Source organism: Achromobacter sp. HZ34 (assembly GCF_002209485.1).
Lineage (GTDB): Bacteria > Pseudomonadota > Gammaproteobacteria > Burkholderiales > Burkholderiaceae_B > Bordetella_C.
Genome location: NZ_NJIX01000004.1, coordinates 343,087 through 400,757, shown reverse-complemented (window position 1 = coordinate 400,757; position 57,671 = coordinate 343,087). Strand labels below are relative to the sequence as shown.

The window sequence follows — 57,671 nt, the reverse complement described above, 5'->3', positions numbered from 1 at the left end:
CCGCCGCCACGGCGCCCTGGTCGGCTTCCTCGGGCAGACGGGTCAACCATTCGAAGGCCGCGCCCACGGCCAGCGGCAAGGGACGGCGCATGCCGGCTTCCCATGCGCCCAGCCACAGCGCCAGCCAGGCACGCGCACGCTCCGCCGCGACCGGTGCGAATTCGATATCGCCCGCCTTGCTGATCACCAGCGTGGTGATGGGCCTTCCGCTTAATTGCGCCGCGACGTGCGCGACCCAATGCGATACCACCTTGTCGGCGCGGTAGCGCCCTTTCGGAACCAGGCTGCTGCTTTCAAGGACCAGCCGGCACAAATCGCCCGCGGCATTGGCACGCAGGCCGCCCAGGTAGTCTTCCAGCGACAGCCGGTTGTCGCCCAGCGCCCAGGCTGCCGCCGTTGCCGTTGGAGGCGCTGCCGCAGCCCCGACTGCCGTGGGCGCCCCGGCCATGTCAGCCGCGTAGCGCCCCGCCGGCACGTCGAAGCGTATCGCCAACTCGCCTTCCACCGGATCGCGCCAGTTGGCCAAGGCTGCGGCATAGCGTTCCATCATCTCATCCAGCGGCGCGGCAAGATCGGCCGCGGCCAACTCACCGAAGGCGCCGGCAGGCAGTTCACCCGCGCGCATGCAGGCGGCCAGCACGTCATCGCGTGCCGGCGCCGAACCCGCGCCGGCTTCCAGCGCACGAGCCTGCGCCTTGATCAATCTGTCCTGCAGTTGCCACGTCTCCAGCGCGTCTGGCGCGAAGGGCTCGATGTCTTCGGCAACGACGTCTTCGGCGTTGAAGCTGACCTGCAGACGTTGCCGGAAGAAGGCCTCGACGGGGGCTTTCAGGAAAGCCGCCAATTCGCGCAGCGACAGCGGTTCCTCGCGCACCAGGGGTGGCAAGGGATCGAGCCTGGCCAGGGACCCGGCGGCGAACTTCGCCTCGGGCTCGGCATCGAACGCGCCGGCGCGACCGCGATCGTCATCACGACTGCCATCGCCGCGGCAATCGCGCGCACCCGCAACGGCGTCCTGCCCCCATTCCCGCGCGTACGTGAACAGCGTGGACCGGCGCGGATCGGCCGGGAAATAGTCCGGGCTGAAGGGCTGCAATCGGTGCTCCACGGTCAAGGCCGCGGCCACGCCACCCGCGTGATCGGCGCTTGCGCCATCATCCTCGTCACCGTTGACGCAGTCCAGTTCCCAGCCCGCATCCAGGTGGTCGCGCAACTGGCCCACCAGTACCGATGGCGGACGCGGCGTGTTGTCACGCACGCTGCGGCCTATCCATGAGACATACAGGCGATCGCGCGCCGACAGCAGGGCTTCGAGGAACAGATAGCGGTCGTCTTCACGGCGGGAACGGTCGCCCGGCCGGTAATCGCGTCCCATGAGGTCGAAGTCCATGGGGATGCGCACACGCGGGTAGTCGCCGTCGTTCATGCCCAGCAGGCACACGTGGCGGAAAGGAATCGCACGCATCGGCATCAGCGTGGCGAACGTCACCGCGCCGCCAAAAAAGCGCTGCGTCAGTCCGCCTTCGTCCATGGCCGACATCCAGTGCTCGCCCACCACCGCCAGCGGCAGGGGCTCGGTCACCTGGGCTTCGGCGCAGATCTCCAGCCAGGTCTGCAGTTGTCCCCGCAGTTGGCGCAGCACCAGTCCATCGACGCTGTCGTCTTCCTCGAAGAAGGCCTGCAGCAGTTCGCGCAGACGTTCGCCCCAGCGTTCCGGACTGGCCGGCTCGGCCAGTTCGCGCCACCAGCTTTCCAGCGCCGCCACCAGTTCGGCCAGGTTGCCGAGCAAGGCGGCATCCAGGCCGCCCACGTCGCCATAGGGCTCTATGCCTTGCCAATCGCCGCCGCGCGCGCCCACCGCATAACCCAGCAGCACGCGGCGCAGGCCGAACAGCCAGGTATTGGGCGCCGCCGCCGTGTCGGTCCCGGGCAGGCCCAGGGACCGGCGTTGTTCGTCGTGCAGGCCCCAACGGATGTTCGCGCCGCGCATCCAGTTGTGCAGCAAGGGCAGCTGGTCTTCTTCGATGCCATAGCGGCGCCGCAGCGCCGGCACTTCCAGCAGGTCCATCAGGTCGCTGACGGCGAAGCGGGCGTAGGGCAGCTGCAGCAGGTGTTCAAGCGCATGCAGCAAGGGATCGACGTGGCGTTTGCCGCGGTCGGCCAGGGTATAGGGAATGGCGCGCCTGTCGTCGGCTGGATATAAGCCGAAGACCGCCTGCACATGCGGCGCGTAGGCTTCGATATCCGGCACCATCACGATGACGTCGCGGGCGCGCAAGGTGGGATCCTCGTCGAACGCGGCCAGCAACTGGTCATGCAGGATTTCCACTTCGCGTTGACGGCTGTGGGCGACGTGAAAGCGAATGGAGCGGTCTTGCGTGGGATCGACGGGCGGCCACAGCGCGCGGCTTTCCTTCAAGGGACGCAGGTCGCGGATGTCGTCCTGCAGTTGCCGCAGCAAGGTAGCGTCTTCATCCGCCACCGGCTGGAACAGGTCCAGCCGTTGCGTGTAGTCGCTATAGCGGGACAGGAAAGCTTCGCGCGCCTCCTGGCTGTCATGCTCGTCCAGCAAGCCGATGAAATCGCGGCCCTGCTTGCCCCAGGCCGCCAGCAGCGGATGGGCATGCAGATGCAAGGCATCCTCGCCGATGACGGCAGGCGCGCCGGCGCGGCGGGCTTGCCGTGCGTGGCTGGCGCGCAGCAGGTCCTTGCCCTCGATGATGTCCGCCCAATAATGCTCGCAAGGATTGCTCACGCACATCAGCACCTGGGTCCAGCGGGCCAGCACGGCAAGGACCTCCAGGGACTGGCGCGGCAAGGTCGAGATGCCGAACACCACGATGCGGCGCGGCAGGTCGGGCGGCGCGGTGTCGCCCAATTGCTCGGCACGGCGCATGAAAGCGGCGTGGACGGCAGCGCGGCCGTCAGAGGACGGCGCGACGTAGCTGGCATTGAACGCGGCACCGGCCGCTTCTGCTTGCGCTGCCTGCGCCAGCACATCGTCCAGCAGGGCGCGCCACAAGGCGGCCTGCCAGCGCTGGGCGTCGGGCAGCGGCAGCGCCGGGCCACGGTCGCGCGGCAGGACGTCCTGGCCGCGCGACCAGGCGTCCAGCCAGTCGGCGCGATAGACCTGGTACTGGTCGAACAGATCGGCCAGGCGCTCGGCCAGCTGATAACGTTTGCGGCAATCGTCGTCGCGGCGCAGGAAGCGCTGCAAGGGCGCGTATGCCGGCTGCTCCATCACTTGCGGCAGCAGGCGCAACAGACGCCACATCAGGCGGGGCTTGTCGAAGGGGGAGACTTCGGGCACGGCCTGGGTGCCCAGCACGATACGGTAGGCGCGCCACAGGAAGCGCGAAGGCAGCAGGAAATCCAGCCCCGCCGCGATGCCGCTGCCACCATCGGCCGCGTCCGCCGCCAGGGCCAGCTTCAGCCACTGGGCGATGCCGCTGCTCTGCACCAGCACCACTTCCTGCTCCAGCGGCCCCAGAGGGTGGCGGTCCAGCCAGCCGACCAGCACATCACGCAGCGACTCGGACAGGTTGCTGTGAATGACGATCAGGCCGGACGGCAGCGGCGTGGGGGTCATGCGGATTCGGTCATGGAGAGTCGAACGGGCTAGCGGCGGAGCACCGGCGAATTAATCGCGAATTACTGGGAAACCACCAGGAAACCAACGGGAAAGCAGTGCAAAACTACCGGCGCACTACGGTTACCCCTGCACCTTTGTCGACTGGCACGTACAAGCCGTCGTCGAAGAAGAATCCCTGGATGCGGTCGGCGGAGATCACCATCATAGCTTCCCGCGTGCCATTGGCCAGCAGCGCCTTGCCGGTCTGGCGGAACACGTCGCCCTGCGGAATGGCGCCGACCTGGGTCCACACCGACTCGGCGGCGATCTGCACCTTGCCTACCTTCTCCACGTCGTAGGACAGTGGCCGATGGATGCGCACCAGGGCCGCGCCCGATGCGTTATATAGCGGCACATACGAATCCTTGACGTTCTCCGTCGAGGAGCAGGCCGCCAGCAGGCAGATGGCCACGGCGGCCATGCCCGCGCCCACGCCCCGCCTTACGGCCATGGCCTTGTCCGCCTGCATCAATGTCGAATTCATGCCGCCTCCTTTAATTTCGAGTGCCAGCGAGTATAAGACGTGGAAACGACCTGAAATCGGGATATTTCCTGACGGGATGTACCGCTATGGTTCACCGACAGGATTAACGCGCTATACGACCCTACGCGGGAGACGTATCCCGGACGCCCGCCGCTGGGCCGGTCGCGGCAAAATGCGGACAATCGCAGCAATTTTCACGGGAACCGAGCATGATTCGTCTGGACGATCTGGCCTTATTCGTACGCGCGGCGGCGCTGGGCAGTTTTTCGCATGCAGCGCGCGAGGTCGATCTGTTGCCGGGACAGGTGAGCGCCGCCATCAAGCGGCTGGAAGCGGAGCTGGGCATCCGGCTGTTCGCCCGCTCCACCCGCAGCCTGCGCCTGACGGCCGAAGGGGTCGCCTATCTGCCGCATGCCCAGAGTGCGCTGGACGCCCTGCGCACCGGCGCGGAAAGCGTGCAACCTAGCGGCACCGCGCTGCACGGCACCCTGCAGGTGGCGGCGCCGTCGGATGTGGGCCGTAACGTCCTGCTGCCCTGGCTGAGCGAGTTCCGCCGCGCCCATCCGGACCTGACCGTGCGCCTGTTCCTGTCCGACCAGATCGCCGACGTGTTCCGCGACCCGGTCGACATCGCGCTGCGCTACGGCCAGATCGGCGACGCCAGCTTTGTCGCCCTGCCCCTGGCGCCGGACAATCGGCGCGTGCTGGTCGCCGCGCCGGCCTACCTGGCGCGCCGCGGCCGGCCGCGCGAGCCGGGCGAGCTGGCCCGGCACGACTGCCTGCTGTACATGCTGCACGGCCGCGTCTATGACAAATGGGTGTTCCCGCTGGACGGCGACGACAAGCTGGTGGTGCCCGTGTCCGGGCCGTTGCTGTGCGACGACGCCGAAGTGGTGCGACGCTGGGCCGTGGCGGGCGAAGGCATCGCCTACAAATCCTGGCTGGACGTCTGCGACGACGTCGAGGCCGGGCGGCTGGAAATCCTGCTGCCCGACGTCGCGTGCGAGCCGACGCCCTTGCAACTCATCTGCCCGCACCGCAAGCAGTTTTCACCCGCGGTGCGCCTGCTGCACGAAGCCTTGCTGGCGCGCTGCGCGCCGCTGGCGGCGCGTCGGCCAGGGGCAGCAGCGGCGGCCGGGGCGATCACTGCATCGTGATGTTGCCTTCCTTGATCACCTTGGCCCATTTCGCCGTTTCGCTGCTGATGAAAGCGCCGAATTCCGCCGGCGTACCGCCGCCGACCTGGCTGCCGGTGTCGTTGATGGCCTTGACGATTTCGGGATCGCGCAGGATGGCGTTGAGATCCTGGTTCAGGCGCGCGATGATGGGTTCGGGCGTGCCTGCCGGCGCGATGATGCCCTGCCAGTTATAGGACTCGAAGCCAGGCAGGCCCGCTTCCGCCATGGTTGGCACATCCGGCAAGACGGCCAGGCGCTTGGCCGAGGTCACGGCCAGGGGATGAATCTTCTTGCCCTGGATCGCCGGCAGCGCGGAATAACCCATTTCGAACATCATCGTGATGTGGCCGCCCATCAAGTCCGTGGCCGCCAGGCTGCCGCCTTTGTAAGGCACGTGGGTGATGTCGATATGCGCCGCTTCGCGGAACATCTCGCCGGACAGGTGATGCGCGCCGCCTACGCCGGACGAACCGAACGTCAGCTTGCCCGGCTCCTTCCTGGCCAGCGCGATCAGTTCCTTCACGTTATCGACCTTGACGGTCGGACCGACGCTCAGCACCAGCGGGCTGTTTTCGATAAGGATGACGGGCGCCAGGTCCTTGGCCGCGTCATAGGGAATGCCTTGCATCAGGCTGGGATTGACCGACAGCGGCGCCAGATTGCCGGTGCCCAGCGTGTAGCCGTCCGGCTTGGCGCGCGCAATGAAGGTGGTACCCACCACACCGCCGGCGCCGGCCTTGTTCTCCACCACCACGGGCTGGCCCAGCTTCTGTTCCAGCTTGCGGGCGATGACCCGCACGCGGGTGTCGGCGAAGCCGCCCGGGGCGTAGGGCACCACGATGGTGACGGGCCGCGACGGCCAGTCGCCCGTGTCAGCCGCTTGCGCGGCGCCCATGGCCACGCCGGCGAGCAAGGCCATGCCGGCGATACGTTGCAGTGTTTTCTTCATGACCATCTCCTCGATCGATTATGCGTTTCCGCGCATTGCGCGGATGCTGAAGGATGTAGCGCGCCCCGCTGCGCGCTACATCGCTTGTTGCGTCTTGCCGGGCGCTGATCGCTCATCGCCCACGGCGCATCATATCCGCTCTCGCGGGGCGCGCCCGGCTAGGCCGGCAATGCCATGGCCCTGGCGTGCGGCAAAGCTCCGCCCGACACTTCGATCACCTCATGCGTCGCCAGCTTGAACACGGCCACCGCGTCCTGCAGACGGCGCGCCTGGTCTTCCAGCGAATTGGCGGCCGCGGCGGCCTGTTCGACCAGGGCCGCGTTCTGCTGCGTGGTGCTGTCCATCTGCGTCACGGCCTGGTTGACCTGCTGGATACCGCCAGACTGTTCTTCGGACGCCGCCGAGATTTCGCCGACGATGTCGCTGACGCGGCGCACCGAACCGACGATTTCCTCCATGGTGGCCCCGGCGTGTTCCACCTGGTTCGAACCCATGGACACCTTGTGGCTGGAATCGTCGATGAGGGCCTTGATCTCCTTGGCGGCCTGGCCGCTGCGCTGTGCCAACGAACGCACTTCGCTGGCCACCACGGCAAAACCCTTGCCCTGCTCGCCGGCCCGGGCCGCTTCCACCGCGGCGTTCAAGGCCAGGATGTTGGTCTGGAAGGCGATGCCGTCGATCACGCTGACGATTTCCGCGATGCGGCGCGAGCTTTCCGAAATATCGCGCATGGTGTCCACCACCTGGCCGACGGCGGCACCGCCGCGGCGCGCCACGTCCGACGCATCCACCGCCATCTGGTTGGCCTGGCGCGCATTGTCGGCGTTCTGGCGGACGGTGGACGACAGTTCCTCCATACTGGCCGCCGTTTCCTCCAGGGACGCCGCCTGCTCTTCCGTGCGCGAGGACAAATCATGATTGCCCGCGGAGATTTCGCGCGCGCCGCCGTGGATTTCGTTGACGCTCTGGCGCACCGTCGCCACCGTGCGCGACAGGCTGTCCTGCATATGCTTGAGGGCGCGCCGCAGTTGGCCGATCTCGGTACTGGCGTTCACATCGATGCGATTGGTCAGGTCGCCCTCGGCGATACGGTTGCACAGCTGGCCGGCCTCGCGCAGCGGGTTGAACACCGTGCGGGTGAAGATAAGGAACAGGCCGCCGATCAGCAACACGACGAAGACGCCGGCACAGCTGGCGACCATCAGCGTGACCGCGATCTGGTCGGAAGCGGCGTTGGCCAGCACCGTACCCATCTGCGCGGCATAGTCGGCATAAGCATTGATGGCCTGGGTGAAGGTGGTGCCCATCGGCGTGACCTTCTCCGCGGTCAGGCGCAACGCGGCATCCAGGTCACCGGCCATGGCGGCCGCCACCAGCGGTTCGTAGGCCTGGCTGCGATAAGCCAGATAGGACGACATCATCTGCTGGTACAGCGGGCCGCCCTTCTCGGAGGTGTCAGGCCGCTGCTGCAGCGCCGCCGACAATTTGTCGGCGTTCCTGGAATAAGCCTGGCTGCGCCCTGCCACCTGCTGCGCGCCGGCCTTGTCGCCGTCTTTCAGCTGCGTCAGCGCGATGGTCACGGCCAGGCGGCCACGCAGCAGTTCCGATGCGATCTGCCGCGCCGCGTCCGCGCGCACGACGTTGGTGTCGAGCAGCACGCGGATGGCGTGCCGGTTGTTGTCGAGCTGTTGGTAGGCGCCCAGGCCTATTACTACGAACAGAATGAAGAAAATAGCCAGAGCCGAGGTAAGGATGGTCCGGATACTGAATTGCTTGAACATTACACACTCCCGATAGCGTTTCGATAACGACACCGGGAATACGAAAATTAAGTTGCAGCGCAACAAAAAACGCGTGATTGTCTGCTTGAACGCGAACAATACGTATTTGATGCTCAGCGATACGCAGGATACTCAGCGATACTTAGCTGATGCCAATGAAAAGCTCCCTCGGGACGTGTCGTCGGACAGAGGCGGACTGGCAGCTGTCGGTTCAAATTCCCAGCCATGTCCGCCGCGCGTCGCCATCCGCCACCAAGTCCTGCATAGTCCCCTGATAGCAGATGCGCCCTTGATCGAGGACATAGGCGCGGTCGGCGACCAGCGCCGCGAAATGCAGATTCTGCTCCGACAGCAGGATGCTCGCGCCCTGCTGCTTGAGCGCCAGGATCATGGCCGCCATCTGTTCGACGACCACCGGGGCGACGCCCTCGGAAGGTTCGTCCAGCAGCACCAGATAGGGATTGCCCATGAGGGTGCGCGCGACCGTCAACATCTGCTGCTCGCCGCCGCTCATCTGGCCGCCCGCGCGATCGCGCAGCGATGCCAGGTGGGGGAATTGAACATACAGCTGTTCGGCGTTCCAGCTCGGCCCCGGCGTGCCGTCGGGCCAGGCCCGCGGCGCCTGGCGCGCCAGCGCCAGGTTTTCAGCGACCGTGAGATCCGTGAAGATGCGGCGTTCCTCCGGCACATAGCCCAGGCCCAGGCGGGCGATGCGATGCGCCGGCCGGCCGGTGATGTCGCGGCCGATGAAATCGATGCGGCCTTGCGTCGCGGGCAACAGGCCCATCAGGGTCTTGATGGTGGTGGATTTGCCGGCGCCGTTGCGGCCCATCAAGGCGACGACCTCGCCGCGCCTGACGTCCAGATCGATGCCGAAAAGAATGCGCGCGGCGCCATAGCCGCCATGCAGATCGCGCACGCGCAGCAGCGTCGCCGCGTCGTGGTGAACGGGTCTCGCTTCCAACGCGCCATCCGTGAACGTCGCGCCGCTGCCGAAGTACACCGCCTGCACCTGTGCGTCAGCGCGCACTTGGGCCGGCGTGCCTTGCGCGATGAGCTTGCCACGCGCCAGCACCAGCAGGCGATCGGCATGGGTGAAGACGACGTCCATGCTGTGCTCGGTGAACAGCACGGCCATGCCCCGTTCGCGTGCCAGGCGCTGCGTCAGGGCCATCAAGGCATGGCGTTCGGCCGGTGCCATGCCGGCGGTGGGTTCATCCATCAGCAGCAGGCGCGGCCTGCCGGCCAGGGCCACGGCCAGTTCCACCCGCTTGACGTCGCCATAGGCCAATTCGCTGCAGGGCCGCGTGGCCTGGGCCTGCATGCCGACCTGTTCCAACAGGGCCAGGGCGTCATCGCGCCGCGCCGCGCGTGCCGGCCGCCAGGCATGGAACACCTTGCGGTCGTGCGCCAGCAAGGCCATCTGCACGTTTTCCAGCACGGTCATGGCCGCGAAGGTGGCCGCCACCTGGAAAGTGCGGCCCACGCCCAGCCGCGCAATCGCGCGCGGCGGCAGGCCGGTGATGGCGCGCCCATCCAGCCGCACCTGGCCGGACGAAGGCCGCAGCTGGCCGCCGATCATATTGAAGGTGGTCGACTTGCCCGCGCCATTGGGCCCGATGAGGGCCAGCATTTCTCCCGCCCGCAGATCGAAGCTGATGCCATCGACGGCCCGCACGCCGCCGAAGTCACGGGACAGGTCAGTGACTTGCAATAGCGTCATGGCGCGGCCCTCCCAGGCGCACCGTACGCATGCCCAATCCGCTTCTGCCGACGGCGGTCGAGTCGCGGATATGCCGACGCCGTCATGGCGCGGCCTCCGCCCCGCTGTCGCGCCGGCGGCGCAACGTGCGCGCGGCATAGCCGGCGATGCCCTGGGGGAAGGCCAGCACCAGCAGCAGGATCATCAGCCCCAGCAAAGCCCGCCAGTATTCCGTCGCGCGGATCGCCATATCCTGCAGCACCGTGTAGGCCGCGGCGCCCGCCAGCGGACCGGCCAGGGTCTGCACGCCGCCCAGCAACACCATCACCAGGGCATCGACCGACTTGCCTATGCCTATCATGTCCGGCCCGATGCTGCCCTTGGAAAACGCCGCGAGCGCCCCCGCCAGACCGGCGAACACGCCCGCCACCACGAAAGCCGCCCATTGCACGTGCTTGACCGCGATGCCCGCGGCTTCGGCCCGCAGCGGCGAATCGCGGCCGGCGCGCAGGGCCAGCCCGAATGGCGCGAACAGGATGCGCCGCAGCAGCACGGTGCTGCCGGCCACCAGCACCAGCGTCAGGTAGTAATAGGCATCGCCCGCCAGGACATCCGCCGGCCACACGCCGATGATGCCGTTGGAACCGCCGGTATAGCCGTCCCACTGGAACACCACCGACCACACGATCTGGGCAAAGGCCAGTGTCAGCATGGCCAGATAGACGCCCGACAGGCGCACGCAGAACCAGCCGAACACCAGCGCACCCACGCCGGCCACCAGCGGCGCCAGCGCCAATGCCAGGGGCATGGGCAGGGCGGCGGACTTCAGCAGCAGGGCCGCGCCATACGCGCCCAAACCGAAATACGCGGCATGGCCGAAGGAATGCATGCCCGCGGGCCCCATGATGAAGTGCAGGCTCAGCGCATAAAGGGCGGCGATCATCACGTCCAGCGCCAGCACCGGCGCATAGGGAAACCACGCCGTGAGTTGCGGCAGCAAGGCCAATGCCAGCAGCACGGCCAGGCCCAGCACCTTGACCGCGCGGGTGGCGGGCAACAAGGGCGCCTCCGGCGGCGCCAGGTTGCGCGTGGCGGCCTGCGGCCGGCCGAACAGGCCCCAGGGCCGGAAGACCAGCACCAGCGCCATCACGGCGAATTCCGCGACCAGCGTCATCTTGGGAAAGACCAGTTCCAGGCCAGCCACCGTGACCGTGCCCAGACCGATGCACAGCGCCTTGATTTCGGCAATCAGCAGCGCCGCCGCGTAGGCGCCCGGTATCGAGCCCATGCCACCGACCACCACGATGACGAAAGCCTCGCCGATCGCGCGCAGGTCCAGGCCCAGGCTGGCGGCTTCGCGCGGCAGCTGGACCGCACCGCCCAGCCCCGCCAGCATGGCGCCCAGCGCGAACACGCCCGTGAACAGCCATGCCTGGTTGACGCCCAGGGCGCCGAGCATCTCGCGGTCCTGGGTGGCGGCGCGCACCAGCGTGCCCCAGCGCGTGCGCGTCAGCAGCAGCCACAGCAGCAGCAGGACGATGGGCCCCAGGGCAATCAGCACCAGGTTGTAGACGGGGTAGAGACGCCCCAGCAGCATGACGGCGCCGGTCAGGCCCGGGGCGCGGCGGCCCAGCAGATCTTCCGGGCCCCATAGCCACAGCGTGGCGTCATTGATGATCAGCACCAGGGCGAAGGTGGCCAGCAGCTGGAACAGTTCGGGCGCCCGATAGATCCGCCGCAGCAACACGATCTCCAGCAACGCGCCCAAGGCGCCCACCGCCAGCGCGGCCAGCAGCACACCCATCCAGAAGCCGAGCGGTGTCGCACCGATGCGTTCAACGATGGAATAGGCCACGTACAGGCCCAGCATGTAAAGCGAGCCATGCGCGAAGTTGACGATGCGCGTGACGCCGAAGATCAGCGATAGACCCGCGGCAACCAGAAAGAGCGATGAGGCTTCGGCCAGGCCATTGAGCAGCTGTGCCAGGAATCCCGTCAGATCCATGGTCGGGCGATGGACATCTTTTCCCCTTGATGATGGCGGGAGTATACGGCCCGGCACACGACAACCCTGTCGCCGGCCGGGTTTGTAAATGGACTGATTCTTGTTTGTATTAATATTCTTGCACGGTCCATCACATCCCCCGGGAGGTTCCATGCAGGCCCTCACCTCGCATCTTTCCCTGGCTGGCGCTGCCGGCGGCGGCCTGGCGCGCTGGCGCGGCGCCATTGCCCGCGGCAACCAGGCTTTCGAGCAGGCCGACTATCAGCAGGCCTTGGCGCTATACAGGACGGCGTTGGCGCAGGCAGAGCAATTGCTGGGAGCCTGTGACGACATCGACGGCGCGCTCGCCGCGCTGGTGGTGGCCCATCACAACCTGGCCGACACCTGGCTGCGCCTGGGCCGCGACGAAGAGCGCGGTGCCCATCTGGCCGCCGCCCATGAAATCTTGCATCGGGTGATGGCCGATAACACCATGCCGTCCGCCTGGCGCCAGGGAGCCTTGCGCCACGGCAGCGTCAGCTATGCCGAGTTGACGCGATTCCTGGCCACCTGCCCGGGCCATGCCCGCGCCCGCAGCGCACATGGCTTGAACACCGTAGCCGCGCTGGCGGACCAGGCGCCGCATTGACGGCACGCGTATTGCGGCCGTGCTTCATAGCCTGATATTCACAGTCCGATATTCACGGCCCCATTTCCACAATCTCAGTCTCAACGATTCATTCACGCGACCCCGCACTGGAGATTTGCCATGTCCTATACCCTGCCCAAGCTGCCCTATGCCTACGATGCGCTGGAACCGAACATCGACGCGCAGACCATGGAGATCCACTACACCAAGCACCACCAGACCTACATCAACAATGTGAATGCCGCGCTGGAAGGCGCGGGCCTGCCCTTTCCGCCGGTCGAGGAACTGGTGGCCGGCATCGACAAGCTGCCTGAGGCCGTGCGCGGCGCGGTCCGCAACAACGGCGGCGGCCACGCCAACCACAGCCTGTTCTGGACGGTGATGTCGCCCAAGGGCGGCGGCAAGCCCAGCGGCAAGCTGGCGGCCGCCATCGATGCCGACGTGGGCGGTTTCGATGCTTTCAAGGAAGCCTTCACCAAGGCGGCGATCTCGCGCTTCGGCAGCGGCTGGGCCTGGCTCAGCGTGACGCCGGCCAAGAAGCTGGTGGTGGAAAGCACCGGTAACCAGGACAGCCCCCTGATGACCGGCAACACGCCCATCCTGGGCCTGGACGTGTGGGAACACGCCTACTACCTGAAGTACCAGAACCGCCGTCCCGAATACATCGCCGCGTTCTACAACGTGGTGGACTGGAACGAAGTGGCGCGCCGCTACGAGGCCGCCATCGCCTGAACGGCGACGCGGAACGGGATGGCCCGGTAACGGCCTGAAGCGGGCTGAAACCCCGGTGGGAGTCTGGTTTCCCTCCCGCAAGAAAAACGGGAAATGAAAAATGGGAAATCCCTACAGGGATTTCCCATTTGATTTACTTGAAGCAGGCCCACTCGGCGGGCGGCCCCGCGGCGTCCGAACGATCAAAGCAGGGCTTGCAGGGTGCTCAGCACATCGTTGGTCTGGGCGCTGGCGGCCGAGGCCTGCACGGGCGCTGCGGTCGCGGCTTGCGCGATGCCTGCCGCACCCGGCATCTGGCCGGTGGCGGCGGCCTGCTTGAGGCGGTCCTGCAGTTGTTGCGTGATCTGCGCCTGCTCTTGCGGCGACATGGCTTCGAACTGTTCCTTGCTGATGCCCATGCCGGAGAGCATGGTGTAGAACATCTGCTGCGCCAGCGAACCAGAGGTGTATTGGCGCAGCTTGTCTTCGGGGCTGTCCCCATCCAGGCTGGAGGTGTCGCTGGTCGACGCGAAGCCGGTGCCCGCGGAGAACGCGCTGGCAGTGCTGGTCGAGGACGAATTCGACAGGCTGGCCGACGTATCGTCCGTGCCCAATGCATCGGTCGATTGCGCCTGGGCGTTCACGCCCATGGCCTGGGCCAGCTGCTGCTGGAAGCTGTCGCTGTTCTGCGCGTCGTCGGCGGCGGTGATGCCGTGCTTGTGACTGGAGAAGATATTGGCTTTGGGGATGATCAGGCCGAGATCGCTCATGGTGCCGCCTTCAGGTCGCGCGCCGGTCAGGCGCTGGTTTTCCATGGGCGGGATTATAGGGAGCGGCGCGGCGAGACAAACGCTCGATGAAAGGCATCGATCGCCTCGATATTTTGGCGATGGGTGATGCAGGCGAGATCCGACCGCGCGAAAATTTTCGCTCGCTGACATTTCTGTAACTGCCGGGCATTGGAATGGATAGCACCGGGCTGGCACCAAGCCTGCATCAGGCCTGCACCCCGGAGCCTGCACCCCGCGTGCATTATTCTTGCGGATGATCCCGCCCACTTCCCCCCGGCCTGCCTCCATGCGCCTGCAACTGCTGTCCGACCTGCACCTGGAACACAACCATGATTTCGTGGCGACTCCCGCTGCCGGCGCCGATCTGCTGGTGCTGGCGGGCGACATCGGCTCCTGTCGCGGCAGCACGCCGGCGGACCTGGCCACCCACGATTTCGCGTTGCGCCAGTTTTCGCCGCGCCACGGTTGGCCCACGCCGGTCGTGTATCTACCGGGCAACCACGAATACGACCGGGTCGATTTCGACGAAGTGCATGCCCGCTTGCGCGCGCTGTGCCTGGAACTGGAAATCCACTGGCTGGAACGTGAAACCCTGGTCATCGATGGCGTGCGTTTCGTCGGCACCACCTTGTGGGCCGATTTCGACGCCCTGGCCACGCCGCGCGACACCATGAAGCAGGTGCTCGACAAGCGTGGCAAGGCCTATCGGGCGGCGGATTTCTATCTGGCCAAGGCCGGCACCCAACGGGACGGCCAGCCTTTCATGGCCGAGCAGATGCGCGCACAGGCGCTGGCCTGCCAGGAATGGCTGCAGGGCGCCTTGAGCCATCCCTTCGACGGCCCCACCGTGGCCGTGACCCATTTCGCGCCCACGCTGGCCAGCGCCGATCCGCGCTACGGCGTCACGCCAGGCACCGCGGGCTTCTGCAACAGCCTGGACGAGCTGTTGCCACGGGCGGACCTGTGGCTGCACGGGCATCTGCACTGCGCGTTCGACTACGTCAAGGATGGCTGCCGGGTAGTCGCCAATCCGCTCGGTTACGAGGACAAGGGCGAGCAGGTGGATTTCCAGCCGCAATGCCTGATCGAAGTCGCCACCAGCTAGGCCAGGCTCCGGCCACTGCCGGGCGGGCACAGGCTGGGGTCAGAAATCCGCAAGCATTGCGCCGATCTTGATGAGTTTTTCTGACGATGTAGTCAGAAGAACTCGTCCCGCTCCCTGCGCGCTCCCGGTACGATAGACGGATTATTCGACCTATTAGGAGACAGAGCATGCGATCGTTCCTGCTCAATGGCGGCCGCGCCTTGCTGGCCGCCGTGGCATTGACCACCGCGCACACCGCGCTGGCGGAATTCCCCGACAAGCCCATCACGCTGATCGTCGGCAGCGCGCCGGGCGGCTCGAACGATGTATTCGCACGCATGCTGGCCCGGCGCCTGGGCGACTCGATGAAGGCCACCATCGTGGTGGAAAACAAACCCTCCGGTGGCGGCATCCTGGCCAACGTGCTGGTCGCCAAGGCACCCGCCGACGGCTACACGCTGGCAGTGGTCTCGTCCACCTTCACCACCGGCGCGGCGGTGCGCGACAACCTCAGCTACGATCCGGTCAAGAGCTTCACGCACGTCGCCATGCTGGCCAAGGGCCCGCTGCTGCTGACCGTGGGCAAGGACTCGCAGTTCAAGGACATCCAGTCGCTGGTGGCTTATGCCAAGCAGCATCCTGATAAGCTGAACTATGGCTCGTCGGGCACGGGCAGCATTAACCAGTTCGCCTCGGAGATTTTCTGCGAAGCGGCCGGCATCAAGATGACGCACGTGCCGTACAAGGGCATGGGCCCGGCCACCAACGACCTGATGGGCGGCCAGATCCAGATGCTGATCGCCAGCGCGCCCTCCATCCTGGGCCAGGTCAAGGGCGGCGCGGTGCGTGCGCTGGGCGTCACGGCCACCGAGAAATCACCCATCGCGCCTGATCTGCCCGCGCTGGAGCAGGTCGGCTACAAGGGCAGCGCCGTGGACCTGTGGTGGGGCGTGATCGGCCCGGCCGATATGCCCAAGCCGGTGACCGACAAGCTGAATACAGCCATCAACGATGCCCTGAAGTCAGAAGAGATGAAAGCGTTCTTCCTGAAGGAAGGCGCCGAGCCCGCGCCGGAATCGCCCAAGCAGTTCGGCACCTTCGTCGCCGAAGAACTGACGCGCTGGAAGCACATCGCCCAGGCCAAGGGCATCAAGGCGGATTGAGCCGTAGCTGAACTTGTGGCTGAACCCTTGGGCTGAACCCGTGGCCGCGCCCACCGTGGCCACGCGGCAAGCATAGGAAGCATGGAAGGCATCATGGATACATCGTCGCCGCCCGCCACCCTGCCCGCGACCGCCAAGCCGGCGGCGCCGGTGGCACCGCCTCGCAACCTGCGGCGGATACTGTCGCTGGATGACTTCGAGCATGCGGCGCGCCGCTATCTGCCGTCGCCCATCTTCGCCTACGTGTCGGGAGGCTGCGAGACCAATCTCGCGCTGCACGACAACCGGGCGGTGTTCGACGAATACCGCTTCGTCACCCGCATCCTGACCACGACGTCCAGACGCAGCCTGCGCACGCGCATGTTGGGGGAGGACTGGGCGGCGCCTTTCGGCATCGCGCCGATGGGAATGAGCGCGTTGTCGGCCTACCAGGGTGACCTGGTGCAGACGCGCGCCGCGGCGCAGGCGGGCATTCCGATGATCATGAGCGGATCTTCCCTGATTCCGCTGGAACAGATCGTCGAGGCTTATCCGCGGGCCTGGTTCCAGGCCTATGTGCCGGGCGAGCCCGAGCGCATCCTGGCCTTGGTCGACCGCGTGGAGCGCGCGGGCTACGGCACGCTGGTGGTCACGGTCGACACCCCCGTCAGCGGCAATCGCGAAAACAATACCCGGGCGGGTTTTTCATCGCCCTTGCGGCCCAGCCTGCGCCTGGCCTGGGATGGCGTGACGCATCCGCGCTGGCTGCTGGGCACGGCCTTGAAGACGCTGTGGCGCCACGGCATGCCGCACTTCGAGAACTCGCAGGCGACCCGTGGCGCACCGATGCTGTCGCGCAATGTCATGCGCGACTTCGGTGCGCGCGATCATCTGGACTGGAGCCATTTCGACCTGATCCGCCAGCGCTGGCGTGGCCGCCTGGTGCTCAAGGGTGTGCTGCATGCGCAGGACGCGGTGCTGGCACGCGAGCATGGCGCCGACGCCATCATCGTGTCCAACCATGGCGGGCGCCAGCTGGACAGCGTGACCTCGCCGTTGCGGGTGCTGCCGGGCATCGTCAAGGCCCTGGGCCCCGAGTATCCGGTGATGCTGGACAGCGGCATCCGCCGCGGCACCGATGTCTTGAAGGCACTGGCGCTGGGCGCGCACTTCGTCTTCGTCGGCCGGCCGTTCAACTATGCCGGCGCCATCGCCGGGCAGGCCGGGGTGGCGCACGCCATCGAGATCCTGCGCCAGGAGGTGCACCGGAACATGGCCTTGCTGGGATTGAACGCGCCGCGCGACCTGGCTGCCGGTGAAATGATCGGCGTGGCCGCACCTCGCGGCCGCTGAACGAGAAGGCCCGCCAGAGGCGGGCCTTCGCTTTCCTGCTGCCTGCTTACCTCAAGCCGGATACTTCCGCTTGTCCGGCGCGGGCGGGAAGTACTGGTACAGCCAGGTTTCGCTCAGGACTTTCTTGTCCTTGATGCGGCGGATGAACATGCGCATCTCGACGGGCTCCACGCTGTCGCTGGTGGGGTACCAGTCGAACATGGCACGGAAGCCCTCGACGGCGGGGTGCAGGGCGAAGATCTGCTGGTCGCGCGCCTCGCCGTGGCTGATGGTCACCACGGATTCCAGGCGTTCGTTCTTGTCCATGCCTTGCAGCGGACCGCCGACGAAATCGACGGCGAAGCGGCGTGCCCACTTTTCGGGATAGTGCTCGCCCGGCGCCCAGCCTTCGAGGAAACCACCCATGCCGGAACGCGTGGCCAGCACTTGCGCCAGGGTCGGCTTGACCGGCGGCAGCGCCGCCCAATGCAGCTTGTAGCCAAAGCGCAATTCCGCACCCGCCTTGACCGGCTCCTGCGGATTCCAGAAAGCCACGATGTTGTCCAGGGTCTCGCCCGTGGTCGGCAGCTCCATCAGGTCCACGGTGCCCTTGCCCCACTTCGTGGTGGGCTCCACCCACAGGCTGGGCCGGCGGCTGTACCAATCCACGGTGTCCTGGTAGGTGGCGAAGTCATGATTGCTCTGTACCAGACCGAAACCGCGCGGATTCTCGTCCTGGAAGGTGCTGAAAGCGATGCGCTCGGGATTGTTCAAGGGGCGGCACAGCCACTCGCCATCACCGCGCCACATCGACAGGCGGTCTGAATCATGGATGTTCGGATGGATGGTGTCGCACATGCGGCGTTCATAGCCGCCGCAGCTGAACATGCTGGTCATCGGCGTGATGCCCAGCTGCTTGATGTCGCGGCGCGCATAGATATACGAGTCGATATCCATCACCACGCGGTCCGCCAGGCAATCGATCTCGAACCGATAAGCACCCGTGGCGCTCAGCGAATCGAGCAGCGCGTACAGCACGAAGCGGGTGGCGTTGGCCGCCGGCGTCTCGAACCAGAACTCGGTGAAATGGGGAAATTCCTCGGGCACGCCGGCGTAGGTGTTGATCGCCAGGCCGCGCGCCGACAGGCCGTATTGCCCGGTGTTGTCCACCGCGCGGAAGTAGCTGGCGCCCAGGAAGGAAACGATGTCGTACTTGGCGATGTTCGGCGCCTTGAACACTTTCAGGCCGGAAAAGCCGAGATCGCCCTTGAGCTGGCTGACGTCCACGCCGCTGTCGGCGTAGTTGAACAGCTCCGGCCGGAACGGCACTTCGCGTACCACCGAGGTCTTGGGATCGATGGCGTGCATGCGCACCGGCTGGCGGAAATCCATGCCGACGTGGAAGAACTGCACGTCCAGCTTGCCGTGCACGTCCTGCCACAGGGAATGCTTGGGATCGTACTGGATGGCATTGAACTGCTGCGGCGTCATCTTCGACAACGTCTCGGGCAGTTTCTGGCGACCATCGATGAAGGTTTCGCCAGCCAGATCGCGCGCGCGCGTCTGCAGTTGCTTGAAATCGAATTTCGCGCCTGTCCCTGGCTTGCTAGGGTCCTGTGCGTAGGCGGAAGCGGCGAATAGCGCGCCGGCGGGCAAGCCGGTGGCGGCGGTCAAGGCGGTGAAGGCCTTCAGCAATTTTCTACGATGCATGGAAACGAAGCGAGCCGGGATATGCGGATTAATGAAAACGGATGCCGGCGTCGTCATTCTATGTGGCGGCGGCCGGCATCCGTGCGTGGCTAAAGCGTACAACATTCAGCGATTTTCATTTGAGAACATACGATGACATCCCGTCAACGAGGCCTTTTACACGTGCCCCCCACGTGGCGCGCGAGCCCTCCTTTGGCGTTCAAAAGCCCCTTTCCAGGCTGCAATCACGGTCGCATTGACCTTTATCAAGGCGTCTCGGCGGCGCCTGCCTAGACTGGACGACGGGGTAATCCTGCCCCTGATCCTGCCCGATCTGCGCCTTACCGCGACACGGAAGCGGGCGCGCCGTGGGAGAGCCCGCCATGAACCAGCACATCGACACCGAAGCCGTCAAAACCTATTTCCTGGACCTGCAGCACCGCATCGTCTCCGCGTTGGAAGCCTTCGACGGCAAGGCCTTCATGGTCGATCCCTGGCATCGCCCGCCCACCGACCCGCTGTGCGGCCACGGCCGCAGCTGCGTCATCGAGGAAGGCAACTTCTTCGAACGGGGCGGCGTCAATTTCTCGCACGTACAGGGCGACACCCTGCCGCGCGCCATCGTCGACCAGCGCCCCGCCCTGAAAGGCTGCGGCTTCGAAGCGATGGGCGTCTCGCTGGTCCTGCACCCGCGCAATCCCTACTGCCCGACGGTGCATATGAACGTCCGCCTGTTCGTCGCCACCGGCGGCGCCACGCCGGTCTACTGGTTCGGCGGCGGCATGGACCTGACGCCCGTCTATGGCAACGAGAATGACGTCCACCATTTCCATGCCACCTGCCGCGACGCGCTGGAACCCTTTGGCGACGATCTCTATCCCAGCTTCAAGACCTGGTGCGATGACTACTTCTATCTGCCGCATCGCAATGAAGCGCGCGGCGTCGGCGGCATCTTCTTCGACGATTTCAATGAATTCGGCTTCCAGGCCGACTTCGCCATGACCCGCAACGTCGGCAATGCCTTCCTGGACGCCTACCTGCCCGTCATCACGGTGCGCCAGCACATGCCTTATGGCGAGCGCGAACGGGACTTCCAGCAGTTCCGCCGGGGCCGCTACGTCGAGTTCAACCTTCTCATCGACCGCGGCACGCTGTTCGGCTTGCAGAGCCGCGGCCGCACCGAATCCATCCTGATGTCCATGCCGCCGGTGGCGAAGTGGCGCTATGATTGGCGGCCAGAGGCGAATTCAGAGGAAGCGCGGTTGACGGAATACTTCCTGCCGCGGCGGGATTGGCTGGCCGGCAAGCCGGCTTCCGCTGCCCCGACGCAATCCCGGTCCGAGCTCGATCCTGGCAATCCTGGTCTGTCACACGCGGCCGCTCCCGGCCATTCAACAGCTGCGCTGCCGTCCTGATCTCCAAAGATACGGACGCTGATCGAAACTGGAGATTGTGATGCCCCCCTCTGCCCCTTCCTCCGCCCCCTCTTCCGCTCCCCCGGCGATTCCCGCGAGCAAGCCGAAAGCCAAGATCCCGCTCGGGCTGGTCGCGGGCGTCATCGCGCTAGTCGCGGTGCTGATGATTCCCCTGCCGGCGGACCTGCCGGTGGCGGGGCACCGGATGCTGGCCATCCTGGTCTTCGCCGTCGTGGTGTGGATTACCGAAGCCGTGTCCTACGAGGCCAGCGCCATCATCATCACGGCGCTCATCGCCTTCCTGATAGGCACTTCGCCCAATATCCAGAATCCGGCTGTCGAGTACGGTACCTCCGCCGCCATCGGCATGGCGCTGACTGGTTTTTCCAACCCGGCGCTGGCGCTGGTCGGCGGCGCGCTGTTCATCGCGGCGGCCATGACCCACACCGGCCTGGACCGCCGCATCGCCCTGTTGACCTTGTCCAGGATCGGCACCAGCACGCGCCGCGTCCTGATCGGCTGCGTGGCCGTCACCATCGTGCTGAGCCTGGTGGTGCCCAGCGCCACGGCCCGCAGCGCGGCGGTGGTGCCTATCATGATGGGGATCATCACGGCTTTCGGGGTAGAGAAGCGTTCCAATGTGGCGGCGGGGATCATGATCGTGGTGGCCCAGGCCGTCAGCATCTGGAATGTCGGCATCCAGACCGCCGCGGCGCAGAACCTGCTGACCGTCGGCTTCATGGACAAGATGCTGGGCCAGCGCGTCACGTGGGCGGACTGGCTGATTGCCGGCGCGCCGTGGGCCGTCATCATGTCGGTGGTGCTGCTGGTCACCGTCCTCAAGCTGATGCCGCCGGAAGCCAATGCAATCACTGGTGGCCGCGAGACCATAGACGGCCTGCTGGCGGAGCTGGGGCCCATGACCGGTCCGCAGAAGCGCCTGATGTGCGTATCCATCCTGTTGCTGCTGGCGTGGGCCACGGAAGGGCGGCTGCATCGCTACGACACGACGGCCACGACGTATTTCGGGCTGGTGTTGCTGATGCTGCCGCGTATCGGCGTGATGACGTGGAAGGACGTGCAGTCGCGCATTCCGTGGGGGACAGTCATCGTGTTCGGCGTCGGCATCAGCCTGGGCACGACCCTGCTGACCACCCAGGCCGGCAGGTGGCTCGGCGAGCAGGTCGTCATGCACACGGGGCTGGACAGCGTGGGGGCCGTGGGTATCTTCGCCATCCTGGCGGCGTTTCTCATCGTGGTGCATCTGGGCTTCGCCAGCGCCACCGCGCTGACCTCGGCCATGTTGCCCATCCTGATCTCCGTGCTGACCACGCTGCCGGGCGAATTCAGCCGCCCCGGCATGACCATGTTGCTGGGCTTCACCGTCAGCTATGGTTTCCTGCTGCCTATCAACGCACCGCAGAACATGGTGTGCCTGGGCACCGACACCTTCGATGCGAAGCAATTCGCCAAGGTCGGCATCGTCGTGACGATCATCGGCTACGTGCTGATGCTGCTGATGGCCATGACCTGGTGGCGCTGGCTGGGCTGGATCTGAGAAAAAAGTCTGGCAGCGAGCATCCCCCGATCATCGCGATCGGGGGATCAAATGGTTCCGCCGCGCAACAACAATCATCTTCTCCATCTACCAAGCCAACGCCGACTCGGAACCAATTTCCCTCGGATGTCAACGAAGAGTCTCTTGCGACCAGACTGTCTGGACACGCAGGTGTATATCAACGTGACGAAGAGGTGATCTATGGACTACGTAGCTCCAGTTTGCGACGACACGCCCAAAAAATTTGGCGATGTCATCTTCGAGATCAAACACACAAGCGAGGTGGTCGATTTCGTTAACGACGGAGGGTGCGGTGGTAGTGGTGGCAGCGGAAGCGGCTCCGGCGGATGCGGCGGCAGTGGATCCGGGGGTACAGGGTCTCGCTAGATAGCAAGCTCCTTGGCTGTTCATTTTCAGGGGCAACCAAGAAGCGTGGAACATCGTTTTCCAGCTCTCACTCACGGCATCAATATTCATGTCACAGAAGCAGTTGTACTTTGTGCGAGGCTTCGACGTCGCCAGGACGCATTCCAGCGTCCTTTTGCTGGCGCCTGCAATCTCCATGCGGATTCGGGATCAGTCAATTTTGATCCGCTTGGAATCCCTAAAAGCTCACAGACTCACCTATGTTGACGAAAATAGCGAGATCGTGAAGCAGCTGACATCTGATCCTGGTTTAGTTGCATTTCTGCAGAACCAAGCCGGCATATTGGTCGACGTTACAGAGATATCTGGCGAGAACGCTCGATTCAAGTCCGTAAAGCTATATACAGACCGCCCAGGCGATGCAGAACGATGGATGGAATACCTGCACAGAGAGGGCTGTCCCCCCGTAGAGATAAGCGGCTGCGAGAGCTTCGACTCCGCCAGAGCAAGCAAAAGTACAGATTGCCTCTTCGTGGTGCTGCTCGCAGACTACGACGCCTCCTTTATAAGCGCTATCTACGACGCCATGGATGTCCGTGAGAGGCATGGTGCCCTGACGTCATACGTTTACGGAAATCAGTTCTGGATAGATGGCCTCTTCATGAAAAGCGCGGGGCTGCCTTCTCATTTCAGCCACGTGGAGAAGTGGAGGAGCCTGGAGTATGGAAATAAGAAAGCTGGCTCAGGTTGGCCCGCCTTACTCGACTTCTTCGCTGCAGAACATTGTGCTTATCAGAATCCTTATGCCGTATCCGATGTCGAACTCAGCGTCGCCGTATTTCATCTGCTTCAAAGAGTCGTAGAACTCACGGGCGTACCGCGCAGAGGGGTTCATCTGGATGACCTCCTATCCGCAATCAGAATTGATATATCTACTGGTGTAGCTTGCAGGGAGATAGCAGTGGAATGGCAGCCCGATCCCACGCGGGGCGATGCAAGATGAGAGTTCCGCACCAGCGCTATACGGAGCTCGGCTTTGAAGACGTACATAGCGAGATTCGGGAATTCCATGCAAAGCAACAGTACGCGCTACTGCGGCAATTGAGATCGAGAGGCAGGCTCTTACTCAACGTATCGCCTGAAAAACTGCTGGATTTCATTGGCAACGAACTTGAGTTTTGGCCCGGGCTGGAAGGTGAGGTGCTTCTTCCGCCTCCCCGAAGAACCGAGGCAGCCTTGGTTCGGAAAAACTCGAAACTCGGGTTTTCCGACGAGGAAGCAGTGCCTTTCGATGTCATCGCCCAACTCATATCAGACGCTCTCACATACACCGAATTCGACGGGACGTTTAGACACCGCATGTATCCATCAGGCGGGGCGTTGTATCCCGTCGAAGTTTTCTTGTGCCGTCTCTCGCCCAATACACCTGGGTGGACGGAAGGCGAACCTGTCTATCACATCCGAGCAAATAGCAGATGTCTTGAAGCGATGTGCATAGACGAACCTGACGATCTTAGGGGACTACGGGATTGCCTATCCGGATATGACGACGGCATTGGACGCCCACATTTTGCGCTGGTGTACGCATCCTATCTCGACAAGGTCATCTTCAAATACAAATATCGCGGTTACCGGAATTCGTTGATGGAAGTCGGATCGATGTACCAGTTATGCGATTTGTACTCGGCCCAATTCAAGTTGAGGAATCGAGTTTGGGCAGGCTTCCACGACGGTCATGTGGCCAGCAAGCTCCGGATTGACATGACGAGCATGCTGCCCTGTGTAGTGCAGTTTTTCGGGAAATGACATGTACGCCCAACGAAAATTTCCACGCTCAACGGTTGACCATCCTACGTACTTCATCAGAGAGTCCACGATCAATCTCCATATACCTGGAGTCTGCTGGTCGGCGGATGACTACAGCCTTGGTGCAAGTGGCGTCGGCAAAGGCCACAGTGCGCTGAAGGCCGGCATCGGGGAGTTTTTCGAACGGCGGCACTTTTGCACTGCCGTTTCCGTCGACCGCTACGGCAGGCTGACTGATCTCATGGACGATGACGAATCGGCAGAGTGGGTCACCGCTCTCCAGCAGACTGGAGACGCCGAATCAGAAAAGATAAAAAGCCACATATTTGCGCTGACCAAGGTAATAGACCTGCGGACAGACGAACCGAAGTACGTCCCAACGTGCACCATTCGAATTCATCCTATCCATGGCCGGAAGACCGACGACTTCTTTCGATTTCACGATACCTCAGGATGTGCTGCGCACACGGACGCCCAGGAAGTCATTGCGGGATCGATGAAAGAGCAAATTGAAAGACAATCGCTCCTATTGTTTTGGCTAACAGGAAGCTGTGGACTGGTGGTTAGCCGCGAGATTGTCATCGAAGCGTTGAAAGCATACGAAGTATTGCACCGAAAGTTGGAGCGACAGGGAGTCTTGGAGATTCTTGACATAACTCTCCCTGGCTGCCCCGGTTACGCAATATTGATAGTCTATCGGGGCGTACAAAAGAGCGCGGCCATCCAATACTGTCCCGGGCTAAGCTTCGCGCTCGACCTCCCCAGCGCGATACGCAAGGCTTTTAAAGAGCTTTGGCAGAACTTCAACTTCCTGATCGCCATGAATTCGCGAGGCAGCTCCCCCTCATCTGTAAGTGACAGGTACACGCTTCATTTCCTTCGGTCGAATACTTTCGAAGTGGCTGAAGATGTCTGCCGCAAAACGGGGCTGACTATCTACCAACGCCGACCTGTCAAGGCATATGGAGCGAGCGACTTGGCAGCGTATATCCAACGCGTCTTCCCTATTTCGTACTTGTATCTCAATTCAGCAGCCATCGGCACCATACCTGTCTACTTTTGCAAGCTGCTTAGTCCAGGCATGTTTCTCAACATGGACAATTCACAGTGCAACAATATCGAAAACCGCGTAACCAAGCCATACGCTGAAATTATCCGACCCGATCGCATGTCCCGCATGGTCCCTTTTCCTTGAAGGAGACAGTTTGAAATCATTGACCGAATGCATCGGCATTTTCATCGTCGAGCAGCTTCGAGAGCCTGTCGGCATATTCTGGTCGTTCGTTGCGCCGATTGCTTACCTCGTCCTGTCTTCGGTCAAGGACGGCGAACTTGCGCTTGGCGCGGATGAGTATGTCCAGAAGGCGGCCTGGTGTCTCGCCTATCTTGCCCTGGTTACCGCTTCCACGGGATTCGGGCTTTATCTGATCGGCCGCAGGGAAAGTGGTTTCATCAGATCCTTCTTGTGGGACCCGTCGAAACGGCTGCGCTTCGTCCTTGCGCAGTACCTTGCCTCCCTCGCTTTGGCGCTGTCGTATGGAACAGCGTTCGTCGCCATCACCGCAGCCACGATCACGGATGTGGGCATCGCGCCTGCTGTTTTCCTGCTCGGGAAATTTGCCGTGACAGCCGCGCTATTCATGTTTGCCGCCGCCATCTTCGCCGCGCTGCCTATCACCTTTTCTACGGCAAGCGCTGTCCTTTCCATCGCCATTACGATCATCGTTGTCGCGGGATTCTCATCGAAAATATTCCTCACGTACGGGCATTCATACCTGGCTTATGTGAACCCATTTTTCACCGCCGCGCATTTCATGGCGGCGTCCATACCGCAGCCGTATGCCGCCAACGTGCTTGGCGGACAGCTCGTTTTCCTGGGCCTGCTGGGCGCGTATGGGATCGCGCGTTTGCGTGTCAATCCGGAGTGGAGCAATCGATGACGGATCATGTGCTGGACGTGCAGGACCTGGTGTTTCATCGCAAGGATCAACTGGTCCTGGATCGTGTGTCGCTAGCGGTCGAGCGGGGCAAGATCGTAGGCTTGCTTGGCGCCAATGGCGCCGGCAAGACGACCCTGTTCGACGTCATCTGCGGCCTGCGCCGGCAGGAAGCGGGAAGCATCCGCGGCGTGCCTGTGCACCGGATCGCCTATCTCACCCAGGTGATCACCGTGCCCGACGCATTGCAGCTCGGCGAATTGGCGCGCCTGGTGTATGGCCTGGCGGCACCCGGAAGAATCCCGACAAAAGGGACGCTGGATCAGTGCAAGCCCAAGATCCGGAAAAAATTCGAGAGACTCTGGCATCGCCGCGCGCATGCCTGCAGCTATGGAGAAAAGCGCTGGTTCATCCTGATGGTCATCCTGGCGATCGACGCCGATCTCTACATCCTGGATGAACCCACCGCCGGTGTCGATCCGGAATATCGCTTCTACATCTGGGAAGCCCTGTCCCAGCTCAGGGAAAAAGATAAATCGGTGCTGTTCGCCACGCATCTCGTCACGGAAGTCGAGCGGCACGCCGACGCCTTCTACTTCCTGAAGGAAGGCACCCTCCGCCGTTTCGATGACGCCGCATCCCTGATGCAGGAATGCGGCGCCGAGAGCCTGGAAGAAGCCTTCGTCAACTACGTGACGCGATAACACTTGCCGCCGCCATGGAGCACGCCGCAACGTGTTCCCTTTCGCTACCGCCTACTCATCGTCGTTCAGGCGCGGTTCCAGCCACATGGCGTTCATGATGCCGAAGAACACGGCCGCGGCCAAGCCCAGTATCCAGGTGAAATACCACATATCGTTCTCCCGTTGATTCGATTCAATACAGCGTGTGCTGGTCGGTCTCGATGGCATGGTTGGTCACGCGGCCGAACATGACCTTGTAGACCCAGCTCGTGTAGACCAGGATGAGAGGCAGGAACACGATCACGGCGACCAGCATGATTTCCAGGGTCAGCGCGCTGGACGTCGAGTTCCACGCCGTCAGGCTGTGCACGGTGTCGGTCGAGGACGGCATGACGAAGGGAAACATGGAGAAGCCCGCCGTCAGGATGATGCCGATGATGGCCGCGCCTGAACTCAGGAACCCGCCCGCGCCGGAATGCCGGCCCGACAGCGCCGCCGCGCCGGCCAGGCCCAGCAGCCCCAACGCAGGCGCGACCAGCATGGCGGGCCAGCGCGCATAGTTGTCCATCCAGGCACCGGCCGCCGCCACGGCGTTGCCACCGGGCTGCACGCGGAAACCCACCAGGGCGGTTGCCACCCACACCCCCGCCAAGGCGAACAGCACCAGGCCGGCCAAGCCTGCCCAACGCTGGGCCCGCGCCGCACGGGCCCGTACCGCGCCATCGGTCTTCAGCTGCAACAGCGCGGCGCCATGCGTCACCAGCATGCACAGGCTGACCAGTCCGCACAGCAGGGCGAAGGGGTTCAGCAAGGCGAAGAAGCTGCCGGTATAGGTCGACCGCAAGTCGGCATCGAACTCGAACGGCACGCCTTGCAGCAGGTTGCCGAAGGCCACGCCGAACACCAGCGCCGGCACCAGGCTGCCACCGAACAGCGACCAGTCCCAGAAGCCGCGCCAGCGCGGATCCGAGATCTTGCCGCGATAGTCGAAGCCCACCGGCCGGAAGAACAGCGCGAACAGGACCAGCAGCAAGGCGACGTAGAAGCCCGAGAACGCGGTGGCGTATACCCGCGGCCACGCCGCGAAGGTGGCGCCCCCGGCGGTGACGAACCATACCTGGTTGCCTTCCCACGTGGCGCCCACGGCGTTGACCACCACACGGCGCTCCGTATCGTTGCGCGCCACGAAGGGCAGCAACACGCAGGCGCCCATGTCAAAACCATCGGTAAGGGCAAAGCCGATCAGCAGCGTGCCGATCAGCGCCCACCAGATCACTTGCAAAACGGTGTAATCGAACATGGTGGGCTCCTTAAGCCGACTTGCCGGCCAGGGACGGCAGACCCGGTCCGCCCATCGGCTCGGGATGGTAGTCCGGCCCGCGGCGGGCGTAGCGCACCATCAGGAACATTTCCACGATGAGCAGTCCGGTATAGAAGAAGATGAAGCCGGCCAGGCTGAAGTACAGGTCGCCGGGCTGCAGCGTGGAGGCCGACAGGCGGGTAGGCAGGATGCCCGCGATGGTCCACGGCTGCCGGCCCACTTCGGCGACGACCCAGCCGAACTCGGCGGCCAGCCACGGCAGCGGTATCGCCCACACCGCCCAGCGCAGGAACCAGCGGTAGCGCGGCAAGTCCACCAGGCGCCGGGCGCTGAACCAGAAGGCCAGCAGGAAAGTCACCAAGCTCAGGATGCCTATGCCGACCATGAGGCGGAACGACCAGAACACCGGCGCCACGGGCGGTACGGTGTCCGCGGCGGCGCGGTCGATCTGCGCCGGCGTGGCATCCACCACCTTGTCGGTGTAGTGCTTCAACAGCAGGCCATAGCCCAGGTCTTTCTCGTGCGCGGCGAAGCGTTCGCGCGCCAGGTCGGACGTATCGCCCGCGCGCAGGTCGCGCAGCGCACTGTAGGCCAGCATGCCGTTTTCGATACGGGCGCGGTTTTCCTTCACCAGGTCCTTGATGCCCACCACCGGTTCGGACACGGAACGGGTGGCGATCAGGCCCAGGGCGTAGGGGATGCGCACGGCGTAATCCGTGCGCTGCTCCGCCTGGTTCGGCACGCCGAACAGGGTGAAGGACGCGGGCGCCGGCTGGGTTTCCCATTCGGACTCGATGGCGGCCAGCTTCATCTGCTGCACCTCACCGGTGGTGTAGCCCGATTCGTCGCCCAGCACGATGACCGACAGCGTCGATGCCAGGCCGAATCCGGCGGCGATGGCGAAGGACCGCTTGGCGAAGGCGATGTGGCGCTTGCGCAGCAGGTACCAGGCCGAGATGCCCAGCACGAACATGGCGGCGGTGACATAGCCCGCCGACACGGTGTGCACGAACTTCACCTGCGCGATCGGGTTGAACAGCACGGTCGACAGGTCCGTCAGTTCCATGCGCATGTTCTCGTAGTTGAAGTGCGCGCCGGCGGGGAAGTTCATCCAGCCGTTGGCGACCAGGATCCACAGGGCCGACAGGTTCGAGCCTAGCGCCACCAGCGTGGTGACGACCAGATGCTGCACCCGCGTCAGCCGGTTCCAGCCGAAGAAGAACAGGCCGACGAAGGTCGACTCCAGGAAGAAGGCCATCAGGCCTTCGATGGCCAGCGGCACGCCGAAGATGTCGCCCACGTAGTGGGAGTAGTACGACCAGTTGGTGCCGAACTGGAACTCCATGGTCAGGCCGGTGGCCACGCCCATGGCGAAGTTGATGCCGAAGAGCTTGCCCCAGAAGCGGGTCATGTCCTTGTAGATCTGCTTGCCCGTCATCACGTAGACGGACTCCATGATCACCAGGATCCAGGACAGGCCCAGGGTCAGGGGGACGAAAAGGAAGTGGTACAGCGCGGTAACCGCGAACTGCAGGCGCGATAGGTCGACGACATGACTATCGATCATGGCCGGTCTCCGAGGGTTGCGTGGGGGATCCGACCAGGGCGGCGGAAACTTGATTGGGACCGAAGGAGGCGTTCTTCTGCGGATTCGAGAAGAAGAGAAGCTGCAGCACCACCAGCAGGGTCAGCTTGACGATCACCACCAGTGCGATTTCACGGGCGGTGGGATGGGCGCGGCCGAACGCTCCGGCGCGCGCGAGTAAGGACGGACATCGTTTCCTGCTCACGGCTCACCTCGTCGAAAACGTGTATCGCCTGGGGGGCGGGCGTACAGCGGATACGGGCGATACGAAAGGAAAGAAGGAAGCGAAACGCGGGCGTGGTGGGCGCGCGCGCCGACAGCACCGGGCCGTGCGGCTTGAACCGGCCGGCAGATCAGGGGGCATGGGACGATCTCCGTGTAGATACAGCGAGATTGTTCGCGTACCTGCGGGGGGGCGCCATGATCCAGGTCAAATGAGTCTAAGGGAAAGGGGGCTGGAGGGGTATTGAAACTTGCTCGGGCGGGGGAGTGTGGGGTAGCGGATACAGGTTTGTGGCGTTCGGTGCTGGCGAAGAGCGTTTTTTATTGTGGGGGGTAAACCCCCACGCCCCCTTCTTTGGGCTAGCGCCCCATGGCTGGGGGCGGGGCGCTGCTGGCGGAGGCCAGGCGAAGGCGTTGGATGGTAACGGTGCGCGGCTGCCTTGGCCTCAACGATGCCTTGCTTCGGCATCAGCACGATACGTCGCCGCCTTGGCATCAACACGATCCGTCGCTGCCTTGGCATCAAGACGATGCGTGGCCGTCACTGCATCAAAGCGAAGCGCCGCCGCAGACTATGATTTGCTGGCCGGTGATGGCGCCTGCGCCAGGGCCCAGCAGGAAGGCGGCCACGGCGCCGATTTCTTCTGGGCGGACGAAGCGGCCCAGGGGCGGGAGCCGGGGCGGGGTGCCGCCGCGGGCGGGGTCGCGCAGCATGGGGGTATCGGTGGCACCAGGGGCAATGACGTTGACCGTGATGCCGCGTGGGGCCAGTTCCGCGGCCCAGGAGCGAGCCATGCCGTTCAGGGCAGCCTTGGTGGCGGCATACTGGCTGCGCCCGGCCGCGCCATTGGCCGTGCGGCTGCCCACCAGGACGATCCTGGCGCCATCGGGCAAAGTGGGCGCCACGGCGTCGACCAGCACTTCGGCCGCGTGCACGTGGATGCGCCACATGGCCTCGCCGTCAGCGGGATCCAGCTGCCCCAGTGGCGCCGTACGCATGAAGCCGGCCGCATGGACGACGGCGTCCACCGCCCCAACGCGACGCAACGCCGCGCGCAGGGCCACGTCGTCGGTCAGGTCGACCTGGACGTGATGCGACGCAAAGCCGACCGTCCCGCCATGGTCATCCATCCTGCCGCCGCCGCCCGTCCCTCCGCCACCGTCAGTCCCGCCGCCCCCCCTTTCGCCGCGGTCGTCTGTCGCATCAGGGCCGTCCGTCGCGCCGCTCGCAGCGTGATCGCGGACCGGCGCAGGGCTGCGGTCCAGCCCTACCACCGACCAGCCCGCGGCGCGCAAGGCCGCCGCGATGGCGGCGCCTATGCCGGAAGCGGCGCCGGTGACCAGCGCGCGCGCCGGCACGGACGGCGCCTGCGCAGCCGTGCCGGGAAGCGCAACCGGGGACGGGCCGCCCATCATCGCCGCCCCCGCCATTACTTATAGTCCTTGGCCTGCTGCCGCACCTTGGCCACATCGAAGTTGTTGATCTCGTCGATCAGCGCATTGGTATAGAAAGCGCTGTAGTCGCTGATCTTGAAATCGTTCATCTCCGCTTCGGTCTTCAGCTCCTGCACATTGATGCTGCCCATCTTCGCGCCCGCATAAGGCGGTTCATAGAGCTTGATGCGGCGGCTGATGGCCTGCAGCACGGCGGCCACGGCGGCTTCCTCGCTGCTGCCGCGCGGCGCGGTCTCCGGGTACATGCGCAGGAAGGCCTGCGCACCGGCCTTGGGATTGGCCAGGATGAACTGCGAGGCCTTGCACACCGTGCGGCCGACACCCACCACCATGGGCCGCTGGCTCTCCAACGTCTGCACCCGCGTTTCCAGGAACTGCCCGCCCACCAGCGGCAGCTTGGCCGGCCGCGGCACCAGCTTGAACGGAATGCCCGCCGCCTCGATCTGGCCGAAACCCGTGTCGTAATAGGCCAGCGCGTCGATGGCGCCGCGCTGCAGGGCCACCCCGGCCGGTACGCCATTGCCCACCGCGATCCACTTGAAATCCTTGTCCGGATCCAGGCCCAGCGAACGCATCACATTGCGCGTCACCGGATAATCGGTAGCGCCGAAATCCGACACCCCGATACGCTTGCCCTTGAGCTGCTCGTAGCTGGTCACCGTGGCATCCGGCGCCACCGCGATATCCCATTTGTAGGGATAGGTGTATTGGTAGAAATTCTTCGAGGTCTTCCACTCGCCCTTGGCCAGCAGGGGCAGGCCGAAAGAAGGCACGCCCACACCGACGTCGACATCGCCACGGTCCACCGCCACCTGCACATTGCCGTTGGTGCCCAACGCCAGCACGTTGAACGCCAGTCCTTCCTCCTTGGCGTAGCCCAGCACCTCGCCGATGGCCAGGTTGATGACGATGGGACTCATGGCCTTCAACCCCACGCCCAGCTTGACCGTGCGCAGGTCGGCCGCGCAAGCCGTACGAGGCCGGGCCGCCAGCGCCGCGCCGATCGCACCCGCCGTGAAAAGAAAATGTCTCCGTTCCATCCGCATGTTGTTCTCCTTGTGTGCCTGGTTCAGTACTTCTATTTCCGGTTTAAGGCATTGCCACTTATCCACAGGCCGGCGCCGAATCCGGCGCCGCGGCGTACCCGCCGGGTCGTCAGTTGGATAAGCAGCTTCAACGTTTATTGCGATCCGCCCAATGCACCACGCGCTTTTCCAATCTGCGTACCACTGCGTGCAGCAGGATGCCCATTGCACCCAGGATGACCAGGGCGGCGAACACCCCGGCCACGTCGGTGACCGCCTGCGCCTGGGTGATGACCACCCCCATGCCCCGCTGCGCGCCCAGGAATTCGGCAACGATCGTCCCCAGCAGCGCGTACACCACCGCCATGTCCAGCCCGGCGAAGATATAGGGCGCCGCGTTGGGCAGCTTGACGATGCGATAGGTCTCCAGGCGGCTGGCCGACAGCGAACGCATCAGGTCGATGCGTTCCGGCTCGACCGCGCGCAGGCCGGTGAAGCTGTTGATCAGGATCGGAAAGAAGGACAGCAGCGCGGCGATGGCGATCTTCGAACCGTCGCCAAAGCCCAGCCAGATGACGATCAAGGGCGCGATCGCCACCTTGGGCAGGCTCTGCAAGGCGAAGGCATAGGGCATGAGCAGGCGCTCTATCGTGCGACTCTCCGCCATCAGCGACCCCAGCACCAGACCGGCGCCGGTGCCGATGGCGAAACCGATGGCCGCGTTGCAAAACGTGCTCCATAAAGGCAGGTAGTAGCCCGTGGGACTGGCCGGCGATACCGCCAGCCCGGACTACAGGGCACGCACCACCGCCAGCGGCTCGGGCAGGATGTAGGACGGTACGTGCAGCAGCCGCACGCTCAGCCACCAGGCGGCGATGAGCACGGCCAGTCCCGCCAGGGTGATCCAGGAGGTTTTGACATCGCCGCGGGATTTGCGGCGACCCGCTACGCGGGCGCCCGCTGGCGGATTGATGCCACGTGGCAAGGCGGATGCGGCGGCAGGGCCGTTGGACGCAATGCCTGTCACGGCATCGGCTTCACGCGCTGGCGCGGCATAAGCGTCACGTTGGGGGGCCGGCTGAGCGGCCGCAGGATGCAGGGTGGTGCTCACTCGATCTCTCCCTGGGCATTGAGCAGCCCACGAATCTCGCGCGCCAGGCGGGCATATTCCGGATGGCTGATGATGGTGTCGAAGCCGCGCGGCCGGGGAATGTCCACTTTCAGATCGCACAGCACCCGGCCTGGACGTGCCGACATGACCACCACGCGATCGGCCAGGAAGATGGCTTCGGAAATACTGTGCGTGATCAGGATCACGGTCTTGCCGTTGGCCTGCCAGATGCGCTGTAGCTCCATGTTCATGCGTTCGCGCGTCAAAGCGTCGAGCGCGCCGAAGGGCTCGTCCATCAGCAGGGTGCGCGGATTGCGGACCAGCGCCCGGCAGATTCCCGCGCGCTGCTGCATGCCGCCCGACAGCTCGTAGGGATAGCGCGCGCCGAAGTCCGCCAGGCCCGTCATCTGCAGCAGGTCATCGACGCGCACCTCGCCGGGCGCATGCTTGCCGCCGACACGGGTAGGCAGTTCGACGTTCTGGCGCACGGTCAGCCACGGCAGCAGATTGGCCGCCTGGAACACCACGCCGACATCGCGCGAGGGGCCGTCGATGCGCCTGCCTTCCAAGGTCAGTTCGCCTTCTTCGCAATCATCCAGGCCGGCCAGCATGCGCAACAGCGTGCTCTTGCCGCAGCCCGATGGGCCGACGATGCTGACGAATTCGCCATCGGCGATATCCAGGTCGACACCGTCCAGGGCGCGCACCGCGCCGGTCTGCGTTTCGTAGGTCTTGGCGGCCGCGCGCATGCCTATCAAGGGCGGCCGCGGCGCCGGCGGCTCCACGCTATGCAGCCGCGGCTGCGTATTGCTCCACATGTCTCTGTCTCCTTCCGACGCGCTTGGGGCGCATCGTGTCGGCGGGTCGGGCTGACGCCTTGTGGCGTTCTAGTGCTCGACCCTGCATACATACAGCTTGGGTGCAGCGTCCACGCGTCGCGCCACGCTGCCTTGTGGCCAACGGCCGCGACTACGCCGCCGCTTGTACCGTCAGCCCCGCCGCCACCAGCGCGGCATCGATGGCGCGCAATTCCTTTTCGCTGGGCGCGTGCGTGGGCGGACGCACCGTGGCGCTGCGGATGATGCCCGCGCGCGCCATGGCGGCCTTCATGCGGCCGTGGGCTTCACCGGTGGGCTCGCCCGCGCCGTACACGGCGTCCTTCAGCGGCGTGATGCGCGCCTGTACCGCCATGGCCTGCTTCAGGTCGCCGGCCCGCACGGCTTGCAACAACTCATGGATCAGGCCTGGGACCAGGGAAGCAAAGCCCACCAGCGCACCGTCTATCCCCTGCACCATCGAAGCCAGCAGGTATTCGTCATGGCAGGTCAACAAGGCTTTGGTGGGATCGGCCGCGCGGATGGCCTGCAGATCGCGCGCGTACTTGTTCATTTCGCGGGTGCCGATCTTGAAAGCCGCGACGTGCGGCGAACGCGCCAGTTCGGCCAGCAAGTCGGAAGAGAACGATGCACGGGTCCATGCCGGATAAACGTGCACGATCAACGGCAGGCCGCTGGCCTTGCCGATTGCCGTGAAGTAGTCCAGGCAGTGCTCGGGCTTGAAACCGAAGCGCAGCCAGTGGTGCGGCGGCATGATGTCGAGCCCGCGCGCCCCGGCCTCCTTGGCCATGCCGGCCTGCTCCACGGCATCGTTGATGCCTTCGCAGACGATGGAGGAAATCACCGGACACATGTCGCCGACCGCCTCGACAGTCAGGCGCGTGACGTGGGCGCGTTCGCGCGGCGTCAGCGAGAACACCTCGCCGGTGTGACCATTGGTCATCAGGGCGTGGATGCCCGGCTGGCCCGCCAGCCAGCGCGAGAAGCGCTTGAGCTCCGGCTCGTCGATGCTGTAGTCCTGATTGAAAGGCACGGCGATAGCCGGGATGATGCCGTTGAAATCGATACTGGACACTGCTGTCTCCTGGGTACGTGGCCCGGTCTCTGGGGTGGACCTTGGGGCGTGGGGTAAGAACTGGGAAATGAACTAGGTGATGCGTGGTGACGTGACCTGGCGCGCTGCGCCGTTGGGTTTGATAGATGCCGCCGGCGAACCGGCGGCCGGCGAGGTATATCCGCCCGTCGTCTGCAAGGCCTTGGACAGTTCCGCCGCCGCCGCCAGCAGGGGCGCGGCCGTGGACGCTTCGAAGGCGGACAGCGATGTATTCATGGCCGGTGCCGCCACGCTGAGCGCGGCCAGCGGCACGCCGTCGGCGTCCAGCACGGGCGCCGCGATGACGAACAGGCCCGACACGGTTTCCTGGTTCGACAGGGCATAGCCGCATTCGCGCACCGCCGCCAGGCGTTCGAGGATGGCCGGCAGTTCGGTAATGGTGGTGTCGGTCAGGCGCTCGCGCGGCTGCGCCTCCAGCACCTGGATCTGCGCGTCGCGCGGCAGCCAGGCCAGGATGGCATGGCCGACGGCGGTCGAATAAGCTGGCACGCGGCTGCCGATACGGATATCCACGCCCAGGCGCGTCAGCCCTGCCTGTATGCGTTCGGCGTAGATGACGTCGGCGCCTTCCAGCACGCCGACCGACGCCGCTTCATTCACCTCGCCCACCAGTTGGCGCAGGATGGGCCGGCTGCGCGCACGCAGGTCGGAACGGGCGATGGCGTTGAAGCCCAGGTCCAGCACCTTGAACGACAGGCGGAACAGACGGCTGTCGGGCACGCGCTGTACGTAGCCGATGTCGACCAGGGTATTGAGAAAACGGAAAGCGGTGGCGTTGTCCATGCCGCAGCGGCGGGCAACGTCCGCCATGGTCAGTTCGGGCTCGCGCGCGGTGAACGCTTCGAGGACGCGAAAGCCCTTGGCGAGGGACTGGACGGTGTTCTTGCCTGCCTTATCGGCAGCTTTGTCGGCTTTCTCACCGGCTTTAGCGGCCGCGTGCCCGTCCGGCTTGTCGTCCATCGTGCTGGCGTCTTTCATCGTCGCGTTCCTGTCGAATCGAACCATCAGTTCGGAATGCGAATTTTAATTCGTTTAATGGGGCTAAAAAATGGCGCGTTGCGCTTCATGTCTGTCTCCATCGCTGGCGCGGGGGCATGCCCTGACCGCACTGATCTCTTCGAATTCGGAATGCGAACTTTAATTCGATCTTTTTTATAGCCTAACGCCGTCCGTGCACGCCCACAACGGCGGGGACGCAAATTTCCACTCAAGGTTTTCCCGTAGGTCGATTGACAGCGTACCGCCAGCAGTCGTCTAATCGTATACGATTCTACGAAACACCCAGCAGGAGTCTTACCATGAAGTGGCTCGCCTCCGGCACTGGCCAGGCAACGTTCGAGGACATCAAGAACACCTCGCTCGGCAAGCTCGTGCGCGACCAATTGCTCAATCGCATCCTGTCCGGTGACTACGCGCCCGGCCAGGCCTTGCGCGAATCGGAACTGGTCGAGCAATTGAAGGTCTCGCGCGTGCCGGTACGCGAAGCGCTGCGTGAATTGGAGAGCGCCGGCCTGGTGGTCTCGCGCAAGCATTCCGGCGTCTACGTGCGCGAACTCAGCGACGACGAAGTCAAGGACCTCTATCAATTCCGTTCGGTACTGGACAGCCACGCCGGCCGCACGGCGGCGCAACTGCCCCAGGATGAACGCGAAGAGCTCGTGCGCGAACTGGACACCTGCGTGGCGGCGATGGACGCCGCCATCAGTGAAGGCAACGCCCAGGGCTACTACAGCCAGAACCTGGAATTCCACTGGCTGTTCATCGAGTACGCAGGCAATCGCGAAATCGCCAAGGCCTATCGCGACGTCATCCAGAAACTGCACCTGGCGCGCCTGAAGAACCTGTCGAATGAGGAGCACCGGGTGCACTCCAACGCCGAGCACCGCCAGATCGTCGATGCCCTGCGCAACGTCGGCTCGCCCCAGCACGCCGGCGCCTACGCCGAGCTGCTGGCCAGGCACGTCATCAACGCCCACGAGCGGCTATCCATCATGTGATGCACCGCCGCGCTTCCCCCCAAGTCTAAAAATATTCCCCGAGGAGACAACCCCCATGAAACGACGTTCCTTCCTGCTGGGCGCCGGCGCCACCGCCATCGGCTTCCCCTACGCCCTGCCGTCCCTGGCCGCTTCCGCCTACCCCGACCGCCCCATCACCTATATCGTGCCGGTGGCGCCGGGCGGCGGCAGCGACTACGTCGGCCGCGCCACCGCGAATGCCGTCGGCAAGGAACTGGGCGCCACTTTCATCGTGGAAAACCAGAGCGGCGGCGGTGGCGTGATCGCGTGCCAGAAGACCATGCGGTCCAAGCCCGACGGCTACACCCTGATGCAGGGTTACGTCGCCACGCTGGGCACCGCTCCGGCCACCCGCAAGGTGCCCTACGACCCCATCAAGGACTTCACGGCGGTGGGCATGATAGGCGGAACGCCCAATGTGCTGGTGGTGAATTCCAAGCTGCCCGTGCACAACCTGAAGGAGTTCATCGCCTACGCCAAGGGGCAGGGCAATGTGAACTACGGTTCCGCCGGCGCCGGCTCCCTGACCCACCTGTTGATGGAATTGCTGCAGCAACAGGTCGGCACGAAGATGGTTCACATCGCCTACAAGGGCATCGCTCCGGCGTTCACCGACCTGCTGTCGCAGCAGACCCAGTTCATGTTCCCCGGCCTGGCCGCCGCCGTGCCGCACCTGCGCGCGGGCACCGTGCGCGCCATCGCCCTGTCCGGCGAAACCCGCAACAAGGCGTTCCCCGACGTGCCGACCTTCAAGGAGCTGGGTTTGGGCGGCTTCGACGATGTGTTGCAATGGTATGGCGTCTCCGGTCCGGCAGGCATGGAAGGTGGCGTGGTGCAGACCTTGAACACCGCCCTGAACAAAGTGCTGCAGGATCCCGCGCTGATCAAGTCGCTGGACACCGAAGCCATCGTGCCCATGCCGATGTCGCCCGCGCAATTCGCCGCCTATGTCGCCAAGGACTATGCGCGGTGGGCCAAGCTGGCGAAAGAGCAGAACATCCAACTCGACGCCTGACGCAGGCGTCCAGCCACCCCGTTTTTTGTTGCACCCCGAGAGATATCCATGGCCCTGAATACCAAGATCGATGCCGATCACAACGCCCCGCCGGTCACCCGCATCCTGGCCGAATACATCGTCAACCATCCGTCGCGCGGTTGGGACGATGCCGTCGAGCACGAAGCCCACCGCACCTTCATGAACTGGCTGGGCTGCGCTGTCGGCGCCGCCGAACACGAAGCGGGCGAAGCCGCGCTGCGCGCCGTGCAAGTGCTCAAGCCCTCGGCCCAGGCCAGCGTGCTGGGCCGCAGCGAACAGGTGGACATCGCCAGCGCCGCGCTGATCAACGGCATCACGTCGCACACCTTCGACTTCGACGACACCCACCTGAAGACCATCATCCATCCCGCCGGCCCGGTCTGCTCCGCCGTGCTGGCACTGGCTGAACTGACCGGCGCCAGCGGCCGCCAGATCATCGATGCCGTCGTCATCGGCATCGACGTGTCGTGCCGCATCGGCAACATGATCTACCCGCAGCATTACGATCGCGGCTGGCACATCACCGGCTCCACCGGTGGCTTCGGCGCCGCCGCCGCCTGCGCCCGCCTGCTGGGCCTGGATGCCGACCAGACGCAGATGGCGCTGGGCATCGCGGCTTCGCAGCCGGTCGGCTTGCGCGAGCAATTCGGCACCATGACCAAGCCCTTCCATCCGGGCGGCGCGGCGTCGGCCGGCTTGATGTCGGCCCTGCTGGCACGCGAAGGCTACACCGCCAGCAAGCGCGCCATCGAGGCGCCGCGCGGCTTTGCCCAGGTGCTGTCGACCAAGTTCGACTGGAACGAAATCACCGAGGGCCTGGGCAAGCGCTTCGAGATTTCGTTCAACACGTACAAGCCCTTCGCCTGCGGCATCGTCATCCATCCCAGCATCGACGCTTGCGTGCAGTTGCGCGAACAGGGCGTGACCGCTGAAAACCTGGAACGCATCGACTTGCGCGTGCATTCGCTGGTGCTGGAACTGACCGGCAAGAAGGAGCCCGCCGACGGCCTGCAAGGCAAGTTCAGCGTGTACCACGGTTGCGCCGCCGGCCTGATCTTCGGCCGCGCCTCGGAAAGCGAATATGCCGATGACATCGTCACGCGCGAAGACGTGGTGGCGGTGCGCCGCAAGGTGGTCGCCACGGTCGACGACAGCATCGATGAAGCCGCCGTTGACGCCATCGCCACGCTGAAGGACGGCCGCAAGGTCCACGTGTTCGTCGAGCACGCCATCGGTTCGCTGCAGCGCCCCATGTCCGACCAGGACCTGGAAGCCAAGTTCAGCAGCCAGGCCGATCCCATCCTGGGCGCGGACCAGGTGCGCAAGCTGATGGACGCTTGCTGGACCCTGGCCAAGGCGCAGGACGCGCGCGGCCTGGTGGCGCTGGCTCGCAAGGCCGCGCAATGAGTTCGGTAGTCGTTCTCGACGATTGGGAGAACGGGCTGCGCGACGGGGTGGACTGGGAGGCATTGCGCCAGTCCGCCACCGGCGCGGCGCACAGCTTCACCGTGCACAACGTCGCGCTGCGCGGCGCCGCGCTGGAGGCAGCCCTGGCGGGCGCCGACTGCGTGGTGCTGCTGCGCGATCGTACGCCGGTCGATGCAGCCCTGATCGCCAAGTTGCCGCGCCTGCGCCACATCGTGTTCACCGGCACGCGCAACAAGACGCTGGATGTTGCGGCGGCGCAGCAGGCCGGCATTCAGGTCAGCCATACCGAGTGGGGGCCGTCGAAGGCCAGCACTTGCGAGATGACGTGGTCGCTGATCCTGGCCGCCACGCGCCGCCTGCCTCAGCTCATGCTTACGCCCGCGCGCAATGTCTGGCGCGATCCGGCCGTGACCGCCTTTCTGCCGGGCGTGCTGCAGGGGCAGAAGCTGGGCCTGATCGGCCTGGGGCAGATCGGCCAGCGTGTGGCCACGGTGGGCCGTGCCTTGGGCATGGAGGTGCTTACCTGGAGTCCCAACATGACGCCCGAACGCGCGCGTGAACACGACGCGCGGGCGGTCGACCTGGATGAACTGCTGGTGAGCTCGCAAGTGGTCAGCCTGCACCTGGTGCCGGCCGCGGGCACGCGCCGCCTGCTCAATCGCGAGCGCCTGGCGCTGATGCAGCCGGACAGCCTGCTGGTGAATACCTCGCGGGCGGAACTGGTGGACACCGATGCCGTGGTCGACGCCCTGCGCGCGGGGCGGCCGGGTTTCGGCGCCTTCGACGTATTCGACGACGAGCCGCTGCCGGACGGCCATCCGCTGCTTGGTCTGCCCAACGTGCTGCTGACGCCGCATTACGGGTTTCTCAGCAAGCAGGTCTATGCCGAGTTCGCGCGCGGCGTGCAGCGTAATATCGAAGCCTGGCTCGGCGGAGCGGAAGTTCCCAATACGGTTCCGCTGGCAGCCTGATCCAATACAGGGTGCAGTCAATGGCAATGAAGGGTCTGCTCGCGCGGGGTCTACTTTCGCGGGATCTCCCCCGACGATCCGACTTTCCGGCGGATGCCGAATTCCACATCAAGGAATTCGACATTCCGCTGGTTTTCATTCCCGGGCAGGGCTGGTTCAACTGGTTCGGCACGCCGCGGCCTTATGACGTCAGCGGATTGAAGCTCGGCAACAACTGGCCCGCCACGTCTTTCGAGGAATGGGTGGCGCTGGTCAGCGATTCACGCTGATTTCGATTCCGGTCCTGGCGCAGGGGACCGCCCGCGCCCGACACCCAGCTTGCTTGATACCTTTCTCGCGCCCCCGCTCGATGTGAGCGGGGGCGCTTTCTGCGTCTCCGTCATAGCCCGTGCCTGGGAAAACCCCGATGGAGGCCGTCTCTCACTTGGATAAGAATTCGTATTCATATCCGTCAGACAGACGGCGCCTGTCAAGTCTGTCTCATATCCCCTGTACAAACCGTTATTTATCCGGTGATTTTTCTTCGATCGAAATTTGCCGACCAGCCATCATGCCTAATACTGAATACGTATTCACTACCGAAAACGTCGACGTGCTGTTGAAACAGCCGCTGGGTGCCAAGCTGCCGGTGGTCGATCATGCGAAGGGGGTCTACATCTACGACAAGGACGGCCGCGATTATCTGGACGGATCGGGCGGGGCCATGACGGTATCGATCGGCCACGGGGTGCGTGAAGTGCTGGATGCCATGCACGCGCAGGCCGAACAGGTCTGCTTCACCTACAGGGCGCACTTCACCAGCACCGCCGCCGAAACGCTGGCCAAGACGCTGGTGGATCTGGCGCCGCCGGCGTTGACCCACGCGTTTTTCGTCAACAGCGGCTCCGAAGCCACCGAACTGGCGCTACGCACGGCGCAGCAATACTGGCGCGACCGTGGCCAGCCCGGCAAGACCCACGTACTGGGCCGCGCCATCAGCTACCACGGCATGACCATGGGCGCCTTGTCCATGTCCGGCCATGACGCCCGCCGCGCCGATTACGGCAATCTGCTGCATACCTTCGCGGTGGCACCGCCGCCCTATCCCTATCGCTTCCCGCTGTCGGGCCAGGACGCCGAGGGCCACGGCGCCATGGTGTGGGACCGCATCCTGCGCGAATATGGCGCGGACAAGGTGGCGGCCATCATCGTCGAGCCGGTGGTGGGCGCGGCGGGCGGTGCCCTGGCGCCGCCGGTGGGCTATTTGCGTACGCTGCGCGAAATCTGCGACCGCCACGACGTCCTGCTGATCGCCGACGAAGTGATTACCGGCATGGGCCGCACCGGCACCTGGTTCGCCTGCGAGCAGGACGGCATCGCCCCGGACATGATCGCCACCGGCAAAGGCATGACCTCCGGTTACACCCCGATGGGCGCCGTGCTGTTCCACCAGCGCATCATCCAGGCCTTCGGCGAAAACGGCAAGACCGTGCCCTTCGGCCACACCTTCAGCGCCAATCCGCTCAGCGCCGCCACCTGCCTGGCCGTGGTCGACTACATGCGCGAACACCAGGTACTGGCCAACGTCACGGCGCGCGCCAGCCAGCTGGAAGCGGGACTGCACCGCCTGGCGGCGCGCTTCCCGTGGATGGTCGACGTGCGCGGCCGCGGCCTGCTGTGGGGTTTCGAATTCGTCACCGATCCGGCCACGAAAACGCCGCCCGATCCCGCGCGCAACGCCAATGCCCTGTTCACCGCCCATTGCATGCGCGCCGGACTCATTGTCTACACGGCCGGCATCGCGCCCTTGAACAACGCCACGCTGATCGCGCCGCCGCTGGTCATCACGGAGGACGAAATGGAGGATCTGCTGGCCCGGCTGGAGCAGGGCCTGGTCTCCTTCGCCGCCGAAATGGGGTTCACGGCCGAAACGGGCTTCACGGCCGAAACGGGCTTCACGGCGTAACGAAGTGCGCAGGTCCCGCGCAATACGTCCGCGGGGGACGGCAACCCGGTACATCCACGCAGTACACATCTACGCAGCACATCAAGGGGAATCACAATGACTTCTGCCAGAAAAATCGATCGCCGCACCGTACTGAAGGCGGGTGCCGCCGCCCTGGGCTCGTCCCTGACGGGCCTGTCCTGGGCGCAGACCGCCGGCGACACGCTGACCATGGGCGTGCTGTCGCAACAGACCGGGACCTTTGCCTACGCCGGCGACCTGGTGCTCAAGGGCACGCAACTGGCCCTTGAAGAACGCCAGGGATCGATACTGGGCAAGAAGATCAATCTGCTGGTGCGCGATGACGAAGGCAAGCCCGCCGTCGGCGTGCGGCGGCTGACCGAAGCAGTCAGCTCGGACAAGCTGCGCTATTTCCTCGGTAATTTCTCCAGCGCCGTCGGCCTGGCCGAACTGGAAGTGGCGCGCCAGGAACAGGTACTGCAATACGCCGCGGGCGGCTCCGAAGACTTCACCGGCTCGCGCTGCAGTCCCTATACCTTCCAATGGTCCGCGCATGCCTACACCGCCTTGCGCGCCACGCTGGAGTACGTCAGCAAGACGCTGCCGGACAAGAAGAAGATCTACACCATCACCGCCGACTATGCCTTCGGCCAGTCCCTGCTGCATTACACCCAGGTTGCCGCCAAGGAGCTGGGCTTGCAACTGGTGGGCAACGACAATCATCCGTCGGGAGAACGCCAGTTCACCCAGTACTTCACCAAGGCGCTGTCGACCCGGCCGGACATCATCTGCCTGCTGACGGCCGGCGCGGACGCGGTCACCGCGGTGCGCCAGTTCAACAGCTTCGGCGTGAAGAACGTGCAGATCGTCGGCCCGTGGACCCTGGAAGTCGAGCAGTTGCGCGAGCTTTCCCCCGCCATGCGCAGCGGCATGATCCTGGGCCTGAACTATTACCAGGACATCGACACGCCGGTGAACAAGTCCTTCGTCGAGCGCTATATGAAGGCCTACAAGAACGTGCCGTCCTACGCCGCCGCCTATGGCTATGACGCCACGCGCACGCTGCTGATGGCCATGGACAAGGCCAAGAGCGTGGAGGTGGCGGCGGTGATGAAGGCGCTGGAGGGCATGCAGTTCGACAGCATCTTCGGGCCCACCACCATCGACGCCCGCACCCACCAGACCGTGCGGCCCTACTACGTCGTGCAATGCAAGGCGCCGGATGCCATGAAAAATGAATTCGACCTGGCAACCATCGTGGCCCAGGGCGACAAGCCCCAGCCGCCCGAGCTGAACGAGTGCAAGCGCACGGTGTGAGCATGGTTTCCTTATTAGCCGCACAACTGCTCAATGGGCTGGCGATAGGCATGATCTACGCGCTCACCGCCTTCGGCCTGTCCATCATCAAAGGGCTGCTGAACGTGCCCAACTTCGCCCACGGCGCTTTCTATGCGCTGGGGGCGTACGTCTGCTTCGCGGCGCTGCAACTGGGGCTGCCTTTCGCGGTGGCCCTGCTCGCCGCGTTCCTGGTGCCTGCCCTGGTCGGCGCCGTCGTGGAGCGGCTGGGCGTGGCCCGCCTGATCCGCGGCCCCTATCTTTACCAACTGCTGTTCCTGTTCGGCGTCGCGCTGATCATGGAACAGCTGATCATCATCATCTGGGGCACCTCGGGCTTGAGCGCCGCGGCACCGGAGTGGTTGCAGGGGGCCTTCGACCTGGGCTTCACCTACCTGCCCAAGTACCTGGTGTTCAACGGCTGCATGGCGGCCGTGACGATCGCCGTGGTCTGGTTGCTGATCGAACGCACCCGCCTGGGTTCGCAGATCCGCGCCGGCATCGACAAGCGCGAGATGGCCCAGTGCCTGGGCATCGACGTGGCGCGGCTGGTGACCACCGGCTTCGCGCTGGGCGCCGGCCTGGCCGGCCTGTCCGGCGGACTGGTGCTGCCGCTGCTGGGCGCCAATGCCACCATGGGCGCGGAAATGCTGTCCATCGCCTTCGTGGTCCTGGTCATCGGTGGCCTGGGTTCCCTGTACGGCGCCCTGGCCGCGGGCGTCCTGGTAGGCCTGATCCAGAGCGTATCGGCGGTGTTCGCACCGGCCGCCAGCACGGTGCTCATCTACGTTGCCATGGTCGCCACACTGATGATCCGGCCGCAAGGGCTGTTTGGGGAACGCTGATGCGACGCATAACCTCCACCTGGCTGGTATCCGCTGTCGCGGCCGTCGCCGCCGTCGGCGCGCCGTTCTGCATGCCGGTCAACATCGCCACCGAGATCGCCATCTATGGCATCTTCGCCTTGGCCACTTATCTGCTGGTCGGCGTGGCGGGCCTGTATTCCTTCGGCCAGGCCGCGTTCTTCGGCGTCGGCGGCTATGTCGCCGGCTATGTCTTCATCCACACCAGCCTGCCGCTATCCGTGGGCTTGCTGCTGGCCGCCGCGGGCAGTGCCTTGATCGCGCTGCTCGTCGGCATGATGAGCATCAAGCGCACCGGCATCTATTTCATGATGCTCACGTTCGCCTTCAACCAGATGATCTATTACCTGGCGTACAGCTGGCGTGACGTCACCGGCGGCGAGGACGGCCTGGGCGGCATCCGCCGGCCCGACCTCGCCCTGCCCGGCATCGGCACGCTGGATCTGTCGCAGCATCTGCATTTCTACGTGCTCACCGCCGTGCTGTTCGTTGGCGCCTTCGCCGCCCTGTACCAGCTGATGCACAGCCCCCTGGGCCTGATCCTCAGTGCCGCGCGCCAGAATCCGCGCCGCACGGCGTCGCTGGGCTATTCGGTGTATCGCGCCCAGCTGCTGGCGTTCGTTGTCGCCGGTGCGGCCTCCGGGGTGGCCGGCGCCCTGTTCGCCTTGCTCTATCGCATCATGCCCATCGACGCCATATCGTGGACCAATTCCGGCACGGCGGTGTTCATGGTCATCATCGGCGGCATGTCGTCGGTGTTCGGACCGGTGATAGGCGCGGCGGTGTTCATCTGGCTACAGGGATTCTTCAGCCTGATATGGGCTCGCTGGCCCCTGCTGTTCGGCGTCTTCATCATCCTGGTGGTGCTGTTCCTCAAGGGCGGCGTCATGGAGCTGTTCGAACGCGCACGCCGCCTGTTAGGCGCGCGCGCTCAAAGGAGCGCATCGTGAACCCGGCCGCCTACGCCTATGAAGCGCGCGCCGTCACTAAGAAATTCGGCGCCAACGTCGTGATCGAAGACCTGAACATCGGCTTTGAACCGGGCATGCTGCACAGCATTCTCGGCCCCAACGGCGCGGGTAAGACCACGCTGTTCAATCTGCTGACGCGCGACCTGCCCGTCAGCGCGGGTGAAATCCTGCTCAATGGCGTGCCGGTCACGCGCCTGAAACCGCATCAGATTGCCAGGCGCGGCGTGGGCCGTTCCTACCAGATCTCCAGTGTGTACCTGGAACTGACCTTTCTGGAAAACGTCTGGCTGGCCGCATACCGGGCCCGCCATGGCGGCCGCATGGGTTGGTGGCGCCGCGTCGGCAGCTACGGCGACATCAAGCGCGAAGCGGGCGAACTGCTGCACCAGCTGGGCCTGGGGCAGTACGAACACACGCCGGCCGGGGCCGTCTCCTATGGCGATCAGCGCCTGCTGGAGATTGCCGTCACGCTGGCCACGCGCCCCGCCATCCTGCTGCTGGACGAGCCAACCGCGGGTCTGTCGCAGCGTGAAACCGAGCGCGTGAAGGATTTCATCGCGGCCATCAAGCCCGACTACACGATCATCATGATCGAACACAAGATGAACGTCGTCATGGAAATCTCGGACCGGATCCACGTGATGAGCCGCGGTGCCCTGATCGCCGCGGGCACCGCCGAGGAAATCTCCCACAACCAGGCGGTGCACGCCGCGTACTTCGGACTGTGAAGATGCTGCTAGAGGTCCAGGACATCAATACCTACTATGGCCCCAGCCAGGCCATCCACAACGTTTCCTTCAACGTGGGCGACAGCGAAGTGGTGGCGCTGCTGGGGCGTAACGGCGCCGGCAAAAGCACCACGCTGCGCTCCATCATGGGTTTGAACGGTGCAGCCAGCGGCCGCATCCAGTATGCTGGGCAGGACATCACCCGCATGAGCCCGCAGGCCATCGCGCGCCTGGGCGTGACGCTGGTGCCGGAAACGCGCGATCCCTTCGTGCTGCTGACCGTGCGCGAGAACATCCTGCTGGGCTACCGCGAAGGTTCGCCTTACACGCTGGACCGCCTGATGGATCTCTTCCCCCTGCTGCGCGAGCTGTTGAAGAAGAAGGGGGGCGAACTGTCGGGCGGGCAGCAGCAGATGATGGTCATGGCGCGCGGGCTGGCCATGGGCCCCAGGTTGCTGCTGCTGGACGAGCCGTCGCAGGGCCTGGCGCCCATCATGGTCAAGGCGGTCGCCAATGTGCTGAACCAGCTCAAGGGCGACGGGCTGACCATCCTGCTGGTGGAGCAGAACCTGAACATGGCGCTGGAGCTGGCCGACCGCGTGGTGGTGCTGGAGAACGGCGCGGTTGCCGATACTTTCGACGGCGCCACCGGCCGCGCCGAACCCGCGCGCCTCGAACAATATCTTGCCGTGCATTGAAGGACGCCACGATGAAGACTCCGCTCTCGCAAGCTCCCATCATCGGATATGTCACCCCGCTGGCCGCCGCGCCCGGCAAGGACCTGTCCTTCCGCATCAGCTCCACGGGCAACCAGGCATTCACGGCGCGCGTCGTGCGCATCCATTGCGCGGACCCCAATCCCGCCGGGCCCGGCATGCGCATCGAGGCGATCGACCTGCCACTGCAGGCGAGCTATGCCGGACTGGAGCAGGCAGTGCATGCCGGCTCGTGTGCATGGGCCGTGCTGGGAGCGGGGATGGAAGACGGCGCCGAGGGCAATCATCTCACGCTGCACCTGCGCACCCGTCCCACCCTGGTCAGCGATCCGCTGCAGGTGCTGGCCAGCCTGCAAGACGCCAACGCAAGCGCGGGCGTGGCGGTGGCCGTCGATCATGGCGAGTTCGTCCTGATGCAACTGCAACGCGACGGCGCGCCACGCGTTTTGCGCAGCGGCATCGCCGCCATCCAGGACCGCTGGCAGGCCGTTACGCTGGACATGGAACTGATGACGGGACGGCTGTCCCTTATCGTGGCCAACGTGCCCGTGGGCGTCCCCGGTGCCGGGCCCGCCTTGCCGACGCGCACGGCGCAACTGGATACGGGCACCGAGCTGGCTGCACCCACGCATCTTTGCCTGGGCGCCTTGTGGCGCGGCCATCCCGCGCTGGGCTACAACGGTTTGATGGAAGCCCCCACGCTGGAGGCGCGCGAGGCGGGCGACGCAGGCGAAGTGGACACCCTGGTGGGACAGTGGCATCTGGCCACGGACATGCAGGCGCAACGCATCCCCGGCACCCAACCCGGCATGCCCACGCTGGTGCTGGAAAACATGCCCGTGCGCGCGGTGCGCTCGTCCGCCTGGACCGGCAAGCAGCTGGATTGGAAACACGCGCCGGACGAGTACGCCGCCATCTGGTTCCACGCCGATGCACTGGCCGACTGCGGCTGGCAGGAAGCCCTGCGGCTGCGCGTCCCGGCGGGACTGCCTTCCGGCGTGTATGGCCTGGAAGTGCGCAATGCGGACGGCGCCGACACCATTCCTTTCTATGTCACGCCTGACCCGGACGGCCCGCGCGCGCGGGTTCTGTTCCTCGCCTCCACGATGACATACCAGGCCTATGCCAACCATGCGCGCGGCAACTATGCCGGCGCGCTGGCCGAGCGCATCGCCGCCTGGGATGCGTACCCCAACAACCCCGACAACATCACGCAGTTCGGCGCGTCCACCTATAACCGCTATCGCGACACGGCCGGTATCTGCCTGTCCTCGCGGCTGCGGCCCATCCTCACCATGCGCCCGGGCTACCTGACCTTCCCTGATCCGAATGGGTCCGGGCTGCGCCATTTTCCCGCCGACTCCCACCTGACCAACTGGCTGCGTGACAAGGGCATCGCCTATGACGTCATCACCGACGAGGACCTGGACGACCAGGGGCTGGCCGCGCTTGCGCCTTATGACGTGGTGCTGACCGGATCGCACCCGGAGTACCACACGCGGCGCATGATCGAATCCCTCATCGCCTACCGCGAAAACGGCGGTCACCTGATGTACTTCGGCGCCAACGGCTTCTACTGGAAGGTAGCGCGCCCGGCGTCGGCGCCGCATATGCTGGAAATCCGCCGCGCCGAGGGCGGCATCCGCGCGTGGGCGGCCGAGCCCGGGGAGTACTACCACCAGTTCGACGGCCAGTACGGCGGCATGTGGCGACGTAACGGCATCGCACCTCAGGCCACCGGCGGGGTGGGCTTCGCGGTGCAGGGCGGCTTCGAAGGGGTCGGCTATACGCGCACGCCCGAATCGTACGATGCCGACGTGGCCTGGCTGTTCGAGGGCGTAACCGCGCAACGCTTCGGCGACCATGGGCTGTCCGGCGGCGGCGCCGCGGGCTTCGAACTGGACCAGGTAGTGCCTGAACTGGGCTCCCCATCCTGGCTGAAGATCGTCGGCATTTCGGACGGCCATGGCCCTGGCTTTAAAATCGTGCCCGAAGAAATCCTGACCTGGACCATAGCAGCCTCGCTGCCACGCAAATACGATGGCGTACGAGGCCATATGGCCGTCGGTCTGGCTGAAAACGGCGGCGGCATATTCGCCGCCGGCTCGATTACTTTCCTGGGCAGCCTGTGGAAGGGTGGCTACGACAATGACATATCGCGCATCGTCGAAAACTGCCTGCGCCGCTTCCTGTCCGCCAGCGACGCGCGCGCCCATGGACGGCGTGCCCCATCGAACATAGCAGAGTGAAAAAGAAAACTCCCACACAGAAAGACGTCGCCAGATTCGCGGGAGTCTCACAGGCGGCCGTGTCGCGCTTCGTCTCGGGCAAGGGCGCCATTTCCGACGAGGTGCGCGAGAAGATCCTCAAGGTGATCGATCTGGTCAACTACCAGCCCGACCCCCTGGCGCGTGGCCTGAGCAGCGGCAAGTTCGACATCATCGCCATCGTGATGGCCAACATCACCAACCCCTGGTATCCGGTGGTACTGGAACTGATCACGCGCGAACTGCATCGGGTGGGCCTGCAGGCGTTGCTGTTCAACGCCACGCCGCCGCAGACCGTGGACGACCTGATGCCGCTGGTGCTGCAGTACCGCGTGCGCGGCGTCATCATTACCACCGCGTCATTGAATTCGTCGGGCGCCGACCTGTGCGTGCGGCAGGGCGTGCCGGTGGTCATGTTCAACCGCTATTCGGCGGTCGCCAAGGGCCATTCCGTGTCCACCGACAATATCGGCGGCGGGCGGATGGCGGCGGACGCGCTGATGCGCACCGGCAGCCGGCGCCTGGGATTTCTCGGCGGCATGCCTACCGTTTCGACCAATCGCGACCGGCGTACCGGTTTCATGGACAGGCTGGCCGAGCTGGGCATGGACGATGTGCCTTCGCTGGAAAAGGAGTTCACCTACGGCTGGGGCTACGAGGCCACGCAGATGCTGCTGGCGCGGCATCCGGAGATCGATGGCCTGTTCTGCGCCGACGATGAGATTGCCTCCGGCGCCATCGACGCCCTGCGTCATGCCCTGGGAAGGCGGGTGCCCGAAGACGTGCGCGTATTCGGCTTCGACGACCACCCCGTGGCATCCAACGCGGCTTACGCCATGACGACGATACGCCAGCCGGTGGAAGACATGATCACCGCTGCAATCGAACTGCTGCTGCGTGACAGCGGCAACAATGAGCACAAGCTGTTGCCCGGGCAGCTGATCTACCGGACATCGACGCCGGAGGAATAGCGCAGCGAGGCTGCGGCCTGCTGTTCAGCGTGCCGACGCTAGCTGCGCGTACTCCAGCATTTGCGGCAATACGTCCAGGCCCAGGTGATCCAACACCACGCCCAACTGCGCGCGCAGCACGGGCTTGGGGCGAAAGCCCACGGACAGGCCGGCCAGGGCCATCATCTTGCGGTCGTTCGAACCGTCGCCGACGACGATGGCGTCGGAGGTCGGCACGCCCAGGTCCGCGCATAGCTGGCTGACGTGCGCCGCCTTGACGTCGGCGTTGACCAGGGTGCCCGTGATCTCACCGGTCAGCCGGCCATCCTGCACCGCCAGATGGTTGGAGTAATCGACGTCCACGCCCAGTTCCGCGCGTACCCTGCCGGTGAAGTAATCGAAGCCGCCCGACACGATGGCGGTCTTCAGCCCGGCCTGGCGCGCGGCGGCAATCAACGCGCCCGCGCCCGGCGAAAAGCGCACGCGTTCCGCATACAGCGCGGCGAAGGCCGTCGTCGGCAGTCCCGCCAGCAGGCGCGTGCGCATGCGCAGGCTGGTGTCGTAGTCGACCGCGCCGGACTGCATGGCCTGTTCGGTGAGTTCGGCCACTTCCCGCTTCCTGCCCACCAGGTCGGCCAGTTCGTCGATGCACTCGATATTGATGAGGGTCGAGTCCATGTCGAACACCATCAGCCGGTAGTCGGCCAGGGCGCGTGGCCGCGCGATGATGGCGCTGTCCAGGCCCAGCGCCTGGCATTGCGCATGCACCCAGTCATGCCGCAACTCATGTCTCAATTCATGGCGCAACCCGGGCCGTAAAGTAGGCGGCTTGGCGGCGGCAGCGCGGAGCTGCGCGGCATCGGTGCGCAGCGCGTGGCCATCCGGGCCGCCCCGGTTGTCGCCGTCGTCCAGCCCGCTCAGGAAAAACGCCGCCGCCTTGTCGCTGATGCGGCGCGGCGGCGGCGTTTCCAGGCGTCTTGCCAGATCGTCGAGGACGGAAGATTGCAGCGGCGTGGCGCCCAGGACGATCAGTGGCATAGGGTGGAGATCAGTTGACCGAGATGTTGTTGTCCTTGATCACCTTACTCCAGAAGTCCGTCTTTTCCACCAGGAATTTTTGGAATTCGGCCGGCGTGCTGGGGACCGGGACGGCGCCCAGCTCGGCGAACTTGGCCTGCATCTCCGGCTTGGCGACGATGGCGGCGACGTCCTTGTAGATCTTGTCGACGATGGGTTGCGGCGTGCCGCCCGTGGTCAACAGTCCTTGCCAGCTACCCGTCACGAAGTCCGGAAAGCGGTCCTTCAGCACCGGCGTGTCCGGGATGGGCGGGAACTTGCCCGGGCTGGCCACCGCCAGCATCTTCACCTTGCCGCCTTCCACCAATGCATGCGTGGCCAGGTAGCTGTTGAGCGTCATGTCGATCTGGCCACCGACCAGGTCCGAGGCGATCTGGGCGCCGCCCTTGTAGCCGATGAAGTTGATATCGATGCCGGCCTGCTTGGCCAGCACGATGCCGCCCAGGTGCGTGATCGAACCCTGCGTTTCACCGAAATTCAGCTTGCCGGGATGGGCCTTGGCGTAGGCGATCAGTTCGTCCAGGTTGTTGGCCGGCAAATCCTTGCGCACCACCAGCAGATGCGGCGAGTACTCGACGATGGTGATGGCCGCCAGGTCCTTGGTGGGACTGTAGTTCAGGTCCGGATACAGCGCCGGCGAATTGGTCAGGCTGCTCAGGTCCATCAGCAGCAGCGTGTAGCCGTCCGGCGCTGCCTTGGCCGTCATGGCCGCGCCGATGTTGCCATTGGCGCCCGAGCGGTTTTCCACCACCACCGGCTGCTTCCAGACCGCATTCAGTTCCTTGGCCATCAGGCGCGCAACCACGTCGGAAGCGCCGCCGGGCGGATAGGGCACGATCAGGCGCACGGGCTTTTCGGGCCAGGTAGCGGGATTGGCGTCGGCCGCTTGCGCCGGCGCGGCACCCAGGGCGCAATAGGCGGTGAGCGCGGTCAATGCCGCCAGCCCCAGGCCGCCCAGGGCGGACAGCACGCCGCGACGGGCGACGCGGGCGACGCCGGCGGCGCCTTCAGTGCTTTGTCGGGGCAGGGCTTCGAGTACGGACTGCGGCTGGGGATCGCGGTGCGCGTTAAGGCCGCGCTTGAACAGCGTCTTGGACGTCTGAGCCATTGTTGTCTCCGTGAAGGATAGGTATAGGTATGGTGCTGCGTGGGTCGGCATTCCTTTGCCGCGCACCGTCCGACCCGGGACAGCGCGCGGCGCCGCGCTTCAGAAGCGCGGCTTGTCCAAGGGGAAGGACGGGACGTAGCGGCGCATATAGGCGCCCTGTTCGGACGTCACGCGCAGGCCGCAGTCCAGGTACTGCTGATGCAGCTCGGCCAGCTTGGCGCGGTCCAGCTTCACGCCCATCCCCGGGGCATCGGTCAGGCGCACGCAGCCATCGACGAACGGCACCGGGCCGCCCTCGACCAGGTCCTCGGTCTTCCAGGGATAGTGCGTGTCGCAGGCGAAGTGCAGGTTGGGAATGGACGCGGCCACGTGCGTCATCGCCATCAGGCTGATGCCCAGATGGCTGTTCGAGTGCATGGACAACTCATAGCCGAAGGTTTCGCACATCTGCGCCAACTGGCGCGTGGCCAGCAGGCCGCCCCAGAAGTGGTGATCGGACAGGATCACCTGCGAACCATTGATGCGCACGTTATCGCGGAACTCGTCCATGCTGGTGACCACCATATTGGTGGCCATCTTCACCCCCGTTTCCTGGTGCAGCAGCGCCATCTGCTCCAGTCCCGGCACCGGATCTTCGTAGTACTCGAGCACGCCCTTGAGCTTGGAAGCGATGCGGCGCCCAGTGTCCAGGCTCCAGTTGGCATTGGGATCGATGCGCAGCGGATAGCCGGGAAAGGCTTTGCGCAGGGCCAGAATGCATTCGGCTTCGTAGTCCGGATCCAGCGCACCGGCCTTCAGCTTGATGCTCTTGAAGCCGTAGTCCCTGACCATGCGCTGCGCGCTGGCAACCAGTTGCTCGGCCGTCAGGATGGGGCCCCAGTCGTCGGCGGGATAAGGATCGTCCAGATGCTTTTCCTGCTTGAAGAACAGGTAGGCGCTGTACGCCACTTCGTCACGGCAGCGGCCACCCAGCAGGTCGACCAGCGGCACGCCGACGATCTGTGCCTGCGCGTCCAGGAAGGCCACCTCATACGCGCCGAACACATTGGTACCGGCCTTGGCGGCGTGGGTGCCAGGGTTCAGGTTGGCGAAACCCTGGCTCAGGTCGGTCTTGATATGCGTGCGCACGGCGCGCATCAGGCCGTTGATGTCGAAGGGGCTCAGGCCGATCAGCGCGGCGCGTACCTTTTCCAGGTTCTGCAGGATCGGCAGGTCGCCATAGGTCTCGCCCAGGCCGATGTGGCCGGTGTCGGTCTCCACCTCGATGATGGCGCGCAGGGCATAGGCCACGTGCAGGCCGGAAGCGTTCAGAACGGGAGGGTCGCGGAAAGCGACCGGGGTGACGCGTACGTCCGTGATTTTCATGGGGGAGCTGCCTGTCTCGGGGGGTATGTCGTTGTGACCCGGACCATTACAGTCCGCGTCTGTTTTGAATACTAGTATACTAGTGTACGTAAACGCGGCTGCCCGTACAATACCTTCCCGGCAACCGAGCGTCTTATGAAACCCATCCGCAACCTGCGCGCATCCCGGCGTCCGCTCTCGGACCTTCTTTACGACCAGGTGCTGGAACGCATCCTGTCGGGCGAACTCGCCCCGGGCGCCAGCATTTCCGAAGCGGAAGTGGGCGCCATGTTCGAGGTCAGCCGCACGCCCATACGGGAAGTGCTGATCAAGCTGGGCGAACAGGGGCTGGTGGACGTCTTTCCCCAGGTGGGCACCTTCATCGCCCCTATCCGCATCGAGGAAGTGACGCAGGCCGCCTTCATCCGCGAAAACCTGGAGTGCGCGCTGATCCGCGAGGCGGCCGGCAAGATAGACCAGGCCGGCATCGATGCCCTGGCGGCGATCCTGCGCGAGCAGGAAGTGGCCAAGGAAGCGGGCGACATGGTGCGCTTCTACCAGGCCGACGAGGCCATGCACGCACGCATTGCCGAGATCGCCGGCAAGCCGCGCGTCTGGCGCGTGATCCAGCAGTCGAAGATCCATGTCGACCGCGTACGGCGGCTGGCCTTGAAGCAGAAGCTCAAGGCTTCACTGGTGCTGGAGCAGCATCAGCGCATCTGCGCGGCGTTGGCGGCCAGGGATCCGGACACCGCCGCCGCCTGTATGCGCGAACACCTGCATGGCGTCTATGAGTTCGTGCACAAGGTAGCCGTCAACGAGATGCCCGGCGCCGACGGCGGCAAGGTTGCTTGACAAGGAATTCCCTCATGAAGCTCAATGAACAATGCGTCCTGGTCACCGGCGGCGCGCGCGGACTGGGTGCGTCCATCACGCGCGCGCTGGCGCGCGAAGGCGCCACGGTGGTGATCAACTATTACCGCAGCGAGGCGGCCGCGCAGGCGCTGGCCGAGGAACTGGGCCCCCGCGTCATCGCCCTGCAGGCGGACGTGACCGATGCGCAGTCCGTGCGTGCCCTGTTCGACCGGGCCCTGGCGCAATGCGAGCGCCCCATCGTGGCGGTGGTCAACAACGCCTTGGCCGATTTCCGTTTCGACGGCGATGCCCGGCCGAAAATAGACCAGATCGCCTGGGACCGTTTCCAGCAGCAGATCGATAGCGCGCTGAAGGGCAGCGTCAACACGCTGCAAGCCGCCGTGCCCGCCATGCGGGCGCTAGGCTTCGGGCGCATCGTCAACATCGGCACCAATCTGTTCCAGAACCCCGTGGTGCCGTATCACGACTACACCGCCGCCAAGGCCGCATTGCTGTCCCTGACGCGCACGGCGGCCAATGACCTGGGACCGGACGGCATCACCGTCAACATGGTGTCGGGCGGCCTGCTGCGCGTGACCGATGCCAGTGCGGCCACGCCGGAGGCGGTGTTCGACCTGATCGCCGGGCTGACGCCGCTGCGCAGCGTGACCACGCCGGACGAACTGGCCGACGTGGTTACCTTCTTCCTGTCGCCCTGGGCGCGCGCGGTGACGGGCCAGAACCTGATCGTCGACGGCGGGCTGGTGAAGGGGTAAGCGCATCAGCCCCTGCCGCCGCCGCGTCATGCGTCGCCCGGACGCACGCGCGCAGGATTCCAGCCTAGCCAGTTGTACGCACGATAGCGGGCGATGCCGATATATTCATGCAGCGCGAAATCCGTCAGCGCGAAGTTGTACGCCAGGGGTAACACCGACCGGACCGCACGCAGATAATCCGCGCGAACCGGCGTCGCGGACACGCCAAAATGGGCAAAGTACAACGCGCTGCGCCGCAGATGGATGCCCGAGGACACGAGCACCACGCGGTCGGCGCCGTAGCGCGCCAGTACCGCGCTCGTGAACTGGGCGTTCTGCCACGTATTCATGCTGTCCGGTTCGAGCAGTATGTCGCCGGCATCCATTCCAAGTTTGGCAAGCGCGTCCCGATAAATTGTCGCCTCGGGCAGGCCCGTGTGCGCCGCGTCACCGCCGCTCACGACGATCTTGCAATCGGTAGCGGCCTTCCGGCAATCGTTGTAGAGCCCTGCCGCCTCGACGATGCGCGCGTACGAAAATACGCCTGGCTCGGCCGCCCCCGCGACGCTTTCGGTACCGGCGCCCAGTAGCACGATCGCATTGCGCGTGTTCCACGCGACCGGCGGCTTCACGGCATAGGCCGATTGCAGATGTTCCAGCAACCATGCCGGGACCGGGCCGCATCCAAGGGCCAGCAGCAACGCGATTGCCACGAGCCCAAGCCCCCGGCTCGTGCGACGCCATTTGAGAGCCGCGCAGCAGGCCGCGAGCAATACCAGGACAGCAAGCAGGGGAAGCGTCATCGGGAGATTGTAAGCGGGTCCGGCATTTGCTACCCGGCCGGGCATTCCATCGGCAAGCCCGGTACGTTCTCTCCTTCATAGACCCGGCGTGCCGCCTTGACCACGTAAAGGAGATCAGCATGAAGATTGCGAGAAACCTGACGCGCGCCGCCGGCGTCGCCGCCGCCAGCCTGGCGCTCTTGGCCGTTCAAGGCTGCGCCACCAAGCCGGAGTCCACGGACCCACTGGTGCCGGTCTTCCAGGGACAGCGCGTCTGGAACGGCGTCACCACCACGTCCGAAGGACGTGTCTTCGTCAGCTACTCGCAGGCGGACGGTCCCGGCACCCAGGTGGCCGAACTGGACGCCCAGGGCCAGCCCTTCCCCTTCCCCGACGCCAACTGGAACGTCGCGCTGGCCTCGGTGGCCGGCCCCATCGGCAACGGCTATGTCCACGTGAATGCCTTGCGCGTGGGCCCCGACGGCAAGCTGTGGATCGTCGATGCCGGCGCCCCGGGCATAGGCAAACCCGCCGTCAAGGGCGGCGCCCGCCTGTTCCAGTTCGACCCGCAAACGCGTTCCCTGCTGCGCGTCTACGATCTGGCGCCCGTGGTCAATCCCTACACCTTCATCGACGACGTCCGTTTCAACGGGCCGTTCGCCTACATGACCGACGCCGGCGCGCCGGGCCTGGTGGTACTGGACCTGCGTACGGGAGTGGCGCGGCGCGTGCTCGACAGCCATCCTTCGTTGATGGCGTCGCGCCCCCTGCAAGCGGAAGGCCGTACCTTGACGGATGCCAAGGGCCAACCGCTGTACATCCATGCCGACCAGCTGGAGGTCTCGCCGGATGGCCAGTGGCTGTACTACCAGGCCGCTTCCGGACCGCTGGCCCGCATCGCCACGCGCTGGCTCAATGACGCCAGCGTCACGCCCAAGCAGCTGGAATCGCACGTCGAGCTGAAGTGGGCCAACACGCCCA

At 64.9% G+C, this 57,671-nt stretch carries 51 protein-coding genes and 1 pseudogene (2 of these 52 only partly in view); 29 read left to right on the top strand and 23 right to left on the bottom strand.

Going from position 1 to position 57,671, the window contains the following annotated elements:
- On the bottom strand, positions 1–3,589 hold the 5' portion of the coding sequence (gene recC / locus CEY05_RS18355) for an exodeoxyribonuclease V subunit gamma (protein WP_088596931.1). The gene continues 344 nt to the left of window position 1, outside the view; only the first 3,589 of its 3,933 coding nucleotides appear in the window; it begins with the start codon at positions 3,587–3,589; the stop codon falls past the left edge of the window.
- Between the two features lie 106 nt (positions 3,590–3,695).
- Entirely contained in the window at positions 3,696–4,115 is a 420-nt protein-coding gene (locus CEY05_RS18350) for a hypothetical protein (RefSeq protein WP_088596930.1), read from the bottom strand.
- Positions 4,116–4,324: 209 nt separating this feature from the next.
- Here CEY05_RS18350 and CEY05_RS18345 point away from each other — a divergent pair, with 209 nt between their 5' ends.
- Entirely contained in the window at positions 4,325–5,272 is a 948-nt protein-coding gene (locus CEY05_RS18345; protein ID WP_088596929.1) for a LysR family transcriptional regulator, read from the top strand.
- Here CEY05_RS18345 and CEY05_RS18340 read toward each other — a convergent pair.
- From CEY05_RS18340 to CEY05_RS18325, 4 genes are all read right to left on the bottom strand, one after another.
- Positions 5,259–6,242: a tripartite tricarboxylate transporter substrate binding protein gene (locus CEY05_RS18340; protein ID WP_088596928.1), complete on the bottom strand. Its 984-nt coding sequence runs from the start codon at positions 6,240–6,242 to the stop codon at positions 5,259–5,261. The genes CEY05_RS18345 and CEY05_RS18340 overlap by 14 nt on opposite strands.
- A 158-nt stretch (positions 6,243–6,400) precedes the next feature.
- Positions 6,401–8,023, bottom strand: coding sequence for a methyl-accepting chemotaxis protein (locus CEY05_RS31930; RefSeq protein ID WP_088596927.1), 1,623 nt, complete (start codon positions 8,021–8,023; stop codon positions 6,401–6,403).
- Positions 8,024–8,234: 211 nt separating this feature from the next.
- Complete coding sequence (locus CEY05_RS18330; protein WP_088596926.1) at positions 8,235–9,746, bottom strand: ATP-binding cassette domain-containing protein; 1,512 nt, start codon at positions 9,744–9,746, stop codon at positions 8,235–8,237.
- Positions 9,747–9,828: 82 nt separating this feature from the next.
- Positions 9,829–11,730, bottom strand: coding sequence for an ABC transporter permease (locus CEY05_RS18325; protein ID WP_088596925.1), 1,902 nt, complete (start codon positions 11,728–11,730; stop codon positions 9,829–9,831).
- Between the two features lie 151 nt (positions 11,731–11,881).
- Here CEY05_RS18325 and CEY05_RS18320 point away from each other — a divergent pair, with 151 nt between their 5' ends.
- Positions 11,882–12,358: a hypothetical protein gene (locus tag CEY05_RS18320; protein WP_088596924.1), complete on the top strand. Its 477-nt coding sequence runs from the start codon at positions 11,882–11,884 to the stop codon at positions 12,356–12,358.
- A gap of 120 nt (positions 12,359–12,478) precedes the next feature.
- A complete protein-coding gene (locus tag CEY05_RS18315) occupies positions 12,479–13,090 on the top strand; it encodes a superoxide dismutase (RefSeq protein WP_088596923.1) in 612 nt (203 codons plus the stop codon).
- 182 nt (positions 13,091–13,272) lie between these two features.
- Here CEY05_RS18315 and CEY05_RS18310 read toward each other — a convergent pair whose 3' ends face one another.
- Positions 13,273–13,884 (bottom strand): hypothetical protein, encoded by a 612-nt coding sequence (locus CEY05_RS18310; protein WP_088596922.1) that lies wholly within the window; start codon positions 13,882–13,884, stop codon positions 13,273–13,275.
- 262 nt (positions 13,885–14,146) lie between these two features.
- Between CEY05_RS18310 and CEY05_RS18305 the strand changes: the two genes are divergently transcribed.
- The 3 genes from CEY05_RS18305 (at position 14,147) to CEY05_RS18295 (ending at position 17,439) form a co-directional block, all read left to right on the top strand.
- The gene (locus CEY05_RS18305; protein ID WP_088596921.1) at positions 14,147–14,965 is read left to right on the top strand and encodes a metallophosphoesterase; all 819 of its coding nucleotides are present in this window, start codon (positions 14,147–14,149) and stop codon (positions 14,963–14,965) included.
- A 167-nt stretch (positions 14,966–15,132) separates the two neighbouring features.
- Positions 15,133–16,107: a tripartite tricarboxylate transporter substrate binding protein gene (locus CEY05_RS18300; RefSeq protein WP_088596920.1), complete on the top strand. Its 975-nt coding sequence runs from the start codon at positions 15,133–15,135 to the stop codon at positions 16,105–16,107.
- 81 nt (positions 16,108–16,188) lie between these two features.
- A complete protein-coding gene (locus tag CEY05_RS18295; RefSeq protein ID WP_369825963.1) occupies positions 16,189–17,439 on the top strand; it encodes an alpha-hydroxy acid oxidase in 1,251 nt (416 codons plus the stop codon).
- Between the two features lie 51 nt (positions 17,440–17,490).
- On the opposite strand, the gene CEY05_RS18290 is transcribed toward CEY05_RS18295, so the two are convergent.
- Complete coding sequence (locus CEY05_RS18290) at positions 17,491–19,128, bottom strand: glucan biosynthesis protein (protein WP_088597651.1); 1,638 nt, start codon at positions 19,126–19,128, stop codon at positions 17,491–17,493.
- 362 nt (positions 19,129–19,490) lie between these two features.
- Here CEY05_RS18290 and hemF point away from each other — a divergent pair.
- The 7 genes and pseudogenes from hemF to CEY05_RS18255 form a co-directional block, all read left to right on the top strand.
- Positions 19,491–20,405: pseudogene (gene hemF / locus CEY05_RS18285) on the top strand (oxygen-dependent coproporphyrinogen oxidase); the annotation flags it as partial.
- 157 nt (positions 20,406–20,562) lie between these two features.
- A complete protein-coding gene (locus CEY05_RS18280) occupies positions 20,563–22,080 on the top strand; it encodes a DASS family sodium-coupled anion symporter (protein ID WP_088596918.1) in 1,518 nt (505 codons plus the stop codon).
- 475 nt (positions 22,081–22,555) lie between these two features.
- Entirely contained in the window at positions 22,556–23,449 is an 894-nt protein-coding gene (locus CEY05_RS18275; protein WP_088596917.1) for an McbB family protein, read from the top strand.
- Positions 23,446–24,252, top strand: a complete 807-nt coding sequence (locus CEY05_RS31455) for a SagB/ThcOx family dehydrogenase (protein ID WP_198952824.1) — start codon at positions 23,446–23,448, stop codon at positions 24,250–24,252. Before CEY05_RS18275 ends, CEY05_RS31455 begins: the two co-directional genes overlap by 4 nt.
- A gap of 1 nt (position 24,253) precedes the next feature.
- Complete coding sequence (locus CEY05_RS18265; RefSeq protein ID WP_088596916.1) at positions 24,254–25,447, top strand: YcaO-like family protein; 1,194 nt, start codon at positions 24,254–24,256, stop codon at positions 25,445–25,447.
- Between the two features lie 10 nt (positions 25,448–25,457).
- Positions 25,458–26,192, top strand: coding sequence for a hypothetical protein (locus CEY05_RS18260; protein WP_088596915.1), 735 nt, complete (start codon positions 25,458–25,460; stop codon positions 26,190–26,192).
- The gene (locus CEY05_RS18255; RefSeq protein WP_088596914.1) at positions 26,189–26,893 is read left to right on the top strand and encodes an ATP-binding cassette domain-containing protein; all 705 of its coding nucleotides are present in this window, start codon (positions 26,189–26,191) and stop codon (positions 26,891–26,893) included. Before CEY05_RS18260 ends, CEY05_RS18255 begins: the two co-directional genes overlap by 4 nt.
- 51 nt (positions 26,894–26,944) lie before the next feature.
- Here the strand turns inward: CEY05_RS18255 and cydX are convergent, their stop codons facing one another.
- The 11 genes from cydX to CEY05_RS18210 form a co-directional block, all read right to left on the bottom strand.
- Complete coding sequence (gene cydX / locus CEY05_RS18250) at positions 26,945–27,043, bottom strand: cytochrome bd-I oxidase subunit CydX (RefSeq protein ID WP_088596913.1); 99 nt, start codon at positions 27,041–27,043, stop codon at positions 26,945–26,947.
- A 22-nt stretch (positions 27,044–27,065) separates the two neighbouring features.
- A complete protein-coding gene (gene cydB, locus CEY05_RS18245; protein ID WP_088596912.1) occupies positions 27,066–28,172 on the bottom strand; it encodes a cytochrome d ubiquinol oxidase subunit II in 1,107 nt (368 codons plus the stop codon).
- Positions 28,173–28,182: 10 nt separating this feature from the next.
- Positions 28,183–29,760 (bottom strand): cytochrome ubiquinol oxidase subunit I, encoded by a 1,578-nt coding sequence (locus CEY05_RS18240; RefSeq protein WP_088596911.1) that lies wholly within the window; start codon positions 29,758–29,760, stop codon positions 28,183–28,185.
- Positions 29,750–29,983: a cytochrome oxidase putative small subunit CydP gene (cydP, locus tag CEY05_RS30990; protein ID WP_143220491.1), complete on the bottom strand. Its 234-nt coding sequence runs from the start codon at positions 29,981–29,983 to the stop codon at positions 29,750–29,752. Before cydP ends, CEY05_RS18240 begins: the two co-directional genes overlap by 11 nt.
- A gap of 566 nt (positions 29,984–30,549) precedes the next feature.
- Complete coding sequence (locus tag CEY05_RS18235; protein WP_143220489.1) at positions 30,550–31,431, bottom strand: SDR family NAD(P)-dependent oxidoreductase; 882 nt, start codon at positions 31,429–31,431, stop codon at positions 30,550–30,552.
- Complete coding sequence (locus CEY05_RS18230; RefSeq protein WP_088597648.1) at positions 31,431–32,495, bottom strand: ABC transporter substrate-binding protein; 1,065 nt, start codon at positions 32,493–32,495, stop codon at positions 31,431–31,433. Before CEY05_RS18230 ends, CEY05_RS18235 begins: the two co-directional genes overlap by 1 nt.
- Before the next feature lie 133 nt (positions 32,496–32,628).
- Positions 32,629–33,162, bottom strand: coding sequence for an ABC transporter permease (locus tag CEY05_RS31450; protein WP_255407775.1), 534 nt, complete (start codon positions 33,160–33,162; stop codon positions 32,629–32,631).
- Positions 33,163–33,270: 108 nt separating this feature from the next.
- Positions 33,271–33,591, bottom strand: a complete 321-nt coding sequence (locus tag CEY05_RS31445; protein WP_198952822.1) for a hypothetical protein — start codon at positions 33,589–33,591, stop codon at positions 33,271–33,273.
- Positions 33,588–34,409, bottom strand: coding sequence for an ABC transporter ATP-binding protein (locus CEY05_RS18220; protein ID WP_233161584.1), 822 nt, complete (start codon positions 34,407–34,409; stop codon positions 33,588–33,590). The genes CEY05_RS31445 and CEY05_RS18220 overlap by 4 nt, the downstream gene beginning before the upstream one ends.
- 151 nt (positions 34,410–34,560) lie before the next feature.
- A complete protein-coding gene (locus CEY05_RS18215; protein ID WP_088596910.1) occupies positions 34,561–35,502 on the bottom strand; it encodes a dihydrodipicolinate synthase family protein in 942 nt (313 codons plus the stop codon).
- A 72-nt stretch (positions 35,503–35,574) separates the two neighbouring features.
- Positions 35,575–36,519 carry an IclR family transcriptional regulator gene (locus CEY05_RS18210; protein ID WP_233161583.1) on the bottom strand — a complete coding sequence of 315 codons (945 nt, stop codon included), beginning with the start codon at positions 36,517–36,519 and terminating at the stop codon, positions 35,575–35,577.
- A gap of 320 nt (positions 36,520–36,839) precedes the next feature.
- Between CEY05_RS18210 and CEY05_RS18205 the strand changes: the two genes are divergently transcribed.
- From CEY05_RS18205 to CEY05_RS18145, 13 genes are all read left to right on the top strand, one after another.
- The gene (locus CEY05_RS18205; protein ID WP_088596909.1) at positions 36,840–37,538 is read left to right on the top strand and encodes a GntR family transcriptional regulator; all 699 of its coding nucleotides are present in this window, start codon (positions 36,840–36,842) and stop codon (positions 37,536–37,538) included.
- Positions 37,539–37,593: 55 nt separating this feature from the next.
- On the top strand, positions 37,594–38,574 hold the full coding sequence (locus CEY05_RS18200) for a tripartite tricarboxylate transporter substrate binding protein (protein WP_088596908.1): 981 nt from the start codon (positions 37,594–37,596) through the stop codon (positions 38,572–38,574).
- Between the two features lie 48 nt (positions 38,575–38,622).
- On the top strand, positions 38,623–40,002 hold the full coding sequence (locus tag CEY05_RS18195; protein ID WP_088596907.1) for an MmgE/PrpD family protein: 1,380 nt from the start codon (positions 38,623–38,625) through the stop codon (positions 40,000–40,002).
- Positions 39,999–40,994, top strand: a complete 996-nt coding sequence (locus CEY05_RS18190; RefSeq protein WP_088596906.1) for a D-2-hydroxyacid dehydrogenase family protein — start codon at positions 39,999–40,001, stop codon at positions 40,992–40,994. Before CEY05_RS18195 ends, CEY05_RS18190 begins: the two co-directional genes overlap by 4 nt.
- 26 nt (positions 40,995–41,020) lie before the next feature.
- On the top strand, positions 41,021–41,263 hold the full coding sequence (locus CEY05_RS18185) for a hypothetical protein (protein ID WP_088596905.1): 243 nt from the start codon (positions 41,021–41,023) through the stop codon (positions 41,261–41,263).
- A 281-nt stretch (positions 41,264–41,544) separates the two neighbouring features.
- On the top strand, positions 41,545–42,939 hold the full coding sequence (locus CEY05_RS18180) for an aspartate aminotransferase family protein (RefSeq protein ID WP_088596904.1): 1,395 nt from the start codon (positions 41,545–41,547) through the stop codon (positions 42,937–42,939).
- Positions 42,940–43,035: 96 nt separating this feature from the next.
- A complete protein-coding gene (locus CEY05_RS18175; RefSeq protein WP_088596903.1) occupies positions 43,036–44,256 on the top strand; it encodes an ABC transporter substrate-binding protein in 1,221 nt (406 codons plus the stop codon).
- 2 nt (positions 44,257–44,258) lie between these two features.
- Positions 44,259–45,119 (top strand): branched-chain amino acid ABC transporter permease, encoded by an 861-nt coding sequence (locus CEY05_RS18170; protein ID WP_088596902.1) that lies wholly within the window; start codon positions 44,259–44,261, stop codon positions 45,117–45,119.
- Positions 45,119–46,087 (top strand): branched-chain amino acid ABC transporter permease, encoded by a 969-nt coding sequence (locus CEY05_RS18165; RefSeq protein ID WP_088596901.1) that lies wholly within the window; start codon positions 45,119–45,121, stop codon positions 46,085–46,087. The genes CEY05_RS18170 and CEY05_RS18165 overlap by 1 nt, the downstream gene beginning before the upstream one ends.
- Complete coding sequence (locus CEY05_RS18160; RefSeq protein ID WP_158219356.1) at positions 46,084–46,836, top strand: ABC transporter ATP-binding protein; 753 nt, start codon at positions 46,084–46,086, stop codon at positions 46,834–46,836. Before CEY05_RS18165 ends, CEY05_RS18160 begins: the two co-directional genes overlap by 4 nt.
- Before the next feature lie 2 nt (positions 46,837–46,838).
- A complete protein-coding gene (locus tag CEY05_RS18155; RefSeq protein ID WP_088596899.1) occupies positions 46,839–47,534 on the top strand; it encodes an ABC transporter ATP-binding protein in 696 nt (231 codons plus the stop codon).
- 11 nt (positions 47,535–47,545) lie between these two features.
- A complete protein-coding gene (locus CEY05_RS18150; RefSeq protein WP_088596898.1) occupies positions 47,546–49,801 on the top strand; it encodes a N,N-dimethylformamidase beta subunit family domain-containing protein in 2,256 nt (751 codons plus the stop codon).
- Positions 49,798–50,790: a LacI family DNA-binding transcriptional regulator gene (locus CEY05_RS18145; protein WP_088596897.1), complete on the top strand. Its 993-nt coding sequence runs from the start codon at positions 49,798–49,800 to the stop codon at positions 50,788–50,790. The genes CEY05_RS18150 and CEY05_RS18145 overlap by 4 nt, the downstream gene beginning before the upstream one ends.
- A gap of 24 nt (positions 50,791–50,814) precedes the next feature.
- On the opposite strand, the gene serB is transcribed toward CEY05_RS18145, so the two are convergent.
- The 3 genes from serB to CEY05_RS18130 all read right to left on the bottom strand — a co-directional run bounded on the left by serB (position 50,815) and on the right by CEY05_RS18130 (position 54,319).
- On the bottom strand, positions 50,815–51,807 hold the full coding sequence (serB, locus tag CEY05_RS18140) for a phosphoserine phosphatase SerB (RefSeq protein WP_088596896.1): 993 nt from the start codon (positions 51,805–51,807) through the stop codon (positions 50,815–50,817).
- A 10-nt stretch (positions 51,808–51,817) separates the two neighbouring features.
- Positions 51,818–52,954 carry a tripartite tricarboxylate transporter substrate binding protein gene (locus tag CEY05_RS18135; RefSeq protein WP_158219355.1) on the bottom strand — a complete coding sequence of 379 codons (1,137 nt, stop codon included), beginning with the start codon at positions 52,952–52,954 and terminating at the stop codon, positions 51,818–51,820.
- Positions 52,955–53,053: 99 nt separating this feature from the next.
- Positions 53,054–54,319 (bottom strand): glucarate dehydratase family protein, encoded by a 1,266-nt coding sequence (locus CEY05_RS18130; RefSeq protein ID WP_088596894.1) that lies wholly within the window; start codon positions 54,317–54,319, stop codon positions 53,054–53,056.
- 135 nt (positions 54,320–54,454) lie between these two features.
- On the opposite strand from CEY05_RS18130, the gene CEY05_RS18125 reads away from it, so the two are divergent.
- Positions 54,455–55,153 (top strand): GntR family transcriptional regulator, encoded by a 699-nt coding sequence (locus tag CEY05_RS18125; protein ID WP_088596893.1) that lies wholly within the window; start codon positions 54,455–54,457, stop codon positions 55,151–55,153.
- A 14-nt stretch (positions 55,154–55,167) separates the two neighbouring features.
- A complete protein-coding gene (locus CEY05_RS18120; RefSeq protein ID WP_088596892.1) occupies positions 55,168–55,929 on the top strand; it encodes a 3-oxoacyl-ACP reductase in 762 nt (253 codons plus the stop codon).
- 26 nt (positions 55,930–55,955) lie between these two features.
- On the opposite strand, the gene CEY05_RS18115 is transcribed toward CEY05_RS18120, so the two are convergent.
- Positions 55,956–56,711, bottom strand: a complete 756-nt coding sequence (locus CEY05_RS18115) for a YdcF family protein (RefSeq protein ID WP_088596891.1) — start codon at positions 56,709–56,711, stop codon at positions 55,956–55,958.
- A 119-nt stretch (positions 56,712–56,830) separates the two neighbouring features.
- Here CEY05_RS18115 and CEY05_RS18110 point away from each other — a divergent pair, with 119 nt between their 5' ends.
- A protein-coding gene (locus tag CEY05_RS18110; protein WP_088596890.1) for an SMP-30/gluconolactonase/LRE family protein crosses the window boundary here: on the top strand, positions 56,831–57,671 show its 5' portion. The gene runs 290 nt beyond the window's last position; the window shows 841 of its 1,131 coding nt (coding positions 1–841); its start codon is at positions 56,831–56,833; the stop codon falls past the right edge of the window.

Excerpts from the sequence above, each read along its gene's own strand:
- CEY05_RS18350 (WP_088596930.1), bottom strand. The coding sequence starts at position 4,115 with ATGAATTCGACATTGATGCAGGCGGACAAGGCCATGGCCGTAAGGCGG.
- CEY05_RS18345 (WP_088596929.1), top strand. The coding sequence starts at position 4,325 with ATGATTCGTCTGGACGATCTGGCCTTATTCGTACGCGCGGCGGCGCTG.
- CEY05_RS18340 (WP_088596928.1), bottom strand. The coding sequence starts at position 6,242 with ATGAAGAAAACACTGCAACGTATCGCCGGCATGGCCTTGCTCGCCGGC.
- CEY05_RS31930 (WP_088596927.1), bottom strand. The coding sequence starts at position 8,023 with ATGTTCAAGCAATTCAGTATCCGGACCATCCTTACCTCGGCTCTGGCT.
- CEY05_RS18330 (WP_088596926.1), bottom strand. The coding sequence starts at position 9,746 with ATGACGCTATTGCAAGTCACTGACCTGTCCCGTGACTTCGGCGGCGTG.
- CEY05_RS18325 (WP_088596925.1), bottom strand. The coding sequence starts at position 11,730 with ATGGATCTGACGGGATTCCTGGCACAGCTGCTCAATGGCCTGGCCGAA.
- CEY05_RS18320 (WP_088596924.1), top strand. The coding sequence starts at position 11,882 with ATGCAGGCCCTCACCTCGCATCTTTCCCTGGCTGGCGCTGCCGGCGGC.
- CEY05_RS18315 (WP_088596923.1), top strand. The coding sequence starts at position 12,479 with ATGTCCTATACCCTGCCCAAGCTGCCCTATGCCTACGATGCGCTGGAA.
- CEY05_RS18310 (WP_088596922.1), bottom strand. The coding sequence starts at position 13,884 with ATGGAAAACCAGCGCCTGACCGGCGCGCGACCTGAAGGCGGCACCATG.
- CEY05_RS18305 (WP_088596921.1), top strand. The coding sequence starts at position 14,147 with ATGCGCCTGCAACTGCTGTCCGACCTGCACCTGGAACACAACCATGAT.
- CEY05_RS18300 (WP_088596920.1), top strand. The coding sequence starts at position 15,133 with ATGCGATCGTTCCTGCTCAATGGCGGCCGCGCCTTGCTGGCCGCCGTG.
- CEY05_RS18295 (WP_369825963.1), top strand. The coding sequence starts at position 16,189 with ATGGAAGGCATCATGGATACATCGTCGCCGCCCGCCACCCTGCCCGCG.
- CEY05_RS18290 (WP_088597651.1), bottom strand. The coding sequence starts at position 19,128 with ATGCATCGTAGAAAATTGCTGAAGGCCTTCACCGCCTTGACCGCCGCC.
- CEY05_RS18280 (WP_088596918.1), top strand. The coding sequence starts at position 20,563 with ATGCCCCCCTCTGCCCCTTCCTCCGCCCCCTCTTCCGCTCCCCCGGCG.
- CEY05_RS18275 (WP_088596917.1), top strand. The coding sequence starts at position 22,556 with ATGTCACAGAAGCAGTTGTACTTTGTGCGAGGCTTCGACGTCGCCAGG.
- CEY05_RS31455 (WP_198952824.1), top strand. The coding sequence starts at position 23,446 with ATGAGAGTTCCGCACCAGCGCTATACGGAGCTCGGCTTTGAAGACGTA.
- CEY05_RS18265 (WP_088596916.1), top strand. The coding sequence starts at position 24,254 with ATGTACGCCCAACGAAAATTTCCACGCTCAACGGTTGACCATCCTACG.
- CEY05_RS18255 (WP_088596914.1), top strand. The coding sequence starts at position 26,189 with ATGACGGATCATGTGCTGGACGTGCAGGACCTGGTGTTTCATCGCAAG.
- cydX (WP_088596913.1), bottom strand. The coding sequence starts at position 27,043 with ATGTGGTATTTCACCTGGATACTGGGCTTGGCCGCGGCCGTGTTCTTC.
- cydB (WP_088596912.1), bottom strand. The coding sequence starts at position 28,172 with ATGTTCGATTACACCGTTTTGCAAGTGATCTGGTGGGCGCTGATCGGC.
- CEY05_RS18240 (WP_088596911.1), bottom strand. The coding sequence starts at position 29,760 with ATGATCGATAGTCATGTCGTCGACCTATCGCGCCTGCAGTTCGCGGTT.
- CEY05_RS18235 (WP_143220489.1), bottom strand. The coding sequence starts at position 31,431 with ATGGCGGGGGCGGCGATGATGGGCGGCCCGTCCCCGGTTGCGCTTCCC.
- CEY05_RS18230 (WP_088597648.1), bottom strand. The coding sequence starts at position 32,495 with ATGGAACGGAGACATTTTCTTTTCACGGCGGGTGCGATCGGCGCGGCG.
- CEY05_RS18220 (WP_233161584.1), bottom strand. The coding sequence starts at position 34,409 with ATGTGGAGCAATACGCAGCCGCGGCTGCATAGCGTGGAGCCGCCGGCG.
- CEY05_RS18210 (WP_233161583.1), bottom strand. The coding sequence starts at position 36,519 with ATGAAAGACGCCAGCACGATGGACGACAAGCCGGACGGGCACGCGGCC.
- CEY05_RS18205 (WP_088596909.1), top strand. The coding sequence starts at position 36,840 with ATGAAGTGGCTCGCCTCCGGCACTGGCCAGGCAACGTTCGAGGACATC.
- CEY05_RS18200 (WP_088596908.1), top strand. The coding sequence starts at position 37,594 with ATGAAACGACGTTCCTTCCTGCTGGGCGCCGGCGCCACCGCCATCGGC.
- CEY05_RS18195 (WP_088596907.1), top strand. The coding sequence starts at position 38,623 with ATGGCCCTGAATACCAAGATCGATGCCGATCACAACGCCCCGCCGGTC.
- CEY05_RS18190 (WP_088596906.1), top strand. The coding sequence starts at position 39,999 with ATGAGTTCGGTAGTCGTTCTCGACGATTGGGAGAACGGGCTGCGCGAC.
- CEY05_RS18185 (WP_088596905.1), top strand. The coding sequence starts at position 41,021 with ATGAAGGGTCTGCTCGCGCGGGGTCTACTTTCGCGGGATCTCCCCCGA.
- CEY05_RS18180 (WP_088596904.1), top strand. The coding sequence starts at position 41,545 with ATGCCTAATACTGAATACGTATTCACTACCGAAAACGTCGACGTGCTG.
- CEY05_RS18175 (WP_088596903.1), top strand. The coding sequence starts at position 43,036 with ATGACTTCTGCCAGAAAAATCGATCGCCGCACCGTACTGAAGGCGGGT.
- CEY05_RS18170 (WP_088596902.1), top strand. The coding sequence starts at position 44,259 with ATGGTTTCCTTATTAGCCGCACAACTGCTCAATGGGCTGGCGATAGGC.
- CEY05_RS18165 (WP_088596901.1), top strand. The coding sequence starts at position 45,119 with ATGCGACGCATAACCTCCACCTGGCTGGTATCCGCTGTCGCGGCCGTC.
- CEY05_RS18155 (WP_088596899.1), top strand. The coding sequence starts at position 46,839 with ATGCTGCTAGAGGTCCAGGACATCAATACCTACTATGGCCCCAGCCAG.
- CEY05_RS18150 (WP_088596898.1), top strand. The coding sequence starts at position 47,546 with ATGAAGACTCCGCTCTCGCAAGCTCCCATCATCGGATATGTCACCCCG.
- serB (WP_088596896.1), bottom strand. The coding sequence starts at position 51,807 with ATGCCACTGATCGTCCTGGGCGCCACGCCGCTGCAATCTTCCGTCCTC.
- CEY05_RS18135 (WP_158219355.1), bottom strand. The coding sequence starts at position 52,954 with ATGGCTCAGACGTCCAAGACGCTGTTCAAGCGCGGCCTTAACGCGCAC.
- CEY05_RS18130 (WP_088596894.1), bottom strand. The coding sequence starts at position 54,319 with ATGAAAATCACGGACGTACGCGTCACCCCGGTCGCTTTCCGCGACCCT.
- CEY05_RS18125 (WP_088596893.1), top strand. The coding sequence starts at position 54,455 with ATGAAACCCATCCGCAACCTGCGCGCATCCCGGCGTCCGCTCTCGGAC.
- CEY05_RS18120 (WP_088596892.1), top strand. The coding sequence starts at position 55,168 with ATGAAGCTCAATGAACAATGCGTCCTGGTCACCGGCGGCGCGCGCGGA.
- CEY05_RS18115 (WP_088596891.1), bottom strand. The coding sequence starts at position 56,711 with ATGACGCTTCCCCTGCTTGCTGTCCTGGTATTGCTCGCGGCCTGCTGC.